General features: G+C 61.0%; 48 protein-coding genes, 1 tRNA gene and 1 pseudogene. 20 read left to right on the top strand and 30 right to left on the bottom strand.

Translation table 11 applies throughout. The annotated features are described in order from the left end of the window. The 4 genes and pseudogenes from DT23_RS19420 to DT23_RS07915 all read left to right on the top strand — a co-directional run. Nucleotides 1-765: pseudogene (locus DT23_RS19420) on the top strand (hypothetical protein); the annotation flags it as partial. Nucleotides 766-803: 38 nt separating this feature from the next. Then, entirely contained in the window at nucleotides 804-1,361 is a 558-nt protein-coding gene (locus DT23_RS18520; protein ID WP_240473571.1) for a DNA-binding protein, read from the top strand. Between the two features lie 327 nt (nucleotides 1,362-1,688). Further along, the gene (locus DT23_RS07920; RefSeq protein ID WP_051697135.1) at nucleotides 1,689-2,684 is read left to right on the top strand and encodes a glycosyltransferase family 2 protein; all 996 of its coding nucleotides are present in this window, start codon (nucleotides 1,689-1,691) and stop codon (nucleotides 2,682-2,684) included. Nucleotide 2,685: 1 nt separating this feature from the next. Then, entirely contained in the window at nucleotides 2,686-4,605 is a 1,920-nt protein-coding gene (locus tag DT23_RS07915) for a GtrA family protein (RefSeq protein WP_038130223.1), read from the top strand. A gap of 404 nt (nucleotides 4,606-5,009) precedes the next feature. Here DT23_RS07915 and DT23_RS07910 read toward each other — a convergent pair. The 4 genes from DT23_RS07910 to DT23_RS07895 all read right to left on the bottom strand — a co-directional run bounded on the left by DT23_RS07910 (nucleotide 5,010) and on the right by DT23_RS07895 (nucleotide 7,823). Then, nucleotides 5,010-5,086, bottom strand: a tRNA-Met gene (locus DT23_RS07910). A 191-nt stretch (nucleotides 5,087-5,277) separates the two neighbouring features. After that, the gene (locus tag DT23_RS07905) at nucleotides 5,278-6,033 is read right to left on the bottom strand and encodes a LamB/YcsF family protein (RefSeq protein WP_038130222.1); all 756 of its coding nucleotides are present in this window, start codon (nucleotides 6,031-6,033) and stop codon (nucleotides 5,278-5,280) included. Between the two features lie 3 nt (nucleotides 6,034-6,036). After that, nucleotides 6,037-7,056 (bottom strand): 5-oxoprolinase subunit C family protein, encoded by a 1,020-nt coding sequence (locus DT23_RS07900; protein WP_038130220.1) that lies wholly within the window; start codon nucleotides 7,054-7,056, stop codon nucleotides 6,037-6,039. Further along, nucleotides 7,053-7,823, bottom strand: coding sequence for a 5-oxoprolinase subunit B family protein (locus DT23_RS07895; RefSeq protein WP_051697134.1), 771 nt, complete (start codon nucleotides 7,821-7,823; stop codon nucleotides 7,053-7,055). The genes DT23_RS07900 and DT23_RS07895 overlap by 4 nt, the downstream gene beginning before the upstream one ends. Before the next feature lie 136 nt (nucleotides 7,824-7,959). Here DT23_RS07895 and DT23_RS07890 point away from each other — a divergent pair, with 136 nt between their 5' ends. The 3 genes from DT23_RS07890 (at nucleotide 7,960) to DT23_RS07880 (ending at nucleotide 10,833) form a co-directional block, all read left to right on the top strand. Beyond that, complete coding sequence (locus DT23_RS07890) at nucleotides 7,960-8,925, top strand: TRAP transporter substrate-binding protein (RefSeq protein WP_038130219.1); 966 nt, start codon at nucleotides 7,960-7,962, stop codon at nucleotides 8,923-8,925. A gap of 76 nt (nucleotides 8,926-9,001) precedes the next feature. After that, nucleotides 9,002-9,526: a TRAP transporter small permease gene (locus DT23_RS07885; RefSeq protein ID WP_038130217.1), complete on the top strand. Its 525-nt coding sequence runs from the start codon at nucleotides 9,002-9,004 to the stop codon at nucleotides 9,524-9,526. 5 nt (nucleotides 9,527-9,531) lie between these two features. Continuing rightward, complete coding sequence (locus tag DT23_RS07880) at nucleotides 9,532-10,833, top strand: TRAP transporter large permease (RefSeq protein WP_038130214.1); 1,302 nt, start codon at nucleotides 9,532-9,534, stop codon at nucleotides 10,831-10,833. A gap of 18 nt (nucleotides 10,834-10,851) precedes the next feature. Here the strand turns inward: DT23_RS07880 and DT23_RS07875 are convergent, their stop codons facing one another. Next, nucleotides 10,852-11,364: a winged helix DNA-binding protein gene (locus tag DT23_RS07875; RefSeq protein WP_051697133.1), complete on the bottom strand. Its 513-nt coding sequence runs from the start codon at nucleotides 11,362-11,364 to the stop codon at nucleotides 10,852-10,854. 168 nt (nucleotides 11,365-11,532) lie between these two features. Between DT23_RS07875 and puuE the strand changes: the two genes are divergently transcribed. Beyond that, complete coding sequence (gene puuE, locus DT23_RS07870) at nucleotides 11,533-12,948, top strand: allantoinase PuuE (RefSeq protein WP_038130210.1); 1,416 nt, start codon at nucleotides 11,533-11,535, stop codon at nucleotides 12,946-12,948. Here the strand turns inward: puuE and DT23_RS07865 are convergent. Further along, nucleotides 12,945-13,838: a LysR substrate-binding domain-containing protein gene (locus DT23_RS07865; RefSeq protein WP_038130247.1), complete on the bottom strand. Its 894-nt coding sequence runs from the start codon at nucleotides 13,836-13,838 to the stop codon at nucleotides 12,945-12,947. The two genes, puuE and DT23_RS07865, sit on opposite strands and share 4 nt — an antisense overlap. Nucleotides 13,839-13,972: 134 nt before the next feature. Here DT23_RS07865 and DT23_RS07860 point away from each other — a divergent pair, with 134 nt between their 5' ends. Then, complete coding sequence (locus tag DT23_RS07860; protein ID WP_038130208.1) at nucleotides 13,973-15,193, top strand: acyl-CoA dehydrogenase; 1,221 nt, start codon at nucleotides 13,973-13,975, stop codon at nucleotides 15,191-15,193. Further along, a complete protein-coding gene (locus DT23_RS07855) occupies nucleotides 15,190-16,308 on the top strand; it encodes a CaiB/BaiF CoA transferase family protein (protein WP_038130206.1) in 1,119 nt (372 codons plus the stop codon). Before DT23_RS07860 ends, DT23_RS07855 begins: the two co-directional genes overlap by 4 nt. Nucleotides 16,309-16,480: 172 nt before the next feature. Here the strand turns inward: DT23_RS07855 and DT23_RS07850 are convergent, their stop codons facing one another. The 10 genes from DT23_RS07850 to DT23_RS19415 form a co-directional block, all read right to left on the bottom strand. Further along, entirely contained in the window at nucleotides 16,481-17,065 is a 585-nt protein-coding gene (locus DT23_RS07850; protein WP_038130204.1) for a DUF1007 family protein, read from the bottom strand. Then, nucleotides 17,062-17,829, bottom strand: coding sequence for a hypothetical protein (locus DT23_RS07845; protein ID WP_038130203.1), 768 nt, complete (start codon nucleotides 17,827-17,829; stop codon nucleotides 17,062-17,064). Before DT23_RS07845 ends, DT23_RS07850 begins: the two co-directional genes overlap by 4 nt. A gap of 25 nt (nucleotides 17,830-17,854) precedes the next feature. Further along, nucleotides 17,855-18,502 (bottom strand): HupE/UreJ family protein, encoded by a 648-nt coding sequence (locus DT23_RS07840; RefSeq protein ID WP_051697132.1) that lies wholly within the window; start codon nucleotides 18,500-18,502, stop codon nucleotides 17,855-17,857. Nucleotides 18,503-18,726: 224 nt separating this feature from the next. Continuing rightward, nucleotides 18,727-20,631, bottom strand: a complete 1,905-nt coding sequence (gene feoB / locus DT23_RS07835) for a ferrous iron transporter B (RefSeq protein ID WP_051697131.1) — start codon at nucleotides 20,629-20,631, stop codon at nucleotides 18,727-18,729. Beyond that, nucleotides 20,628-20,915 (bottom strand): FeoA family protein, encoded by a 288-nt coding sequence (locus DT23_RS07830; RefSeq protein ID WP_240473570.1) that lies wholly within the window; start codon nucleotides 20,913-20,915, stop codon nucleotides 20,628-20,630. Before DT23_RS07830 ends, feoB begins: the two co-directional genes overlap by 4 nt. Nucleotides 20,916-21,095: 180 nt before the next feature. After that, nucleotides 21,096-22,529, bottom strand: coding sequence for a hypothetical protein (locus DT23_RS07825; protein ID WP_156023888.1), 1,434 nt, complete (start codon nucleotides 22,527-22,529; stop codon nucleotides 21,096-21,098). A gap of 78 nt (nucleotides 22,530-22,607) precedes the next feature. Further along, nucleotides 22,608-23,948 (bottom strand): HlyD family type I secretion periplasmic adaptor subunit, encoded by a 1,341-nt coding sequence (locus DT23_RS07820; RefSeq protein ID WP_038130198.1) that lies wholly within the window; start codon nucleotides 23,946-23,948, stop codon nucleotides 22,608-22,610. Then, a complete protein-coding gene (locus tag DT23_RS07815) occupies nucleotides 23,945-25,780 on the bottom strand; it encodes a type I secretion system permease/ATPase (RefSeq protein ID WP_240473569.1) in 1,836 nt (611 codons plus the stop codon). The genes DT23_RS07820 and DT23_RS07815 overlap by 4 nt, the downstream gene beginning before the upstream one ends. Before the next feature lie 263 nt (nucleotides 25,781-26,043). Then, nucleotides 26,044-28,197 (bottom strand): hypothetical protein, encoded by a 2,154-nt coding sequence (locus DT23_RS07810; RefSeq protein WP_038130196.1) that lies wholly within the window; start codon nucleotides 28,195-28,197, stop codon nucleotides 26,044-26,046. Between the two features lie 177 nt (nucleotides 28,198-28,374). Then, complete coding sequence (locus DT23_RS19415) at nucleotides 28,375-29,847, bottom strand: hypothetical protein (RefSeq protein WP_038130194.1); 1,473 nt, start codon at nucleotides 29,845-29,847, stop codon at nucleotides 28,375-28,377. Between the two features lie 686 nt (nucleotides 29,848-30,533). On the opposite strand from DT23_RS19415, the gene DT23_RS18515 reads away from it, so the two are divergent. Both DT23_RS18515 and DT23_RS07795 read left to right on the top strand, forming a co-directional pair. Then, nucleotides 30,534-31,262 (top strand): response regulator transcription factor, encoded by a 729-nt coding sequence (locus tag DT23_RS18515; RefSeq protein ID WP_162177192.1) that lies wholly within the window; start codon nucleotides 30,534-30,536, stop codon nucleotides 31,260-31,262. Beyond that, nucleotides 31,249-31,770, top strand: a complete 522-nt coding sequence (locus DT23_RS07795; RefSeq protein WP_038130192.1) for a hypothetical protein — start codon at nucleotides 31,249-31,251, stop codon at nucleotides 31,768-31,770. The genes DT23_RS18515 and DT23_RS07795 overlap by 14 nt, the downstream gene beginning before the upstream one ends. A 75-nt stretch (nucleotides 31,771-31,845) precedes the next feature. Here the strand turns inward: DT23_RS07795 and DT23_RS07790 are convergent, their stop codons facing one another. The 8 genes from DT23_RS07790 to DT23_RS07755 all read right to left on the bottom strand — a co-directional run bounded on the left by DT23_RS07790 (nucleotide 31,846) and on the right by DT23_RS07755 (nucleotide 40,994). Beyond that, nucleotides 31,846-33,486, bottom strand: coding sequence for a BCCT family transporter (locus DT23_RS07790; RefSeq protein ID WP_038130190.1), 1,641 nt, complete (start codon nucleotides 33,484-33,486; stop codon nucleotides 31,846-31,848). A 58-nt stretch (nucleotides 33,487-33,544) separates the two neighbouring features. After that, entirely contained in the window at nucleotides 33,545-33,961 is a 417-nt protein-coding gene (locus DT23_RS07785; protein ID WP_038130189.1) for a universal stress protein, read from the bottom strand. 89 nt (nucleotides 33,962-34,050) lie between these two features. Next, nucleotides 34,051-34,392 (bottom strand): COG3904 family protein, encoded by a 342-nt coding sequence (locus DT23_RS07780; protein ID WP_051697128.1) that lies wholly within the window; start codon nucleotides 34,390-34,392, stop codon nucleotides 34,051-34,053. A gap of 114 nt (nucleotides 34,393-34,506) precedes the next feature. Beyond that, nucleotides 34,507-36,408 carry an HWE histidine kinase domain-containing protein gene (locus DT23_RS18510; RefSeq protein ID WP_051697127.1) on the bottom strand — a complete coding sequence of 634 codons (1,902 nt, stop codon included), beginning with the start codon at nucleotides 36,406-36,408 and terminating at the stop codon, nucleotides 34,507-34,509. Between the two features lie 125 nt (nucleotides 36,409-36,533). Beyond that, nucleotides 36,534-37,517 carry a Csu type fimbrial protein gene (locus DT23_RS07770; RefSeq protein ID WP_038130187.1) on the bottom strand — a complete coding sequence of 328 codons (984 nt, stop codon included), beginning with the start codon at nucleotides 37,515-37,517 and terminating at the stop codon, nucleotides 36,534-36,536. Beyond that, entirely contained in the window at nucleotides 37,514-39,922 is a 2,409-nt protein-coding gene (locus DT23_RS07765; protein WP_038130186.1) for a fimbria/pilus outer membrane usher protein, read from the bottom strand. The genes DT23_RS07770 and DT23_RS07765 overlap by 4 nt, the downstream gene beginning before the upstream one ends. 69 nt (nucleotides 39,923-39,991) lie before the next feature. Beyond that, nucleotides 39,992-40,429 carry a fimbrial biogenesis chaperone gene (locus DT23_RS07760; RefSeq protein WP_051697126.1) on the bottom strand — a complete coding sequence of 146 codons (438 nt, stop codon included), beginning with the start codon at nucleotides 40,427-40,429 and terminating at the stop codon, nucleotides 39,992-39,994. Between the two features lie 70 nt (nucleotides 40,430-40,499). Next, the gene (locus DT23_RS07755; protein ID WP_038130183.1) at nucleotides 40,500-40,994 is read right to left on the bottom strand and encodes a Csu type fimbrial protein; all 495 of its coding nucleotides are present in this window, start codon (nucleotides 40,992-40,994) and stop codon (nucleotides 40,500-40,502) included. Between the two features lie 357 nt (nucleotides 40,995-41,351). Here DT23_RS07755 and DT23_RS07750 point away from each other — a divergent pair, with 357 nt between their 5' ends. The 6 genes from DT23_RS07750 (at nucleotide 41,352) to DT23_RS07725 (ending at nucleotide 48,676) form a co-directional block, all read left to right on the top strand. After that, a complete protein-coding gene (locus tag DT23_RS07750; RefSeq protein ID WP_051697125.1) occupies nucleotides 41,352-42,431 on the top strand; it encodes a LacI family DNA-binding transcriptional regulator in 1,080 nt (359 codons plus the stop codon). Nucleotides 42,432-42,461: 30 nt separating this feature from the next. After that, on the top strand, nucleotides 42,462-43,823 hold the full coding sequence (locus tag DT23_RS07745) for an ABC transporter substrate-binding protein (RefSeq protein WP_420804682.1): 1,362 nt from the start codon (nucleotides 42,462-42,464) through the stop codon (nucleotides 43,821-43,823). A gap of 81 nt (nucleotides 43,824-43,904) precedes the next feature. Continuing rightward, a complete protein-coding gene (locus tag DT23_RS07740) occupies nucleotides 43,905-45,140 on the top strand; it encodes a carbohydrate ABC transporter permease (protein WP_038130181.1) in 1,236 nt (411 codons plus the stop codon). Further along, nucleotides 45,137-46,354, top strand: coding sequence for a carbohydrate ABC transporter permease (locus tag DT23_RS07735; RefSeq protein WP_038130179.1), 1,218 nt, complete (start codon nucleotides 45,137-45,139; stop codon nucleotides 46,352-46,354). Before DT23_RS07740 ends, DT23_RS07735 begins: the two co-directional genes overlap by 4 nt. A gap of 4 nt (nucleotides 46,355-46,358) precedes the next feature. Then, nucleotides 46,359-47,630, top strand: a complete 1,272-nt coding sequence (locus DT23_RS07730) for an MGH1-like glycoside hydrolase domain-containing protein (protein ID WP_205618226.1) — start codon at nucleotides 46,359-46,361, stop codon at nucleotides 47,628-47,630. A 2-nt stretch (nucleotides 47,631-47,632) separates the two neighbouring features. Next, the gene (locus tag DT23_RS07725) at nucleotides 47,633-48,676 is read left to right on the top strand and encodes an ABC transporter ATP-binding protein (RefSeq protein WP_038130175.1); all 1,044 of its coding nucleotides are present in this window, start codon (nucleotides 47,633-47,635) and stop codon (nucleotides 48,674-48,676) included. A gap of 55 nt (nucleotides 48,677-48,731) precedes the next feature. Here DT23_RS07725 and DT23_RS07720 read toward each other — a convergent pair whose 3' ends face one another. The 4 genes from DT23_RS07720 to DT23_RS18505 form a co-directional block, all read right to left on the bottom strand. Then, complete coding sequence (locus DT23_RS07720; protein ID WP_038130172.1) at nucleotides 48,732-49,304, bottom strand: cob(I)yrinic acid a,c-diamide adenosyltransferase; 573 nt, start codon at nucleotides 49,302-49,304, stop codon at nucleotides 48,732-48,734. Further along, entirely contained in the window at nucleotides 49,305-49,508 is a 204-nt protein-coding gene (locus DT23_RS07715) for a twin transmembrane helix small protein (protein WP_038130171.1), read from the bottom strand. Nucleotides 49,509-49,568: 60 nt separating this feature from the next. After that, nucleotides 49,569-50,405 carry an SDR family NAD(P)-dependent oxidoreductase gene (locus tag DT23_RS07710; RefSeq protein WP_038130169.1) on the bottom strand — a complete coding sequence of 279 codons (837 nt, stop codon included), beginning with the start codon at nucleotides 50,403-50,405 and terminating at the stop codon, nucleotides 49,569-49,571. Between the two features lie 116 nt (nucleotides 50,406-50,521). Further along, complete coding sequence (locus DT23_RS18505) at nucleotides 50,522-51,016, bottom strand: SH3 domain-containing protein (RefSeq protein WP_051697124.1); 495 nt, start codon at nucleotides 51,014-51,016, stop codon at nucleotides 50,522-50,524. 176 nt (nucleotides 51,017-51,192) lie between these two features. Between DT23_RS18505 and parC the strand changes: the two genes are divergently transcribed. Further along, nucleotides 51,193-53,421: a DNA topoisomerase IV subunit A gene (gene parC, locus DT23_RS07700; protein WP_038130168.1), complete on the top strand. Its 2,229-nt coding sequence runs from the start codon at nucleotides 51,193-51,195 to the stop codon at nucleotides 53,419-53,421. A gap of 15 nt (nucleotides 53,422-53,436) precedes the next feature. On the opposite strand, the gene DT23_RS07695 is transcribed toward parC, so the two are convergent. Continuing rightward, nucleotides 53,437-54,294: a DUF533 domain-containing protein gene (locus DT23_RS07695; protein WP_038130165.1), complete on the bottom strand. Its 858-nt coding sequence runs from the start codon at nucleotides 54,292-54,294 to the stop codon at nucleotides 53,437-53,439. Between the two features lie 81 nt (nucleotides 54,295-54,375). After that, on the bottom strand, nucleotides 54,376-55,749 hold the full coding sequence (locus tag DT23_RS07690) for a cytochrome P450 (RefSeq protein ID WP_038130163.1): 1,374 nt from the start codon (nucleotides 55,747-55,749) through the stop codon (nucleotides 54,376-54,378). A 166-nt stretch (nucleotides 55,750-55,915) separates the two neighbouring features. Between DT23_RS07690 and DT23_RS07685 the strand changes: the two genes are divergently transcribed. Then, nucleotides 55,916-56,377: GTP-binding protein (locus DT23_RS07685; protein ID WP_038130160.1), on the top strand; the 462-nt coding region annotated here is incomplete at its 3' end.

Raw genomic sequence — 56,377 nt, 5'->3', positions numbered from 1 at the left:
CATCACCCAAATTCTGGCATAGCTCCAATAGCACCCGCCTGTTGGCTTCCAAAGTTGGGCATTCTTGCGCGGCGGGATGACGGCAGCGGTACCTCGAGCGGCAATCACATTGTGACATCTGCGCGTGCCATAGGCCCCGTTAGCGGTGACCGTGGCAATCTCCTGGTTGGGCAGGCGCTATTTGAGGAGAAAGAACGCGCAGCCTCTCTGCGCATTAGCAAAACCGCTGAAGGCTTTGCCTTGGACCTGGGTGCGCCCGACTGGTCGTCTGTAGAAATCACGCCCGAGGGCTGGAAAATGCGCCAAAGCAAAGAGCCACGATTTCGACGCAGCAATGGGGTGGCAGGCTTGCCGCTGCCCGTCCCTGGCAGCGGTGACATAAGCTTATTGCGTGAGTTCGTGAACGTGGGCAGCGAAGCGGATTTCCAGCTTGTCGTGGGCTGGCTATTGGGCGCGCTGCGAGCGGATGGCCCTTATCCTATCCTCGTGCTTTCGGGCGAACAGGGCAGCGCCAAAAGTACCGTCACGAAGGTGCTGCGCGCGCTGGTTGATCCGTCCACATTGGAAACCCGCTCTTTCCCTGGTGACGAGCGCGACCTGGTGATTGCTGCGCAAGGTGCGCATGTCTTAGCTTTCGACAATCTTTCGCGAATCAAACCCGTGATGGCTGATTGCCTATGTCGGCTTGCTACGGGGACGGCTTTGCCACGCGCAAACTGCATAGCGACGCCGACGAGGTTTTGTTCAAAGCCACTCGGCCCTTGATCCTGAATGGCATACCCGACCTAGCCGAGCGGGCAGACTTGGCAGATCGCGCTATCATTCTGACCTTGCCGACAATTCCCGAAACCGCCCGAAGCTTTGAAAGCGATTTCTGGGAGCGTTTCGAGAAAGCCCGCCCGCGTATTCTCGCGGGGTTGCTGGATGCGTCAGCCCATGCGCTTGCCTATAGCGCCACTGTGCGACTCTCAGAGCGCCCCAGGCTCGCAGACTTCGCCAGATGGGTCACGGCGGCGGAGCCTGCCCTGGGCTGGTCCGAGGGGGCGTTCCTGACCGCGTATCAAGCCAATCGGCGCGAAAGTGAGGCCATCGCCATCGACAACAACATGGTGGCGGCTCTGGTGCTTATTTTTATGCAACAGGACGCCGAGTGGCGAGGGACCGCGAGCGAGTTGATTATAGCTTTGCGCAAGCGCTTCCCGGTGGAAACCGATAGCGCCGAGACCTTTCCCCGCAAACCCAATCACTTTGGCAGCGAGTTGCGCCGCGTGATGCCGCTGCTACGCCGCCAGGGTGTTGGAGTGGACTACCTACGCGAGGGCAAGTCACGGCAAAGGCTCATTGTCCTAAAAGCGCTTTGACGTTGTCCGCCATTGTCCGCCTTGTCCGCCGATCAATCTTTGTACACTTGGGGGCGGACAACGGCGGACAAGGCGGACAGTGCATTGGAGAGGTCGGCCCTTTGCTGTCATTCGTCCCAAAGTCAGCAAATGACCTGTCCCAGCCCATTTGCGCGACAGAGCCATTATCAAACACCAGTAGAGACATTTGCGCAGTGTGCTGCGTGGTTGTGTTGAGCCTACCGCTCGTTGTTTTCAATTGGCATACAATAGGCCTGCCACGGACACCTTTATGCCACTTTCGGATCATTAAATGGGGCATGTTATTTTTTAGCCGCGAGAGAAAAGTTGAAACATTTTAAGGTCGATAGCAAGGCCTCCGTAGGCCTTCAAGACACCCGCTCAATCACGCTGATCGTGCCGATCTATAACGAGGAAGCGAGCATCCCAACGTTTCTTGACAAGGTGACGTCGGTTCTTGGCGAGGTCGGGCCGGACATTTGCTTCGACGTTCTTTTCGTCAACGACGGTAGCCGTGACACTACGGAACAGCTGATCCTTACTGCCGCCGCCGAGCGCGATAATATCGGACTGATCAACCTGTCGCGCAATTTTGGAAAAGAGGCTGCATTATTCGCCGGCCTACGCAACGCCAAGGGGGACGCCGTGATTCCTCTCGACGTTGATCTGCAGGATCCCCCTGCGGTGATCATCGAGATGATCGCGCTTTGGCTGGATGGGGCGAAGGTGGTGAATGCGCGCCGCGCCCGCCGTGACAACGATACCTGGCTCAAGAAACAGACAGCGAACGCTTTTTACCGCATCTTCAACGCGTTGGCAGAGCACCCGATTCCACGCGGGGTTGGTGACTTTCGCCTACTCGACCGCGAAGTGGTTAACGCAATCTGCCAGCTTGGTGAACGCTCGCGCTTCAATAAGGCGCTCTTTTCTTGGGTCGGGTTTGAGGCGGAAGAGGTGATCTATGATCGCCCGGCACGGACCGCGGGGGAAACCTGCTGGTCTTATTGGAAACTCTGGAAACTTGCCTTGGATGGGATATTCGCCTCGTCCACAATCCCTTTGCGCATTTGGACCTATATCGGAATGTTGATGGCCTTTACGTCGCTGGCATATTCGGGATTTATTTTCACCAGAACACTGCTGTTTGGCGTTGATGTTCCCGGTTATGCCTCAACGATCATGCTGATCCTTGTTTTCGGAGGGATCAACATGTTCGCGCTTGGGATCATCGGCGAATATGTTGGTCGCATCTACACCGAGGTCCGCCAGAGACCGGTCTACATCGTGCGCTCGCAACACCTCGCCAAAAATACGGAGATCTGACGTGTTCATATTCGATTCGGATCGTCGCGCGTGGCGGCCGTCGCAGAAAAAGGTTGATATCGCTGTGATGGGACAAATTATCCGCTTTGGTGGCGTCGGTGGCGTTGCAACACTTGTGCACGTCCTCATCGCGATGATGGCGCGGGAGGCGATTGATCTTGCCCCGCTAGAAGCGAATTTCGCGGGTTTCATCTGCGCGGTCCTCTTTTCTTACGTTGGCCATACGCGTTTCACCTTCAGGCGCGCCGTGAACCGGAGCGACCAGTTTCTGCGCTTCATCACTGCCGCACTCGTCTCGCTCGGAACGAGCAGTTTTATAGTTTGGCTACTCGACAGCGTTCTGGGAATTGACTTTAGTGTCGCCATGATGGCTGTGGCCGTTGTCGTTCCGATGATGACATTTCTGATGTTTAGGTTTTGGGTTTTTGAGAGCGCGCGTGAACATGCAAGACCCGACTGGATCGGATTGGGGCTTGCGGCCGCGCTATCGCTTATTGTGCTGGCAGTATTCTGGGGGCGCGCGATCAACCACGACACAGCTTGGTATCTTATCGCCACGCGCGATTGGCTGGCAGGGCAAGGGCTCTATACCAGTATTAGCGAGGTAAACCCGCCCCTCAACTTCTACTTTACACTGCCGGCGATCGGGTTCGCCGAACTGTTCGGGATCAGTGACACGAACGGGGAATATCTGGCGCTAGCGCTTTTGCTGTTTGCAATCTTGGTTTGGTGTCGCGCGATCATCCAAGACTCGCTCGGGTTTTCGCCTCTTCGCGGCTCGCTGCTGCTAATCGGGATTGCGATATCATTGGTTGTGCCCGCTCTGAATGATTTCGGCCAACGCGAGCAGGTTTTGGTCATCCTTAGCATGCCTTGGCTTTTGGGTGAGGCGAGCGCGAAACCTGCGTCCTTGCGGCAGCAAATTGTGCGCGCCGCTGTGGCCGCATTGGGCGTCTGTCTGAAGCCTCATTTCGTGCTTTTTCCACTGGCAATGACAGTTCTGAACATCCTGCGGCAGCGCTCGCTAAGGCCCATTTTGTCGCCCGCGAACCTGACGTTTCTCGCCGTTGGTCTTGCCTTTATCGCCTTCGTCGCGACGGTCCATCCGGCCTATTTGACAAAGATTGTTCCGATGGCGCGCGAAGTCTACGGCGCTTACGGCGCACCGTTCGCAACCGTGTTCGTAAGAATTTTACCCGAACTCCTCTTAGTGATGCTTCCTGCCGTTATCCTACTCGTCACACGTCGGGACAAGGCAGGCGTCGCTCCGTTCGCGTTTGTCGCACTTGCGGGGCTGGGATCGTATTTCTTGCAAGGAACAGGTTTCAGCTATCACGCGATTCCTTTCCGTGCCTTCGCGCTTATCGCTTGCATTTTGGTAATTCTGCGCGCGCGCCGCGTGGATCCTGCGGTGATCGCGTCAGCCGTCGCTATTGCTGGCCTTTTGTCACTCTTTGTCCAGCGCGGCTTCTATCAAAATGGCGCGGCAAGGCAGATCGCCAATGTGGCCAAGGAGATCGGCGATGTGCATAGCCTGATGGTTCTCACGCCGCATGTTTATGCAGGACCACCTGCCGCGATTGCGAGCAATGCGAAATGGGTAAGTCATTACTCTTCGAATTGGCTGGTACCAGGTGCGTTAAACAGGATTGCGAAAACCGACTGCGAAAAACGGCCCGACGCCTGCGCAAAACTTGAAGCCATCGCCGCGCTCAATCGGTCCGACAACATTTCTGACATCGCCAGATATCATCCAGATCTTCTCGTTATCGACCGGGACTCTGGGTATTTTTCGACGTCCCGGTTCCCCTGGCTAACCTTCATGGCACAAGATCCCGCTTGGTCTGGCGTTTTTAGCCAATATCAAGAGATCGGGCAGACCGACCGCTTCACCTATTTTCGGTATATGCCAAAATCATAGGCAGGCTTAGAAACATCTGAGATCGCCGCCCATGGTTCAAGGGCCTGTGACGTCGGCCCGACTTTGCAAAGCCAGCTCCCTGCGCGTTGCTGCCATTCGAGCGAAATGCAGCGAATGCCCGCTCTCCGCCCTGCCTGCCCCAGCTGTCAACGCTAGACGCAGGGTAGAAGGATGCACCTAGGGGCGATCCGAGCGTTTACCGTTTCGCATGATGGAGACCCGTCAACGCATGGCTGGCAAGCCCGCCACTGATTCTCTGATATTGCCCGGTTCGCGCACTTCGTCAGGGCGCGATACGTTTGAGGATCAAATTTGTAGCACCAGTGTAGCACCGTCCATTTTGGCCAGTAGAAAATGGCGAGGCCGCGTTGCCTGCAAGTTTTTTGATTTTTGAGGGATTTTATTGGTTGCGGGGGTAGGATTTGAACCTACGACCTTCAGGTTATGAGCCTGACGAGCTACCGGGCTGCTCCACCCCGCGCCAATGGGGGCTAGATAGGCCACCGCGTGGGGAAGCGCAATGCCTTGTGGGCAGAAATTTTGAAGATTTTTTAACAGATTTGCAAGGGATCGAACCGGGCGTTCGGGTGCGGGCTTTGCGGCTTTGGGTTTAGGCAGATTGCCTCTGGCTTTGGCTAGGCGCCGATCTCGGTCGACCCAGTTGATGTTGGCTCAAAGCGGGGCGATGGTGATTTGCGCGGCCTCAAGGGTTTGGCGCAACGTGCGCGCCACGGACAGCGCGCCTGCGGTGTCGCCATGCACGCAAATCGTGTCGATGCGGCAAGGAATATGCTTGCCAGATTGCGCAATGATTGCGCCAGCGCGCAGCATCTCCAGCATCCGCGCGGCGATCTCGGTGGGGTCATGCAGCACCGAGCCGGGCGCTTTGCGATCCATCAGCGTGGCGTCGTCGTTATAGGCGCGATCGGCGAAAATCTCACCCGCCCAAGCACAGCCCAGATCGCGCACGACTTGATCCATCGCGGTTTGGGGCTGCACCAAGATCACCAGATCGGGCTGAATACGCAGCGCCGCCTCAAAGCAGACGCGCGCCAGCTCAGCATCCTCGCAGGCCATATTCGACAGCGCCCCGTGCAGCTTGAGGTGGCGCAACTGCCCGCCCGCAGCCCGCGCCATCGCCTGCGCCGCGCCCAGTTGGTAGGTGATCATATTGCGGATCTCGCGATGTGACAGCGCCAGCCTGCGCCGCCCGAACCCCTGCAAATCGGGGAACCCCGGATGCGCGCCAAGCCCCACGCCCCGCGCCTGCGCCAGAGCCATCGTTGCCGCCATCACATCCGGGTCGCCGGCGTGAAAACCGCAGGCGATATTGGCCGAAGTGATGACCTCTAGCAGCCCGGCGTCATCGCCCATCACCCAAGGGCCAAAGCCCTCGCCGATATCGGAATTCAGATCGACTTTGCGCATCGCTTACTCCTCTAGGTCGCGCCCCGCTGTGACGCCGCTGATCAGTTGATAGGCCAACAGATCGGGGATCATGCGCGGGTCGCGTATCAAATCTGTGCTCTGGCGGCGCAGGTTTTGCAACAGGTTCTCTTGGGTCGCGGCGATCCGGTCGGCCTCGGCCAAGGTGACATGGGCAAAGCGTAGCCGCGCACCCACGGGTGCCTGCGCGATCTTGGGAATGTCGCAGTCCAGAACAGTGCCGATCCGGGGGTAGCCGCCGATGGTCTGACACTCGGCCAAAAGCACGAAGGGGTGACCCGCGCCGGTCATCTGGATGTCGCCTTCCTGAATAAAATCCGAGGCCAGCCCCTTGGGGGCCTGCGCCGCGAATGCGGTGCCCTCAAAGTCCAGCGCCACGCCCTGACGGTTGCCGGACGGGCTGCGCGTAAAGCACGTCTGATCAAAGCGCGCGCGGGTCGTGGCATCGAATAATTCGGTTTGCGGGCCAGAGATATAGCGCAGCGTGCCGCCCTCGAACCGGTTATCACAGCGCAACACGCGCGCACCCTTTTCCAGGGCGTTATCGACGCCAAGCGGCAGGCGAGCGCCCGCCGTCAAAGCCGCGCCAAGCCCCGCGCTCAGATGGGTTGCACGACTGCCAAGCTTCGGCGGGACCTCAATCCCGCCCGCACAGGTGAGATAGCCAAACACTCCCGCGGTCGCGGCGCCGATGCGCAGGATCTGGCCCGGCTGCAAAAGGTGGCTCGCGCTCCACGCGACAGGGTGCGCGTCAATAGAGGCGCGCATCGGAGCGCCGGTCAGTGCAATGCGGCTGGGCTGTGTGACCTCAAAATCGCCACCCATCGCGGCCATTTCGATGGCTGCGATGGGGACGGACAACCCCAACAATGCCGCCGCCTCGTATAGCGCAAGACGATCCGCCGCGCCGCCGCGTGACAGTCCGATATGGGTTTGCCCCAAGCGGCCTAAATCCTGCACGCTCAGCCCCGGCCCGGCTTTGTGGATAAAGATCTGGCCGCTCATTCCCGCGTCTCGCAGATCGCGCCGCCTGCCGGATCGCCGCTCGCAAGTAGCCCGGTCAGGTCATCACCCGAGACCGGAACGAGTTGCAGTGCATCGCCTGCGCGCAACGGCACGGCGGGCTCGGCATCGGGGCGAAACGGCGCAAAAGCCGTGCGCGCGATCTGGCGCCATCCGGTGGGCGAGGCATTGGAAAACAGCACCAACTGGCGCACCGCCACCGCAATCGCGCCCTTGGGAACCTGCGGGTTGAGGCTTTGCATCCGGGGCAGATCCCACGGTTTGGGCAGCAGTCCCAGATAGGGCTGACCGGGCGCAAACCCGATCGCCAGAACGCGCAAAGGCGTTGTTGTGATCATCTCGATGGCGGCTTCGGGGCTAAGGCCCGCAAGCTTGGAGGCAGCTTCAAGATCGGGGCCATGTTCGCCGCCAAAGGCCGCCGGAATGCGCCAGATCCGCGTGGCGGGCTGCGGCATAGCTGTGTGCCAATCACGCCCCGATAGCAGTTCGGCGATCTGGCGGGCACATTCCGCGCGCGTGGTTTTCGTCGCATCAAAGCGAAACAAAACCGAGGTCAGGCTGGGCACGATCTCGTGCAGATGGGGCAGGGGGGCGGCGCGGGCGGTGTCATAAAACGCCTGCGCCGCCGAGGTCGCCCACGGCTCTGCCCGCAACGCGAAGCGCACCAGAATGCCGTCCTGCCCAAGCGGCAGAATCTGCACATCCTGAGGGCCAGCACTTGGTGGCAAAAGGGCGTATTCAACACTCATATCGGCTTTCGCTGCGGGGCTTGGACGGTGCGGATAAAAACTTCTCGTTGACTTTGATTTCAAATTACCGACAAAATGTCAACGTTATGAAAGTGAGCGAGGACCAACCCCGCCCTAACCCGACAGGAGAGATAAGATGCGACATTTCGCGATAACCCTTGCGGCGGCGATCGGATTGGCCGGTGGCGCGCAGGCGCAAACTTGGGACATGCCCACGCCCTATGGCGACACGACATTCCACACCATCAATATCCGTGATTTCGCCAAGGACGTCTCTGGCGCGACCGATGGCAAGCTGGAAGTTGCGGTGCATTCCGCGGGCTCGCTGTTTCCCCATAGCGAAATCAAGAACGCCGTGCGCTCGGGGCAGGTGCCGATTGGCGAGTTCTTTTTGTCAACGCTCGCTAATGAAGATCTGGCCTTTGGCGTCGACAGCCAGCCGTTTCTTGCCACCAGCTACGAACAAGCGGCCAAGCTGTGGGCTGCGCAGAAACCTGTGATCACCGAGCTGCTTGCCAAGCAGGGCTTGATGCCGCTCTTTTCCGTGCCGTGGCCGGCCCAAGGGCTGTATACCAATGGGGAAATCAAGACGGTGGACGACCTCGCCGGGTTGCGCTTTCGCGCCTATAACCCCGCGCTTGAGGAGTTCGCGATGATGGCCAAGGCCGCGCCTGTGCAGGTCGAAGCCTCTGATATCGCGCAGGCTTTCACCACCGGACAGGTGCAGGCCATGATCACTTCGCCCTCGACCGGGGCCAATTCCAAGGCTTGGGATTTCGTTGATACCTACACCAAGATCGACGCTTGGCTGCCCAAGAATATCGTTGTGGTGAACAAACGCGCGTTCGACCGCCTCAGCGCCGATGAGCAAAGCGCGGTGATGGCGGCAGCGGCCAAAGCCGAAACGCGCGGCTGGGAGATGTCCAAGAAAGAGGCCGCCGACAAGATCGCGGCGATGCAGGAAAACGGGATGCATATCGTCGATCCAAGCCCCGAACTTGAGGCTGGCTTGCAAAAGATCGGCGATGAGATGCTGGTGAAATGGAAAGAAAAAGCCTTGCCCGACGCGATGAGCGTCTTGCAGGCCTATCAAGCCAACTGACCCATGCGCGGCCCGTCTTTTCCCAAAGGCGGGCCGCTCTTTTTCAGTTTTCTGTCCCTTGCAGGAGCGATCCGCCATGCGTCGGCTGCTTGATAAAGCCTATCTGTATTCCGCAGGGCTGGCCGCCCTCTCGATTCTTGCGATTTGCCTGTTGGTCAGCGCCCAAGTCTGCCTCAATATCCTGGCGCGGCTGGGCGGGCCTGACCTGTCTTTCACAATCCCGTCCTACGCAGATTTCTCGGGCTATCTTCTGGCCTCAGCCAGCTTTCTCGCGCTGGCGCATACGCTGCGCCATGGCACGCATATCCGCGTGAACCTCGTAATCTCGCGATTGTCCGAGCGCCCGCGCTGGGTGTTGGAATGTGTCACGCTGGCGGTTGCCACGCTGACCAGTTTTTACGCAACGTGGTTCGCCGCCTTAATGACAATGGAAAGCTGGCAATACGGGGACAAATCCACCGGCATCGTCGCGATCTCGATCTGGATGCCGCAAAGCGTGATGGTGGCGGGGCTGGCGCTGCTTGGCGTGGCCTTTCTTGATACGCTGATCGAGAGCCTGCGCGCGGGTCGCTCGGTCATTGTCGATCACACGGTGGAATGAGCACAATGTCCGATCCGGTTGTTTTCTCGATTTTGCTGGGCCTGTTGTTGGTGCTTCTCGCGGGCGGGCTGTGGGTGGCGCTGTCGCTGCTGGTGGTTGCGCTGGCAGGGCTGACCTTCTTTTCCAACGCGCCGACCGGGTTGGTTATGGCCACGACGCTTTGGGGTAACAGCCATAGCTGGCCACTGGCGGCGCTGCCGTTATTCATTCTGATGGGCGAGATATTGTTGCGTTCGCGGCTTAGTCAGGACATGTTCAGCGGCCTTGCCCCGTGGCTGGGGCGGACGCCGGGGCGGTTGTTGCATGTCAACGTGCTGGGCTGTGCGATTTTCGCCGCCGTGTCGGGCTCCTCTGCTGCCACCGCTGCCACGATCGGGCGCATGTCGGTGCCCGAGTTGACGAAACGCGGCTATCCCGAAAGCCTGATTTTGGGCACGCTGGCGGGTTCGGCTACGCTGGGGTTTCTGATCCCGCCCTCGGTGATCCTGATCGTCTACGGTGTCGCGACCGAGCAATCCATCGCGCGCCTCTTCATCGCGGGCATCTTGCCGGGGCTGATGCTGGTGGTGCTGTTTGGGGGCTATGTTGCGCTGCGAGCGTGGCTCAATCCGGGCATGATCCCGGCCGAGGAGGGCACCCCGAGCCTGCGTGACAAGCTGCGAGCCTCACGCAATCTGCTGCCGGTTGTAGCGCTGATCGGAGGCGTGATTGGCACGATCTATACCGGCGTTGCCTCGCCCACGGATGCCGCCGCGATTGGGGTGGTGTTCTCGCTGATCCTCGCCGTGGCCAGTGGCACATTCTCGCGCCGTGATTTCATCGAGGCGCTGCTATCCGCGACCCGCACCAGTGCGATGATCGCCTTTATCCTGATGGGGGCCTCGGTGCTGTCGGTGTCGATGGGCTTTACCGGAATTCCGCGCAATCTGGCCGCTTGGATCGGCACGTTTGGCCTGACGCCCTATGCGCTGCTGGCGGTCCTGACGGTGTTTTTCATCGTGCTGGGCTGTTTTCTCGACGGGATTTCGGTGGTGGTGCTGACCACGTCCATCATTTTGCCAATGGTGCAGGCGGCCGGGATCGACCCGATGTGGTTTGGCATCTATCTGGTGCTTGTGGTTGAGATGAGCCAGATCACCCCGCCCGTCGGCTTTAACCTGTTCGTCATTCAAGGGCTGACAGGGTTCGATATCATGAAAATCGCGCGCGCCGCCTTTCCCTTCTTTGGGCTGTTGCTGCTGGGCGTTTTGCTGATCACCCTGTTCCCGCAGATCGTGACATTCCTGCCCGACGCGATGGGGAATTAACGCTGTCGCGCGGTGGCCCTATAGGGAGGACGCCGCGCGGCTCGCCTGATCGTAAAGGCCCGACAAGACGCGCATCGCGGCGGCGATCTCGCGCAGTTCTGCCCCGTCGGGACCGCCTTTTTCGATCGGCTCCAACAAACACTCCTCGCGCACTACACGGTAGCGATCACACAGCGCTTGCCCGGTGTCGGATGTGCGATAAAACACTTCTTTTCCGCGCTTTTCCGAAGTCAAAAGTCCCATCTTAACAAGCTTGCGCAGCGCGTAAGTGACCGTATGCGTATCTTCGATATTGAGCAGAAAGCAAATATCGCTCAGCCGTTTTTCGCGATTGCGATGGTTGGCGTTATGCAGGACCAAGATCTCAAGCGGTGACAGTTCGCCCATGCCCGCCGCGCCCATGCAACGCTGCATCCATCGCGCGAAACTGTTATACGCGATGATCAGCCCGTATTCGTATTCCGAGGCTTCCCAAGTCTGGCCATCAGCCAGATGTCGAGACGAGACGATGCGGCGATTTCCTGCGGCCATGTCGGGGAGAACTCCGATAATTTGTTTAGATTACACCGACAGATCATACGCAATTCATTGATATCCTGTCCATCGCCAACCTGCCCGTCTTTCCGGCGGATGGGGGCTTTCCCTTTGCCGCGATTTGCTTTCTTCTGGCGCGGTTAAAATCATGACGGAGCGCCCCTGATGACCCGCTACCCCCGCGACCTGCGCGGCTATGGCCGCACCACCCCCGACCCGCAATGGCCCGGCGCGGCGCGGGTGGCGATCTCGATGGTGCTGAACTTCGAAGAGGGCGGCGAAAATTGCGTGCTGCATGGCGATGCTGCATCCGAGGCGTTCCTGTCCGATATCGCGGGCGCTGCGCAATGGCCCGGCCAGCGCCATTGGAACATGGAGTCGATTTATGACTATGGCGCGCGCGCCGGGTTCTGGCGGCTGCATCGGCTGTTCACATCGCTCAACCTACCGCTGACGATTTATGGCGTGGCGACGGCCCTTGCGCGTGCCCCCGAACAGGTTGCCGCGATGAAAGAGGCGGGCTGGGAAATCGCCAGTCACGGTCTGAAATGGGTCGAGCACAAGGATATGCCCGAGGATCAGGAACGCGCCCAGATCGCCGAGGCGATCCGCCTGCATACCGAGGTCGTGGGCGCCCGTCCGCGCGGTTGGTACACGGGCCGTTGCAGCGTCAATACCGTGCGCCTGACCGCCGAAGAGGGCGGTTTCGACTGGATTTCCGACACTTACGACGATGATCTGCCCTATTGGATCGAGGCCGGAGAACGCGACCAACTGGTGATCCCCTACACGCTTGAGGCCAATGACATGCGGTTCGCCACAGCGCCGGGCTATATCGAGGGCGAACAGTTCTTCACCTATCTCAAGGACAGTTTCGACACGCTTTACGCCGAGGGGCTGGACGGTGCGCCCAAGATGTTTTCCGTCGGGCTGCACAACCGTCTGATCGGACGACCGGGCAAACTTGCCGGGCTGAAACGCTTTCTCGAATACGCGCGCGGGCATGAGGGCGTGTGGTTTGCCACGCGCGGCCAGATCGCGGCGCATTGGGCGGCCACGCATCCCCCAATCCGGCGCGAGCGTCCCAGCCAGATGAGCCGCGCGCGCTTTATCGAGGTCTTTGGCGGGATCTACGAACATTCGCCCTGGATCGCCGAGCGCGCCTTCGATCTCGAACTTGGCCCCGCGCATGATTGCCATGAGGGCATGGCCTCGGCCCTTGCGCGGATCTTTCGCAGCGCCAGCGCCGATGAACGGCTTGGCGTTCTGGCCGCGCATCCCGATCTTGCGGGCAAGCTGGCGCAGGCGAAACGGCTGACAGCGGAAAGCACTTCGGAACAGGCCAGCGCCGGGCTGGATGCGCTCAGCGATGGCGAGCGCGCCACATTCGAGGCGCTCAACACGCAATACACCAAGAAATTCGGCTTTCCCTTCATCATCGCAGTGAAAGACAACACCAAGGCCTCGATCCTGCACGCGTTTCATCGCCGCTTGGCCAATAGCCGCAACGACGAACTGGCCGAGGCTTGCGCGCAGGTCGAACGCATCGCGTGGCACCGCCTGAGTGCGCTTGATCTTTAACCTGCGCCCAGCTCTGCGATTAGCCAATCTTGAAACGCCGCGACGGGCGCGCTGCCGATCGTGCGCTCGGGCAGGATCAGGGAATAGGTCTCGCCCGTCTCAAACCGTCGCCTTGAGGCCAGCACCAGCCGCCCCTGTTGCAAGGCCGGGGCGGCGATGATCTCGGGCACCAGTCCAATTCCCATCCCCGCGCCCGCCGCATCCATGATCATGTCAAAATGATCAAACCGCGCGCCGCGCAGGATGTGGCGCGGGTCGCGCCCGGTATCGCGGAACCAGTCCAGCCACAGCGTCGGGCGCGTCGATTGCTGCAACAGCGGATGGCTTAACAACGCATCATCGCCCAGCGGCGCGCCCCCGTTCAACCGCCCCGGCGCACAGACCGCGACCAGCGTCTCGCGCAGCAGTTCCACGGCTTGCGTTCCCGGTCCTTCATGCTGTGTGCGCATAATCGACAGATCGAACGGGTCGCTTTGAAAATCCACCGGATGCAGTCGCGCAGTCACATCCAGACTGATCTGCGGTGCGATCTGCTCGAACCGGGCCAGCCGCGCAATCAGCCAACTGCGCGCAAACGAAGGCAGCACCGCAATGCGCAAAATCGCATCCGCCCCGCCAAAGGCCATCACCCCCATCGCAGCGCTATCAAGGCTTGCCAGAATCTCTTCGGCACGGTCCAGAAACACTTGCCCTGCTGGCGAAAGCACCAGCCGCTTGCGCACCCGGTTGAATAGCGCAACGCCCAGCCTCTCCTCCAGCGTGCCCAGCGAACGCGAGATCGCGCTTTGCGTCAGGTTCAGTTCTTGGGCGGCGCGGGTCGTCGTGCCGTGACGCGCGCAGGCGGTGAAAGCCTGCAGCTCGCTGACGGTCGGAATATAGGCTTTGCGCATGGCTTTGGTTTCCTGAAAAGGCTCCGCCAGTTTATGCGCAAATCTCATCATGTTCAAAATTAAAATCGTTTGCCTGTGTGCGCCATATCTTTAAGATCGCGCCCAACCCAAGACCGACAAACGCGAGGACCGAGATGACCGACCGCCCCATGCTCAAAGCCAAAGACGCCCCCGATCTGGGGCAATTCAGCTGGGACGACCCGCTGCGTCTTGACGAACAACTGACCGAGGACGAGCGGATGCTGCGTGACGCCGCGCGCGCCTATGCCCAAGACAAACTGCAACCCCGCGTGATTGATGCCTACGCCAATGAGGAAACCGACCCCGCGATTTTCACCGAGATGGGCGCGATGGGCCTGCTCGGCGCGACCATCCCCGAGGAATATGGCGGGCTTGGCGCGGGTTATGTGTCTTATGGTCTGATCGCGCGCGAGGTCGAGCGGGTCGATAGCGGCTACCGCTCGATGATGTCGGTGCAATCGAGCCTCGTGATGTATCCGATCTACGCCTATGGCAGCGAGGAACAGCGCCGCAAATACCTGCCCAAACTGTCCAGCGGCGAATATATCGGCTGCTTTGGCCTCACCGAACCCGATGCCGGATCCGACCCCGGCGGGATGAAAACGCGAGCCGAGAAAACCGCCACCGGCTACCGCCTGACAGGCACCAAAATGTGGATCAGCAACGCGCCGATCGCCGATGTGTTCGTGGTCTGGGCCAAGTCGGATGCCCATGGCGGCAAAATCCGCGGCTTCGTTCTGGAAAAAGGCATGAAGGGCCTCTCCGCGCCGAAAATCGGCAACAAGCTGTCCTTGCGCGCAAGCATCACCGGCGAGATCGTGATGCAGGGCGTCGAGGTCGGCGAGGACGCTTTGCTGCCCCATGTGCAGGGCCTCAAGGGGCCGTTTGGCTGCCTGAACCGCGCGCGCTACGGCATCGCTTGGGGCGTGATGGGATCGGCCGAGTTCTGCTGGCACGCCGCGCGCCAATACGGTCTGGATCGCAAGCAGTTCAACAAGCCGCTGGCGCAAACCCAACTGTTCCAGAAAAAGCTCGCCGATATGCAGACCGAGATCACCTTGGGCCTGCAAGCCGCGCTGCAAACGGGCCGTCTGATGGATCAGGCCAAGGCCGCCCCAGAGATGATCAGCCTCATCAAGCGCAACAATTGCGGTAAGGCGCTGGACGTGGCGCGGCTGTCGCGCGACATGCATGGCGGCAACGGGATTTCGGGCGAATTTCAGGTGATCCGCCATATGGTGAACCTTGAAACGGTCAACACCTATGAGGGCACCCATGACGTGCACGCGCTGATTTTGGGGCGCGCGCAGACGGGCCTGCAGGCCTTCGCATGAGCGCCCCGCTTGAGGGGGTGAAGGTCGTCGAACTGGCGCGCATTCTGGCTGGCCCTTGGGCCGGTCAGGTGCTGGCCGATCTGGGTGCGCAGGTGATCAAGGTCGAGGCCCCCGAGGGCGATGATACGCGCCGCTGGGGCCCTCCTTTTATTGCGCGCGAAGGCGACGGTCCCGAAAATCGCTCGGCCGCCTATTTCCACGCCACCAATCGCGGCAAGCACTCCGTCATCGCCGATTTCCGCACGCCCGAGGGCCAGAAAATCGTGCGTGATCTCGTGGCCGACGCCGATGTGGTGATCGAGAATTTCAAACTTGGCGGGCTCAAGAAATACGGGCTGGATTATGACAGCCTCAGCGCGCTCAATCCGCGCCTCGTCTATTGTTCGATCACCGGCTTTGGCCAGGACGGGCCTTATGCGCCCCGCGCAGGCTACGACTTTCTGATCCAAGGAATGGCGGGCTGGATGGACCTCACAGGCGATCCCGAAGGTGCGCCGCAAAAGGTCGGCGTGGCCTTTGCCGATCTGTTCACGGGGCTTTACGCGGTGATCGGCATCCAAGCCGCACTGGCCGCGCGCATCCGCACCGGGCGGGGCCAATTGGTCGATATGGCGCTGCTCGACTGCGCGGTCGGCGTGCTCGCCAATCAGGGGATGAACTACCTCGCCACCGGCACCCCGCCGCACCGCCTTGGCAATGCCCATCCCAATATCGCCCCTTACGAGGTCGTCAGCGCCGCCGATGGCGACTTGATCCTAGCTGTCGGCAATGACGGTCAATTCGTGCGGCTTTGCGACCTGCTTCACCTCGATCTGGCCGACCGAGCCGAGTTCGCCACCAATGAGGCCCGCGTCGCCAATCGCACCGCCCTACGCACCTGCCTGCTGCCTGCGCTCGCGACATGGCGGCGCGCCGATCTGCTTGCCGCGCTCCAAGCCGCAACCGTGCCCGCCGGTCCGATCAACACGCTCGATCAGGTGTTTGACGACCCGCAGGTGCAAGCGCGCGAGATGCGCATCGAGGCCGAAGGCATCGCCGGCATCCGCACTCCAATCCGCCTGTCAGACACTCCGCTGGCCCCGCCGCGCCCCGCCCCGAAACTGGGCGAAGGCTGACTTCGGCTTCGCTCTTGAAAAATATCCCGGGGGAGTCTGCGGCACGCAGACGGGGGCAGAGCCCCTTTGTTTTAACTGATGATTGTCGCCGTCTGGCGACGGGGGCAGCGCCCCCTTTCTATCCGATGATTGTCGCCCTCGGGCGACGCGGGGCAGAGCCCCCCCACGCAGGCTACTCGCTACACGCCAGCGTCAAGGCAATCGGAATATCATCCGGCCCGCCATGCACATCGGGCTTGTTGATCGCGATATTAGGCACACATGTCTGCCCCTCGGCAGCGCCACGAATGACCACCGGATTGGATTTCACCGGCACCAGACCGGTCAGATTTTGCGGATCATACATCTCGATGCGCAGGGCGTTGGGGTCTTCGGGTGTCGCCAAGCCAAGCGCGAAGGCCAGCGTCACCACGCCATCCTTCACCGTCGCTTGAAAGCCGTAAATCTGCGGGTTGGGCAGTTGCGCGTCCCCCTTCCAGATCCGGGTGTAGTAAAACGACCCTTGCGTATTTTGCAGCGTCGCCTCATGCACCGCGTCCAGCTCGGCCCCGTCAAATTTACCGTCCCCATTCGCGTCATAGGTCTGCAAAAGCCATTCTGAAACCGAAGGGTCAAACGTCCAGCTTTCGCCGATATGGGTGATCTTGCCCTTGTCCATGCCCACCAGCAGACGCACCAGCAGCTCATCCTCGGGATGGGCGCTCGCGGTCAGCGGGATCGCAGTGCAAAGCAGGGTCAGTGCGAGGGCGCGGATCATGGTTGGAACTCTGGCTTGTTCTCGCCCGGCGGGGCAGCGGGGGGCGGGGCTCCGAAGGATGGGAAAGCATCGGCCTCGGGCACCGCAGATTGCGCGGCAGGGGCGTTTTCCGAGGCGGCATTTTGCGGCGGCGCGTTCTTGGGTTTCAGCTTGTTGCCCATCAAAGCCACACCGCCATACAGAACCGCGATTGCCACCAGCCAACTGCCCACAATCCGCCCCGCGATCTCAAACCAGCCCGCGCGCCACGCGCGCAAGGTCAGTGCCACCGCGCCAATCAGCCAGATCCCCAGTACCACTCCCGCCAGAAAGACCCACGGCTTGCCGCCATAGCTCGGGTCCGAGAGTTTTGTCGCCAGCGCATACATCGCGCCCAAAATCAGCGCCGCGGGCAGGATCAACATCGGGCGCGGCGCGCGCCCCAGCGCCAAGGTGGCCCCGATAGCGAGGGCAGAGATTGGCATGGTCAGAAAGTGATGGGTGATCGCGCCGGGAACCTGTTGTAGCGCGGCCATCATCTCGATGCGCAGCGCAAACCCTGCCGCCAGCCCGATCCCCCATAGCACGCAGGCGATCTGGGCCGGGCGCTTGGGCACCAGCGCCAGCGCGATGCCAAAGCCGAACAGCGGAAACAGCCGCTCGACGGCCAGCGCATCGCGGATCAGCCACGCGCCAACCTCGCCGCGCTGCGCCACTGGCATCAGCGCCAGCACGATCAGCGTGCCCAGCCCTGCCAGCACCCACAGATGGCGCAGCCAAGACATCCGACCAGCATAAGGGGAGGTTCGATCAGTTCCCAAAAAGACTCAACCCGCCTTGAAGAAAGCCCAATTGCCCCTGCATATAGCCAAAGGCCAGCACGAGGAAGCCACAGCCGACAAAGGCAATGAACGCCCCCAAAAGCTGCGACAGACGCCCTTTCCAGACCGGGTTCAGCGCCAGCCCAACCCCCACGCCGAGCACGTGAATAGAGCCGGTCGCAAGCACGAAACCAATCGCGTAATCTGCCGGGTCCGCCGCCATCGGAAGCTCTGCGCCATGGGCATAACCGTGATAGAAACCAAACACCGCGATGATCGCCAGAGACACCCATTCCGCAGGTTTCCAAGCGGCGGCAATTGCCAAGCCCAGAACGACAATCGACAGCGCGATGCCGACCTCGATGCCGGGCACGGGCAGCCCCAAAATGCCAACGATGCCGCCGATCACCATGATCATCGGGAAGGTGACGGGCAGTGACCAGACACGCCGTCCGCCCATCTGCGCCCCCCAAAGCCCGACTGCGAACATCGCAAGGAAATGGTCATATCCGCTCAGCGGATGCTCAAACCCTGCGGTAAACCCGCCCGAGCCAGTGCTGGTAATATGGGCCGCAGCGAGTTGCGGGACAAACAGCGTGATCAGGGCCGTGAGAGCTGCAAGGCGACGATGGGACATAGACGGTCTTTCGGTTGTGATTATGTGGCGGCATACTCTGTATCGGCTCCGAGAACTCAAGCCGATAAAGCGCCGTTTCCCCTCACCATCCCTTGAGAAATGTTGCGATGCAAGCCTTCAGCCAAAGCGCCTGATGAGATAACCGTCGCTGCGCGCGTTCGGGGCGCGGGGCAAGATTTGCGATGTTTATCGGGTGGTCAAGCGCGCTATGCGCAAATCGAACCCTAACCCGCCCCGAGAGCCACCGCGATCTGATAGGTCAGCAGCGACGCCAGATAGGCCAGCGCGAACATATAGATCAGCGCGACCCACATCCATTTCGCCGATCCCGCCTCGCGCCGGATCACCGCCAGCGTCGAGATACATTGCGGCGCAAAGATATACCACGCCAGCAGTGACAGTGCGGTTGCAAGGCTCCATTGGCCGGCAATCGTATTGATCAGCCCGCCATCGCCCGACACGGCATAAACCGTCGCCAGACCCGCCACCGCAACCTCGCGCGCGGCCATGCCCGGCACCAGCGCCACCGAGATCTGCCAGTTGAACCCAAGCGGGGCCAGCACCGGGGCGATAAACTTGCCAATCATCGCGGCGAAGGAATAGTTGATTGCGGGATCGGTCGCGCCTTCGGGGGCCGTCGGGAATGTCGAGAGCGCCCAGATAATCACCATCGCCCAGAAAATCACGGTGCCTGCGCGGCGCAAAAACACCTTGGCGCGCTGGTAAAGTCCCAGCAAGATATTGCGCGCACGTGGCAGTTTGTAATCGGGCAAATCCAGCATGAGGGGCGCGTTGCGTTCCTCGCGCGAGAACAGATAGCGCGCGACAAAGGCCACGACCAATACGCTGAGCACGCCCGCGCCATACAGCCCGAACATCACCAGACCTTGCAGGCTTAGCCCGGCGACCTTGGTGTTGGGGACAAAGGCCGCGATGATCAGCGTGTAAACGGGAATGCGCGCCGAGCAGGTCATCAGCGGTGCGACCAAAATCGTTGTCAGGCGGTCGCGTTTATTGTCGATCACGCGTGCCGCCATGATACCGGGGATCGCGCAGGCGAAGCTTGATAGAAGCGGAATAAACGCGCGCCCGTTCAGCCCCGCCTTGCCCATGATCCGGTCCATCAGGAACGCCGCGCGCGCCATGTAGCCGAAATCTTCGAGCAGCAGGATAAAGAAAAAGGTAAACAGGATCTGCGGCAGGAAAACGATGATCGAGCCGATGCCCGCAATCACCCCATCCACAAGGAAACTCTGGATCAAGCCCTCGGGTATCACGTCACTGACCAGCACGCCCAATTCGGTAAAGGCGGCGTCAATCGCGTCCATAAACGGGGTCGCCCAGCTAAACACCGCCTGAAACATCGTGAACAGGATCGCCAGCAAGATCAGCGGCCCGGCAACCGGGTTCAGCACCACGCGGTCGATCTTGGCAGACACGGTATCGGGTTCGGGCGGGCGGATCACATGGGCGTTGACCAACCGCTCTGCCTCGCGCATTGCCACGCGCAGATCGTGTGAACTGGGCGCTTGCCATGTGCTTTTACGGGCAGGTTCGACCCCGGCCTCCAGCATCGGATCGACACATTCCCACAGCGCATCCAGCCCGCCACGGCGCACAGCGGTCGCGGTGACAACGGGAATGCCCAGATCATCTGACAGCGCCTCGTGGTCAATCTGCAAGCCACGATGGCGCGCGATGTCGATCATATTAAGGATCAGAACAATCGGCAGGCCGACCTTTTTCAGCTCGCCAACCAGACGCAGCGCGCCGCGCAGGTTCGTCGCATCCGCCACCGCAAGGATCATGTCGGGCACACGCTCTCCGGGGCGCTGACCCAGCAGCACATCGCGGGTCACTTCCTCATCAGGGGAGCGCGCGCGCAAAGAATGCGTGCCGGGCAGGTCGATCACGGAAAACTTCCGCCCTGCCGCCGTGGTGGCAATGCCAACCTTGCGTTCAACCGTGACGCCGGAATAGTTGCCGACCTTCTGCGTCGCACCTGTCATCGCGTTGAACAGGGCCGTTTTGCCGCAATTGGGTGCACCTACAAGGGCCACCTCAAGGCGGAGCGCGTCGGGATCTGTCTGATTGGCGGCGGGCTGGGATATGGCGGGTGCCGAACTCATTCCGCGAGAATGGCCATAGCTTCATGGCGGCGCAGCGCGACCGTCGTGTCATTCACACGCACCGCGATCGGATCGCGACCAAACGGGCCTTCGTGCAGGATATGGACCGATGCGCCCTCGATAAAGCCGAGTTCAAGCAAGCGGCGTTCAAGTTCTTCGGGATCAAACCCGCCTTGCGTCGCAACGGGCGAGACAGAGACCAGCGTGCCGCGAAAACCCCGGCGACATGCGCCGAGGGGCAGGGCGGAAACGGCGGCTTCAATTTTTTCAGGGCTGGCCATCATGCGATCAACTCCATTGCGGATACGACTCAATCTCTCGATCCTTACAATCAGGAGATAGCGTTTGATTTGATCTCTGACAATTCGACTCTGGTATTTTCACAAAAATATGACGATTATTTTTGTCAGGTATCTCTCACTTGCTGAAATTTGACGCGGAAACGCCCCTTCGGGTTTCTTCGTTCAATGCGTTGTAAACGGGAATTTCAGCCCCGCCGTCAGCGTGGTCGGGGCCATGCCGCCCCCTTTCAGCGCCTTGATCTTGCCCAAGCCCACCGACAGACTCATCGTATCATTGAGCGCATAATCGGCCTCAATCGCCACCGATCCGATCACGCCGCCTGACACATCAACACCACCGCCGCCCGCAGCGCCGATCCGCCCTTCCAGCGAAACCGACCAGCGATCCGAGATCGGCTGATGCCAGCCAAGACCCAGCATTCCAATCGCATAGCCCGCGACATCGCCCCCCAACGCCGTCTGCGCATTGCCGGTAACGTAGATATTGTCGTTCAGGAACAGATCGACCGAGCTTTCCTGCATCACCGGATTGCCCGTCGCCGTTGCGCCCGGTTTGCGGAATGCCGCGTTGGCGTCCTGCATCGAGATCCCCAGCGTATAGGCCCAGCGTTGTGGCGCGGCACTTACTGGTCCGGCCTCGATGCTGCGCCGGAACACCCGCGTCAGCCCAACCCGCGCCACCGTGGCGTTCATATCGCCATCGGGCGCGATGGTTTTGCCAACCGACAGGTCCAGATCGGCCCAAGGCAGCAGCGCGACGCTGACACCCAGCCCCGCATCCAGCAACACGCCGCCTCCGGTATCGACAAGCCCGCCGCCGCCAAAGCCAAGCGCGGCCTGCCCATAAACCGAGGCGCGTTGCCCCAGCGCGATCCGATGGCGCATCCCGCCAAAGATCTGCATATAGCCCTCGCCGCCACTGGCCGCGCCATCGGCTGACAAGATCAGCTCATTGCGCCCGCCCAGCAAAAAGCTCGCCTCGGCACCTGCCAGTTTCAGATTCGCCTGCGCCGCGCCCGTGCGGTCGCGACTGCCGCCCATATCCGCATAAGAACCGCGGATCGTGACCGAACGCAGCGGCATCGACAGCGGCGATCCGGTCAGCGCGCGCTGGCCCTCGCGCGCCCCGATATGCCATGTCAGCCCCGCATTGAGGGCCGTGTTCTCGATATCCGCGCCAGCGATATTGATATAGCTCGCGCCCAGTTCGGCATCGACGCGATCGCTCAGCGCATAGCCAAGCCCAACGCCCGCGCGGGTCATGAACCCGTCCCCGACGACAACCGCCGCGCCGCCTCCGCCGCCCAAAAACAGCGAGGTATTGAGCGACAACCGGTCGCTCAACGCAAACCGTTTGACCCCCTCAACGCCCCAAAAGAACGCGCCCCCGCCATCGCCCTTGGCCCCGGCATAGATCGACTGGCCAAAGCTGATGCCATGCCCAATGTCGCGGCCGAAATAGACCCGCGCGAGGCCCTCAATCGGGGTGCGCGGATCGTTCAGGCTGTCATAGCTCACCCCGATTTCAAACGCGTTTGCGCCCACGGGCAGCAAGCTGGCGACAAGAGCGATCGGAAAGACAGAGCGGTGCAACATTGAAAAACCTGACATGAAAACGCGGGACCAACCCATATGGCCCCGCGTTGCAATCCGCGTCAAACCCTGCGGCGCGCTTTAATGTTCGCGAAAGGCGCGCTGCATCGAATCCGACACAGGTTTGGCGATATATTGCGCAAATGTGCGCGACGCGGTCTCGATCATCACCAAAACAGGCATCCCCGGCATTGGCGCAAATCCCGGCACGCGGCGCAATTCGGATTGCGGCAGACGGATGCGCGCCAGATAGACCTCGCGCGGGGCATTCCCCGAGCGTTCGACAATCGCATCCGCCGAGATATAGTAAACCTCGCCCTTCAGGATCGGCGTCGTGCGCTGGTTCAACGCGGTCAGTCGTACCGAGGCCGTCTGGCCGATCTTCACCGCGTCGATATCGGTGCGCGCGATCATCGTTTCGATAATCAACGGCGCTTCCGAGGGCAGGATTTCGGCGATAACCTTGCCCGCCTCGACCACGCCGCCCGCGCCCGAATAGTTCAGCGCCACGACCGTGCCCGAAACCGGGCTTTCGATCACCACGCGTTTCAAGACCGAATTGGCCTTGCGCTCCTGCTCACGCACACTGTCCAGTTCGGCCTGCACGGTTTCCAACTCGTCCAGCGCTGCCTGGCGGTGCGTTTCAATCGTCTGCGTGGTCTGCGCCTCATACTTGGCGCGCATTTCCTCGCTTTCGGACACTTCCGCAGCCAGCCGCCCGATCTGACCGTCAGCATCCGCCAGCGCGCGCCGGATCGCGTTGAACTCGGTGCGCCGGATCAGCCCTTGGTCAAACAGTTGCTGTTTGCTGGCGTGATCTTCGGCCAGCATTTCACGCTGGGCGCGCGTGGCCTCAAGCTGCGCGGTGTAGCCCCGCATGCGGCTTTCCATCGCGGCGATGTTGCGCGACAGCAAGTCCAACTCGCTTTCCACCTTGGCCTTGGTGACGTTGAACGAAAGCTGTTGCGCGTCAAGCATCGCAGCCACTTCCGGATCGGCGCGCGCCTCAAGCAACCAATCGGGCAAACGCATCTCACGCCAGCCGTCATATTCGGCGGTAATGCGCGCTTCCATCGCCTCAAGGCGGGCGCGGCGCAGGAACAGCGCGCGCTCGTTTGCCAGCGCCGAGGTTTCATCCAGCCGCATCAGCGGTTGCCCTTTTTCAACGAAATCCCCTTCTGAGATATGGATTTCCTTGATGATCCCGCCCTCAAGGTGCTGGATCATCTTGTTGCGCCCGGTCGCCACGAACGAGCCCGGCGCCATGATCGCCGCCGCAAGTGGCGCGGTGAAGGCCCAGACGCCAAACCCGCCAAAGGCTGCCATAAACACGGCCATCCCCATGATCACCATGCCCCGGATCGAGCGCGGCACCTCGGAGAACCAGCCATCGCTATCGGATACGTCCTGACGATCATTCATGCCGGTGCTCCTTGTAATTCAGGCGCATGCGCTTGCGGCGGAACTTGGGTTTGCTGCGGGCGTTTGCGCCGCTCAAGTTCCGCCAAGACCTGATCGCGCCAGCCAAACAGGGCGATATTGCCCTCCGAGAGCAGCATGATCTTGTCGACCGCACTCAGCAGCGAGGGTTTCTGCGTCACCACAATCGTCGTGATCCCCGAGCGTTTCGCGTGGCCCAAGGCGCGCACGAGGGCCGCGTCACCCAGCGTATCAAGGTTCGAGTTCGGCTCATCCAGCACCACGAATTTCGGATCGCCAAAGAAGGCGCGCGCCAAACCGATGCGCTGTTTCTGCCCGCCCGATAGCGGCGCGCCATCGCTGGACACCACGGTCTCATAGCCCTGCGGCAGGCTGGCGATCATGTCATGCACATCGGCCAGATCGGCGGCGCGGTGGATTTCCTCGTCGCTGGCATCCTCACGCATCCGCGCGATATTGGCCTTGATCGTGCCGGGGAAGAGCTGCACGTCCTGGGGCAGATAGCCAAGGATCTCGCCCAACTGACGCGGGTCCCAGTTGCGCAGATCCATCAGGTCCAGCCGCACCGCCCCCGAGGTCGGCAGGATCGAGCCCACCAGCATCTTGCCCAGCGTCGTTTTGCCCGCGCCGGAATTTCCGATGATCGCCAGTTGATCGCCCGGAGCCAGCGAGAAGGTCAGCGCATTCAGCACCACATGCTTGGTGCCTTGCGGGACATAAAGCAGCCGCTCGACATCCAGCCGACCCAGCGGCTTGGGCAGGCGCAGCTTGTCATTGCGGCTTTTCGCCGAGGCCAGCAAGTTGCTCACCCGGTCATAGGCACCGCGCGCCAGCAGAAAGCTGTTCCAGCCCTCAATCGCGCCCTCAATCGGGGCCAGCGCCCGCCCTGCCACGATCGAGGCGGCAATCACCATGCCGCCGGTGATTTGCCCGTCCAGCGACAGCCACGCCCCCCAACCCAGCATTGCGATCTGGGTAAACAGGCGAAACATCCGCGACAGCGAGGCGGTGTAGACGTTGCGGTCCTGCGCCTCTATCTGCGCCTTGAGCGACTGCGCCGTGTCCCGCCCCCAAATCGCCACCGCCTCGGGGATCATCGCCATTGCGTTGATGATCTGGCTGTTGCGCGACATCGATTCCAGATGCAGGTTGGCGCGGGTTTGCGCCATGTTGGCGCGGCGAAATCCGTCGCTGGTGATCTTTTGGTTGACCCAAGCGAACACTGCCAGCAGCGCCGCAGTGCCCACCACGATCATTCCCAGATGCGGGTGGATCAGGAACACCACAAGCATGAAGATCGGCGCGAACGGAACATCGAGAAACGACAGCAACGTGCCCGACACCAGAAAGCTGCGCAGCGCGCCCAGATCGCCCAGCACCTGATATTCGCGCCCGTTGGAATGCAGCGAGGCCTGCGCCGCCGCCGACAGAACCGGCGCACCCAGGCGGGCCGCGACATCAACGGCCGAGCGCATCAGCACCAGCCGCCGCAATGCGTCCAGTATCGTCTGCACCATGATCGCGCCCAAGATCACGATCGTCAGCATCACCAGCGTGTCAATCGAACGCGAGGTGAACACGCGGTCCGAGATCTGGAACAGATAGATCGGCACGGCGAGGATCAGGATATTGGTGGCGCAGGTCATCAGCACCACAAAGGCCAGATTGGCGCGCAGCTTGCTTTTCATCTGCGCCAGCGTGCGCGTGTAATCCAGCGGCGCGACGCGCTTGTGAAATTTGGCGGAGGGCGGTGCGGGTGGGGAGCCGGAGGCGTCTTTCGCGGGGACGTTTTTCACCCCCATAGGGCTTTCCACACCACCCTCCTCCCGGACTGGCGCCGCTTGCGACGCTTTACTCCGTCCGGTTTCATCGACAGGGGTGATCCCGTCTCTTGTTCTGCAGGATCTGAACCGCTCGGTGCGCATCGCTGCGTCCAGCACGAGGCGCTCACCCGCTGCGGTCTTATTATCCCCGTTTGTGCGATCCGGTCCCCCACCGGCAGCATCCCCAGTCTTGCTCACGTCACTCTCCCCTTCGAGTTTAGTGTGAATTTAGCGCGTATTGGTGACCCCCACGGTCACGCCAAAACGCTGTGCAGTGCATCCAAAGCCCCCGAGTTCATCGTATCGGGGACAAAGCCCGCACCCTCGTTGAAACCGCTGCCCGGTCCGTCGTTGAAATCATCGGTGAGAAACACCACCGCCTCGGAGGCGAGATCGCCTTGCGGCGCACTAAACGTGCCTGCCAGATCCAACGGAGACTGATCGCCCTCAAACATGCCCGCCTGATAGAGAACTGCGTCGGAATAGCTGCCTTCGCCCGCCATGATCGTGCTATCCACGCCCGCCACGCTGAGCCCTGCGACATTGGCCAGAATATTATCCCCCGCCGAAAGTTCGGCACCCGCGCTATCGCCGGGAAGGGCGACCGAAATCACATCGCTATCGGTGAGCAGGTTGATCTGGGTCAGCGTGTCGCGGATCAGCAGATCGCCCTCGATCCACAAAACCCGCAGCGTATCGAGGCCGGCCAAAAGCGGGTCGGCAAACAGCCCGGAAACGGCGGCGAACTCGGCCCCGCTTGGGGTGCCCGACCCGTCGCCCGCGCCCGAGGTTTCGCCCAACGCGCCCAGCGCCGATTGGAATGCGCCCGACATCTCTTGCACGCTATCGGTGCCGATATGGGTGATGCCGGCCTCGTTCCAAAGCAGGTTGTCATGACCCGAGTAAAGCCCGCCACCGGTGCCATCGCCCAGATAAAGATCATCATCCAGAAGCACGTTGATCTGGTTGATCGCGGCCATCTGGATCATATCGCCGCCCACCATGATCACGTCAAAGCGCGAGCCGATTTCCAGCAGCAAATCCAGATTGGTCGCCGAGTTGTCGCCCAGCGAAATCTCGGCTTGATGGGTGCCGAATTCGTAGCTGACGACATCGGAATCGCTGATCTCGTTGATCTGGTAGGTGGTGTTGTCGATCACCAGATCGCCTTTGATGCACACCATCCCGACCATCGTTGCGCCGCCCGTCAGAGTGGGAGCAATGAAGCTGGCGGGATTGGAGAGCGTCTCTTGCGTCGCAATATTGACGATCTGCGAGGCGGGGTCGGACCCGATCCCATGTGCAAAACCACCGCCATCAACCGTGTCGTAATCGCGCAGCACGTTGATTTGCGAAATCAGGCTAAGCGATTGCGCCATGCCCGCCACCGCGATCACCGGCGCGTCGATCCAGTCATGCGCGATCTGCGTTTGGTTGAGCAACAGGTTGTCGCCGGTGCTCAGGCTCATCGTAGCAGAGAGCGCACCGCCAGTAAGCGTCCCGCTGTTCACGGTGCCAGCCGCGCCGTCTTCGACCTGAACCTGACCGGGCAGGGCCTCGGTCTCGCTTGTGTCAGGATAGCGTGCCTCAAGACGTGCGCTCAGCGTATCGGGCGCGTCGCTCACGATTTGTCCGTTCACCACGACGCCACCATTAAAGGCCGTCGGGGCAGGGGCGTCTTGCGTATCGTCTGGCAGCTCAGCCGTGTCGCCCTCGCCAGCCGCGTCGCTTGTCACAAATTCCCAAGGCGTGTTGTGAAACACCGCAACCTCGGCCCCCGCAGGCGCATCTGCCGTGTCGAGCGTGTCCAACGTGTCGCGCAAAGCGCTGGCTTGCGCACTCACCGACAGCCATTGCGCATCTACGCTTGGCGCGCCCAATGTCTCGGCGGTCTCAATCAGCACCGCCATTTTCGCAGCGATAGCCTCGGGCGAAAAATCTTGCACATATTGTTCGGGCAAGGTGAACGGGACGTTGATAAGGCGGTCATCATCCAACAGATGGTTCGCCTGAAACGTCACCGTCGCGACCGAAGAAGGTGGCGCGAGCGTGACAAAGAAATTGAGCGGTTGATAGAATTCCAGCGAGAAGGCGGGCGTGGCTTGTTCCTCGCCCCAACCCAGTTCGGGCATCCCGATCTGGGGCAGACGCAGAAAATCCGAATGCGGCAGCCACGGCGCTTCGGGTGGCAGAGGCGGCGGCATCACCACTCGCAACCCCGGCGTGAAATCCTGAAGCGCATAATCAGACGTCACATGAACTTTGACGTTGAGCAACGGACCCTGCTCTTGCGGAACCAGTTGCTGGGCGCGAAAAACATCATATTGATGGCGGGACGTTAGCTGCTCGGTTGTCAGCTGAAACGCGCCAATGAAATGGGCGATGATCTCTGTCTGACGGTCAAGCATTGTTCAGGTCCCTTGTTTCGGGGCGGGATGCAAATGCCGGGGCTTGCCCGTCGCTGCGTCCTGCACCGCAATTGACCCTGTCCCCCCTTGGTGTCCCTTCAACGATCGCGGACAGGTTGCGATCATGATGTGGGACGCAGGCGCGCCCGGTTACCCAGGCGCGCCGCCGTTTTGCTATCAGCTTGCGTCGTCGTCGCCGATATAGGTCGAGGTCATCGACCCGCCGACCACGGTCGTATCCACGCTATTGCCGAGGATATTCGCACCCATCACGATCGACTGGTTGAACGCTGCAGTGTCGATAACACCGCTGGCATCGGAGTAGGACTGGCCGGTCACGATACCATCGTCACCATTGCCCGAACCCCAGTGGCCAAGGCCGCCAGCGTCACCGCCATTGCCGCCCATCACCGTGCCGCCAGCCCCGCCGGTCGCAAGACCGCCAGTTGCCATCGACGCGCCGCCCGTGGCATCAGCCGTCGAGCCCGAAGCGCCGTAGCCCCAGCCGCCGTCGCCAGCGTTGCCGCCGTCACCGCCGGTGCCCATGCCGGCACCCATGCCAGCCCCCATGCCGGTTGCGCCAGCCATTGCACCGCCATCAACCGCCGAGGAGAAGTCGCCAGGGGCGCCCCCGCCGTGATGACCGTGATGACCACCGCCAGCACCTGCGTCATTGGCCGCCGAAGTGGCGCTGCCATCGGTCGCTTCTGCGCCTGCAGCCCCGATGCCAAGCCCAAGGCCCATACCCAAGCCCGCACCGCCAGCACCGCCGTCGCCGCCTTCGCCGCCGTCACCGTCTGCGCTTGCTTTGGACAGGCCAACACCGCCAGTGGCCAGCGCGATGCTGCCCGTGGCCAGTGCTCCGCCGCCATCGGCAGATGCCCCATCCGAGCCATTACCACCTTGGCTACCTTCGGCATTGATCCCGTCATCGGAACGCGCCGAGTTGCCCGAGATCGTGCCGTTCGTGGTGAAATCGCCGTCATTGCTGACGCTGGCGTCTTCAAGCGAGTCATTATCCACGAGGTTGTTGGACTGGCCGAAGACCATGCCAACATCATTGCCCGCACCCGTCAGGGCACCGTCAAGGATATCGGACATGTTCAACTCGTTGCCGGGATCATAGTTGATGTCACCCTTGGCGATCATCGTATCGCTGACATACGAGTCCTTCAGGTCGAAATCGGCAAAGTCGTCATCGGTCGGCACATAGCCTTCCATGTTCATGCCAACCTGCACATCGACATTGGTCGAGGTGGTGTTCGAGTTGTGGTTCATGTTGCCGTTGAGATTGCCATTCATGTTCCCGTTGGCATTCATGTTGGCGCTCGAGCTGTTTGCATTGGCGCCTGCGCCCGACATGCTGCCCGAACCGGAATGGCTACCGGAATTTGCACCCGCGCCTGCACCGGCCATGCTTCCAGCCCCGGCCATGCTGCCGGCACCAGACAAGCTACCAGCGTCCGACCCGGAATCCGAAGCCGACCCGGAATCGGAGTTGTTCGTGGTGGTAGAGGTCTGGTCTTGCGACTGGCCCTGTGCCTGCAGTTCAGCCTGAAGCTGAGCCTGCAATTCGGTCTGGTCTTGCGACTGATCCTGCGACTGGTCGCTGTTAGGATCGGCCCAGTTGTGATGTCTACGTCCACTCATCTGTCTAACTCCCTGTTTGACAGGGTCCGGACTCCGCCACTCATTTTTCAAGCGGGTACCGAACCAGTTTCGGGGGTTTGACCGGGTTTCCCCGCCTTGCTGCCTTGCCAACAGGCAAGCCTCTATCGCTGCGCAAAACAGGTGCTTTGCGATCGACCCGCTTGCAACGGCGGTCGAGAAACAGAAAGGATCACAGCCCCCAGCTGCGATACCAATATCCTGTGCCAGCGGGGGGGCGTTAAATAGTTAACAATTGGGTCAACAGCGGGATTTCAGAGGCCAATCGCCTGAAAAAATTGCGCAAAATGCACTCTTTTTTGTGATATTTGCGTGATTTTTCTCTTTTTTGTGCAGGCGCAGCGACTTTTTGCGGCGCAGCATTGTTTTCGGTCAACCTACTAAGGGTTGTGGGGCGCGAAAACTGACCCGCAAACCCTGCCATGACGGATCGTTAAAAACGCAGAGAATCAGTGAAAAAGACGGGGTTTAGAACGGGTTAGAAAATATTTCTGGAATTCCTTACCCCTAGGTAAACCTATTGTATGACGTAGACCTCACGCCTTTGTGTTATCGTATAGTCCGTAGAGCGTGTGGGCTCTGCGATTGACATAAACGTCAATAGTTCTTGGTTGGGGAAAGGGGCCACCATGAATGCGTTGCGTAATAGTGAACTCGTGGGCTCGCGTATGAGTCCATCTTGTCGTCGTGATGATGCTGCTATCTGCTTTGTCGGATCGGGGCAGCAATTTTCCGAAACCGTTCTGCGCACAGTCGACGCAGAGATATCGCCGGCCAAAAGCCTGCGGCTCGCTGATATCGATACGGTGCGTTCGGAAATACACCCTGACGGGCGCTTTGATGGTGTGGGCCATCTTTGCACGCTCGTTGCGGATGAAACCTATGCCGAGGCGTTGATCGCCTTGGCACAAGAGCCAAACTCACATTTCTCTCGGGTGAAATTCGTGATCGCCTATGAGGACGAAGAGTTCGGTCGTGCGCTGATGGAACGCTACGGCGTGCAAATCATCAGCAATCAGATCAGCGTGCTGCCGATGAACGTCAATCTGACGACATGGCTTTTGATCCTGCGGATGGTGGTGTCTGGTGGGCATTACATTCCGCCGGTTCTGGTGCGCTGCCGCCCGTCCAACCCGTATTTGCCGGGGATGAACGGGATCAATGCGGGTCCGGGGATTACGTCAGAGAACGGCGAACGTCCGGTCACCGGTCTGACACCGCGCGAAACCGAGGTCTTGGGAATGCTCGCCTCAGGGCAGGCCAACAAGATCATCGCCAGTCAACTCAATCTGTCCGAGCATACGGTGAAGCTGCATATCCACCGCATTATCGGTAAATTGGGCGTCTCCAATCGCACCGAGGCGGCGATCTGGTTTCATCGCAATGGCGGTGCCTGAGGAGCCGCCCGGCGCACCGCCGCCAGAGTTTGACTCCTTCCTGATGCAGATCGGGCGGATCAACTACGCTTGGACGAATACCGAGAGTTTGTTGATCCACCTGATCGCAGGGCTGGCGCAGACCGACAAAGAGACGGCGGTGATCTTGCACCTCACGCTCAATACGACGCGGGCGCGGCTTGATCTCGTGGAACGTCTGGCCAAGCGCAGCGCGTGTCCGGTGCCACCCGAGGCGCGCGCGCGAATCCTAAAAGTGGCAGGCCGGATGAAGAAAGTCTCTGGCCTGCGCAACCATTACAACCATTGTCTTTATGCCTTTGATGCCAGCGGTGGCCCGGTGCGCACGATCCAGATGCGTATCGCGGATCGCAAAACCAGCCTGCGGATCGGTGAAGAGGCCGTGCTGGATCGCGCCTCGCTGGACGATCTGAACGCAGCGCTTGGCGAATTGGGCGCGCTCAATACGGAAATCTGGGCCATCGTGGCCGAGTATGGGATGCCCGTCTAAAGGCGGCGCGACGTTTAAATGCAAAAGCGGCGGGCCATGAACCCGCCGCTTTCATTTGTCTTGCAGGGGCAGGGACTAGCGCGGCTCTGCGCGCAGCCCCTTGATGATCGCCCAGCACATCACAAGCAGCACCAGCGTAAAGGGCAGGCCGGTCGAAATCACCATCGCCTGCAACGCGCTTAGCCCGCCGCCGACCAGCAGCACAATCGCCACCGCGCCTTCAAACGTGGCCCAGAACACGCGCTGGGGCACCGGCGCGTCGACCTTACCGCCCGCCGTGATCGTGTCGATCACCAGCGAGCCGCTATCAGACGAGGTCACGAAGAACACGATCACCAGCACAATCGCGATCACCGAGGTAATCGACGAGAGCGGCAGCCCCTCAAGCATCGCAAACAGCGACAGCGGCGGGTTGTAGCTGTCAATCACCTGCGCCTTGACCGCCGAGGTGGCCGGATCGCTTAACACTTGGTCAATCGCCACGCCGCCAAACACCGCCATCCACAACACGCAGACCAGCGAGGGGATGATCAGCACGCAGGTGATGAATTCACGCACCGTGCGCCCGCGCGAGACCCGCGCGATGAACATGCCAACGAAAGGCGACCAGCTGATCCACCACGCCCAATAGAACGCGGTCCAGCCATCGCGGTAGCTGTCATCGGTGCGCCCGAAGGGGTTGGAAAGCGGAATGATCTCTTTGGCATAGGTCAGCAGACCTTGGCCGAAGTCAGCCATGATCAGCAAGGTCGGCCCGACGAAGAGCACGAACAGCAACAGCAAGGCCGCGAGCCCCATGTTGATCTCGGACAGCAGTTTGACCCCGCCATCCAACCCGCGCAGCACCGAAAACAGCGCAATCCCGGTGATGATCGTGATCAAGATCACCTGCACGGTGATGTCGATGGGGATGCCAAAGACGTGGTTGAGCCCCGCATTGGCCTGTTGAGCGCCAAAGCCCAGACTGGTCGCCAAGCCAAACAGCGTGGCAAACACGGCCAGAATGTCGATGACATGGCCGGTCCAGCCCCAGATCCGTTCACCAAAGATCGGATAAAACGCCGATCGGATCGTCAGCGGCAGACCCTTGTTATAAGAAAACAGCCCCAAAGCCAGCGCCACGACCGCATAGATCGCCCAAGGGTGTAGCCCCCAGTGATAAATCGTTGCGGCCAGCCCCATCGCCTTGGCGCGATCCACATTGGCCGGGATAAGATTGCCATCGGCATCAAAGGGCGAAGGCGTGCCCAGCGGGCTTGAGATCGCCATGTGATAGACGGGTTCCAGCACGCCAAAGAACATCAGGCCAATGCCCATGCCCGCGGCAAACAGCATCGCAAACCAACCGATATAGGAATAATCGGCAGTCGCGTCTTTGCCGCCCAGCCGGACCTTGCCCCAGGGGCTGACGATCAGGAACAGGCAGAACAGCACAAAGAAATCGGCCGAGGACAGGAAAAACCAGTCAAAGGTCGAGGTCAGCCACGGACGCAGCGCGCCAAAGATCTCGCTGGCCTGCGTAGGCAGCGCGAGCGCGTAAAACACAAAGGCCATGACCGCCAGCGCCGAGACCATGAACACAGGGTTGTGCACGTCAAAGCCGATCGGGCCAAGCGAGCCCTCAAAGTTGTCCTGACCGATTTCGTATTCGGTGTCGATGAGTTGGGTGTCGCCCTCGGGGGCGGGGATGCCCTGACTTTCGTCGGCTTCTGCCATGCGGCGTCCTCCTTGTTATTGCAGTTTTTCGTTATTGTTGACGGATCGGGCGCGCAGCTTAGCCGCGCACCAGAAACACCGAAGCTTTGGAATGTGCGGCCAGATGCCCGCCATGTGAGGCCCAGATGAAATCGGCCACATTGGGCAGATGGGTCGCCATGATCACCAGATCGGCGTGCAATTCCTTCACCGCATCGGCCAGCTTGTGGTTCAGATCGACCGCCGGATCATGGGCGACAATCGTATGGCCACGCGCGCTCAACCCGTTCTTCGCGGCTTCTGAGGCCGCAAATTGCGCAAGCTTTTCAGAATACTCTTCGGGATTGTGGGCGACCGCGCTGGGCTCGCTTCCGGTGACGCCGACATAGGTGATCCGCGCCCCGTATTTTTGCGCCAGATCGGCCGCAACCGTAAGCGTTTTGGTCAGATTGGCCACGTGGCGCAGGTCCACGGGCACCATGATCTCTTTAAACATCTTTCCCCCATGCCTGTGTTTTCACAGTTTGTTGATGGAAGGAAGACTACGGCAGAATTCGGTTGGGTCCAACCCAAAGCCTGATTTTCTTAGTTCGGGCGTGGGTTGGTGGTCAGATGATAGCGCGCCAGTTCCAGCGGGCTGAGCATATGAATGCGATCCGGAGGGGTCGCCATCGTGGGCTCCATCAGGCCCAGATCGACGCCCATTTCGGCCAGATAGCGCATGACCTGCGCGCTGGACTGTTGCACATCGACCGCAGTCCGGGCGCTATCTTGAGGGCTGTCCGGGGCGATATGTTCCTGATGCACGCCAAATCTGCCTCGCGCGTCTGCGACCCGATTCCGACCGCCCGCAAACATATAGGGGCAAGCGGCATAACAGATCGCATCGGCGGGCAATCTGGTGCTCACCCCCGCCGCGCGCAGCATCCGCCCGCTTCCTCAATAGAATAAGCGATATCATAGGCGATCAGCATCTCATCTTCGGCCACAAGAACTTTGTAGCCTTGTAGCCAGCAATTCCTTGGCTCGATACACATCGGGTTACCCTTTAATCAATTCCATTGGCACGCGTATTCGTGCAAGGAACCCGTCAGCGGGCCATTCGGTTCCGTAGTCCCCGCGCAACTGGCCGTGAATGGTCATGTCGATCAGACGGTTGCCAAAACCGGTAGGGTGGGGCGGTTCGTCGCGCGTCGGGCAGCCGGTTTCGCGCCAGTCAAACGCCAGCATCGCGCCCGCGTCGCCGGCCTCGATCTGCCAGTCTAGCCGCAGTTCGGCCCCCTCATGCGCCAGCGCGCCGTATTTCACCGCGTTGGTCGCCAGCTCATGCAAGACCAGCGCGAAATTCGTCGCGCCCGCTTGGTTCAGCATCACCGCGGGCCCTTCCAACACGAGGCGCGGATCTTGCGCGTTGGTATAAGGTGCCAGAACGGCGCGGATCAGATCGGCGAAATCGACCTCACCGCGAAAACCGGTTTCCAGCGTCGCGGTCGGGCTGACCAGATCATGGGCGCGCGCCAAAGCGTTGATGCGCGCGCGCAACCCCTTGGCCATCGCATCGGGCGAGGCGGCATGGCGCGCCGTCATCCCGATCAAACCCGACATCATCGCAAACACATTCTTGACGCGGTGGTTCATCTCGCGCGCCAGCATCTCACGGGCCTGCGCAAGTGTGCGCTCATCGGTGACATCGCGCAGATAGATCAGCAGCGTGCCATTTTCGGGAAACAGCCGCGCCTCAAGGATGCGCCCGTCATAGCCCACAAAATCAGCCGTCTGAGGCAGCGAGGTTGCGCGCGCACGCCTGAACGCCGCCTCGGTATCGGTGCCTTTGAAATGCGGAAAAGCTTGCCAGAAATTGGTGCCCATAAAAGCATCGGCCAGGTGCGCCCCATAGGCTCCACGCACCCTCTCGCGCATCACGCTGTTGAAATAGCGCACGCAATCCGTCGCATCGAGTTCAAGAATCCCGTCGCGTGTCACCTCGTGGAAATGCGCCAGCCGCTCGGTGCTTTCATGGGCCTCGCGTTCAGCGCGTTTACGTTCGGTGACATCAAGCAGCGTCGCAACCGCCAGCGGCGGATCGCTTTCAATCCGGCGCGCGGAAATCAGCAGATCGAGCGGCCTGCGAGCGGGCTGTTTGATTGTGACCTCTTCGGCGGTGATCACCTCATTGCGCAACGCCGCGCGGTTCAGTGGCAGCGCGTCATTGCTGATGGCACGCCCCGCGCTGTCAAAGGCGTACATATCGGGGCGATTTAGACCTTCGGTTTCATCGTTTCCAAGATTCATCAAGCTGCGCGCGGTGCTGTTAATATCAACTAGACGTCCCGTTTCCGCCTCGGCCAAAGCCACGCCGACCGGCATTTGATCAAGAATCGTGCGAAACACCTCTTGCTCTTGCCGCGCGAGGTTGGTCTGGCGACGCAGCCTGATTTCAGCTTCGACCCCGGCGGCAAGATCAAGAAGGGTCTCGTGATCCTCATCGCTCCAGATGCGCGGCTCGTGCCCGATCACGCAAAACGAACCCAGCACATCCCCCTCGACCGAGCGCAGCGGCACCCCAAGATAGGCGATCACATCCATATCGTTGACCGCGCCATTGTCAGCCACCCGGGCGTCTTGGCGCGCATCTGTCACCCGAAACGTGTCGTCTTTTTCAACGACATGGCGACAAAACGAATGGCTGAGCGGCGTCTCCCGGCTTGCCAGCCGGGCCGGATCGACCCCGGTTTGCGACAGCAGGAACTGGCGGGTCTCATCCACCAGAGACACCAGCGCCACCGGCGTGCCCACGATACGCGTCGCAAGTCGGGTGGCACGATCAAACGCTTCCTCAGCCGGTGCGTCCAGCAGCCCGGTTTGGTGCAGCGCCCGCAGGCGCTGGGGGTCGGTTATGGACGACAGGCGTGGCCCATTCTCGGAGGTCAACTTGATATTCACTCACTCACTATGACGCTGAAAGGCGCTCGGGTCATCTTACATATTTTTCATAACCCAGATCGCCAGCTGCCATAAGGTATAGGTATGAGGAAAAATTCAAGGGTGCGGCGAAAAGTGACCCTGCATTAATAATTTATGGTCACGATCACGGAATCACTATAGCTGCCAAGATACCCCGTCTGACCGGCATGTAATCGGCCATAAACGGGGAAATGCTGATTGGTGCCGCTGCCTGTTCCGCTGGCGGATTGCGCGGGCGTTTTCCCCCAAGGCTGGCTGCGCGCACTGTCTCGATACAGCCCGTAATCCAGCGAATAGGCGGCATTGCGCATCTTGCGGTGGGCTGGATCAGACACGCCAGAGCCTGTGCCCATATCCATCGTGATTGAATAGGGGGTGTTTTGCGAACAGCTTACATCGACCGACGCGGTGGCATCGACATTGCTGTTGATGACCGAGCTCAACTGGCCAAAATTCATCGGGCTTACCGACAGTTCGCAACTGGCGGTGACATCCGCAGACACCGTGAAACTGCCTACGGGTGCCGTTTGGCTAAGCGCGCCCGTGCAGCTTGCCGTACCGTAGCTGATCGAGATATTCCCCGCGCCGGAGAATTGCGACTCGTAATGCCCGGTCGGGGTGGCGCTGCCGGTGCTGAGGATGCGGGCGTAAACCGGCACGGTCGCTTCCCCCGAGCCGAGGCCGAGCAGCGCCCCGTTCAGCAAGAGGATCGTCACGGATTGGGTGACGGTATCAAGTGGCGCGCCCGTCAGGTTGGTGGCGCTTTCGGATAGCTGATAGGACAGGCTGTCGCCCGAACTGCCCGTCATGTAGCGTGGGTTGTTGCCACCGCCCGCGCCACCCGAGCCGGGGCCAAAGGTGACGCACATTTCAAGCAACAGACCAACCAAACCACTGCAGCTGATCTTGAGCGTCCCCGAACTTTGATTAACGACGCCCGCGCGTAGCGAGACCGAGCCGAAATCAACATCGCTCATCACCGCATCACAGGTGGCTGCGCGAGCCGAACTCACACTCATCATCAGCGCCAGAATCAGTGGGGCAACCAGCGCGATAAGGCGCGCCGCGTATGTCGTCAGCACGCTCATTGGCACACCACCGGGTCAATCACATCTTGCACATCGCCGCTGGCGTGGAAGGCAAATGTTGCCTTGCAGGTTCCGCCCTCCAATTCGGCGCGCAAGCTGTTGCGGGCGCTGGCGTTTTCCAGCCAGGTCTGGCCGTCATAGCCGACATATGTATCGGTGCCGCCCGCGACATGGATCAACGTTCCGGGGGGCAAAACCGCGCCGCTGCCATCACGCAGCACCGCGATGACCCCGGCCCCTTGCGCGCCGCGAAAATCGACATAACGCCCCGACAGCCGCGCCGGGATCACATCGCTCGCGGTGAGGCCGGGCGAGCTGCCGTGGGGGAAATCTGCAACATCCACCGACACGCGGTTGCGGTGATAGGAATTGAGCCCCGCAATCAGCGCGCGCCCGTTCCGTCCGGTTTTCGCAACCGCGCGGTTTTGTAGCATGACCGGCATATTCGGCACTCCTGTATCTACGATCGCAAAGCTGTCATTCACCAGATTTCCCGCCGCAAGATGCCCGCCTGCCATGACCAGCGATCCATCCAGTTCGCCGCGCAGATAGGTCTGGCTTTCAGACTTCTGCACCTCGCCCGAGACCAAACCCAGCCGCCCGCGATATTGCGCCTTGGCGCGCAGCGCGGTCTGGCCCGATTGCTGGCCTGCCTGCGCGAGATAACCGAAGTCGCCGATCTCATCGCGCACCGGGCGCGACCATGTGACATCCCGGGTCTGGCGCCCGCTGGAACTGGTATAGGCGGCGGTGCGCAGATAGCTGCGCTTGCCCAGTTTCAGCGACAGCCCCATCGAAATGCGCGTCTCACCATCGGTGAAATCATGCGAACCCGACACGCTGAGCGCGCCCCGCCCCCTCGCCAAGGGCATCGCATAGCTCGCCGATATCAGCCGATCATGGGAATTGCTGCGCTTTGAGCGCACATAAGACAGCCCGACGCGATTGGCTTGCGCGGTAACCGGGATCGAAACGGTGATCACGTCCTGCGCGCGTGCCGTTTCCAGCAACGAGGCCGAGTTCGCCAGCGCGCCTGCGCCCAGATACGCGACCCCCGTCACATAGGCCAAATCCGCATAGCCCGCATCCGAGCGCGAACTGCGCGCGTCAATATCCACCGCGCCGATTTGGGTGGACAGACCGATCTGCCAAAAATTGCCAGAACGCCCATTATACCGGCTGCGCGCCGCGGCAAGCGACACCTCGCCCAGCGCCAGCGGCACCGCCACAAACCCGCCTCCGATTATCTGAAAATCCTGCGTCGTGGTCGCATAGCCCTCGACAGTGATCGCATCGCTCAGACCGTAGCGCAGACTGGCCGACAGGATCGTGCTGGCGTCATAGCTGGCGTTATCCAGCCCATAGGCCTGACGCGCATGTCCGACAGACAGGCTCCAATCGGCCATGCCCTTTTTGATCAAGTTGCCCGAGGAAAAGAACGACACTTTCTTGCGCCGGGTGCGCCCGTCATCGCCTGTCACCACGATTTCGGCATCCCCCGAACCGGTATTGACGGAGATGTCCTCAAGCCGGAACGGCCCGCTATTAAGCGATCCGCTATAAACGCGGTTGTTTTCGATAAAAACATCGACTGATGATGGCACCGCCGCCGCGCCCGCAAAGGATAGCCGCTGATCGGTCACCAGATCGGAGCGTAGCGAAAAATCCCGGCGAAGCTGCACGCCGCCCATCCGGATCGGGCGCATCCAAGTCGGGCCGCGCGTGGTGAAATCACCCACGCTCAGCGTCACCGCCTTGCTTGGCGCATGATATTGCCACGTGGTTTCCTCGCGCACGAAACGGCCGCCGGGCGTGGTGCCGGTCTGTGTCAGAATCGGGCGGAAATAGCGACCGGTCGAGCGCAAGGTGCCAAAGGGCGAAAAGATCCAGCCGTCAAACGCAGCCGCGACGTTCGAACTGCCCCTGCCATTGGCCACGCTGATATGGTCAAGCGTCAGGGCGTAATTCAACGCCGCGCCCCAGCTTTTCTCAGGCGCCTCATAATCGGGCGCGCGTGCAGCCGAGATCACATCGGGCAGCAGCGCGCGGATCGGGGCCGATATATACACCCGCTGCTCAGAGGCATCATAGCGATAGCTCACACGGGGCAGCGCACTCAGCGAGACCTCATCGCCCAAGCCCGCCGGAACCGCGATGCCGACCTGCTTTAGCTCGGATCGCGGAGAAGACATATTCTCACCCTCGAGCCCCGCATTGAACCGCGCGATCAACCCGCTGTCGCGCCCGTTCACCGTCACTGCCAGATGTAGCGGCATGCTCTCCAATTCGCTTGCCGGAATGCTGGCGTTGGCCTGTAGCTCGGTGCTGGCTGTTTGTGCCGATGCGGCGATACCCGAGGCCATCAATACGCAGAATGCGATCAAAAGAATTGGGTGAATGGTCATGCTTCGCCCCTTTCGAGCGGCCCGCGCGGGGTCGATCCGTCCGCGAAAGCCGTCACCGGGTTTCGGCGCTTACGAAAAGCACAGCGGCACCGATTGGCGCACGAGCAGCTTCACGGTTTGGCCGCGCTGCTTGGGGCCGGGCAGGCGGTCGATCAGCACGCGATAGCATTCCTGCCCGCGCGGTTTTTTCTTGCTGGTGCGTATGATCCGTACTGTCAGTTCCTGACGCGGGCCCAGCTTGGCCATCGGCGGCGACACCACGACATTACGCGTCGCTGAATAGCGATTGGGGTCGGTTCCCTTTTTCCATTTCACAATGCGCAATTGCACCAGTGAGGCATCGCGCCCGCCCGCTTTTACTGTGAGCATGGTCTGATTGGAGTGAATCCCGTCAAGGCGCGTCGGCGATACTGAAACGCTGCCAGCTTGCGCGTTTGGCGCCATTGCCAGCAACGGCAAGGCAAGGGCAAGTGCACGCAGGAGGGAAAGTTTTGGAAACGTGATCATAGCTCTACCTCGTTATAATCATTGCTTGATGCGGTCTGGAGGTTCGGCCGGCGGCGGCGGGCCACGCGCTTTAGTAGTTCATCGTCACGGTGATCGTGTCGGCATAGGTACCAAGAAGGTAATTGCCTTTGGGCACCATGCCATAGACCGAGATCGTTTGTGCGACGGCCGCGATAAGGTTGCCAGACCAGGCGTTACCGTCGATTGCGATCTCTCCGGTGTGATTGGCTTGCGTATAGACTTTGTAGGGCACTGTATCGGTTGCTGATGAGATCATGCTGCGCACGCCCCCGCTGGCATTTTCGCCACCGTCAAGCGTGACCGACACGCCGGTATGGCCCGACGTGCAAGCGATCTCGACGGACCCGATGGAGGTTTCAGTTGTGTCTTTCGTCGTGTCGATTGTGGCGAAGCCCAGTGGCGAGACCGAGGTGAACACGCAGGTGTCGACCACTTCGGCCGAGACGTTAAGCTCGGCGGTTACGGTTTCAGCGGCCAGGGTCGGACTGGCGCAGACCCCGACAGCAATGGCGAGGAGCGAGAGCTTGATAAGTATGAAACGCATCGAGGTGTCTCCTATTTTCGCGCAGGTGGCGGAGGTAAGTCGAGCAAATGACCGTGAGCGACCTCGCATTCGAGAATAGGCATCCTGTCTTAAGAAACCCTTTCAAAATCAGGCAGAAATCGGGGAAACTTACGATCTTCACGTGATGAGACGCAAAATTTCCGGGGGAATTGGTCGAAACTGCGAAAAGCTCTGGCGCGTGATGTGGGCGATTTTCAAAGCCGCTCGGCGCTGATTGCGCTGCTCTTTGTTGATCAAGTGAGTTTCACCCAAAACGCGGGAGAAAACTTGTCTATTCCTTAATCGAAATCGGTTTCTGCCTTTACGAAATCGGTTTCGGTACTTTACGCTGCCGAAATGGAGGAGATTCGCGACACCGTATCGCACGACCAAGAGGCCCCCGCCCGTCGGGTGCGCCTCTCTGATCTCGCGACCGCGCTTGGGCTGACCAAGAGCACCGTTTCGCGCGCGCTCAACGATTATGCCGACATTTCCCCCGACACGCGCGACCGCGTGCGCAAGATGGCCGCGCAAATGGGCTACGCGCCGATGCCGTCAGCGCAGGCGGTGCGCACGGGGCGGGTGCGCGCATTGGGTCTGGTTCTGGAACTGGATGCGCCCGATCGCTACGGCCCGTTTCTGGCGGATTTCTTGGGCGGCATCACGCAGGCGGCCTCGGTCGAAGGCTGGACGCTGACGATCGCCTCATCGACCTCGCGTGCGGATATGGAAGCGACCATCACGCGGCTGTTGCAAGAACACAAGGTCGACGGGTTTATCCTGCCGCGCACCCGCGTGCAGGATCCGCGCGCGATCTTCTTGCAGTCCAAGCGCGTGCCGTTCGTGCTGTTCGGGCGCGTCGGATATGGCCAGCGTGATGCGGGGCTGTCTTGGTATGATGTGGATGGCAGCGGTGCGATGCGTGATGGCGTGGCGCGATTGGTGCGGCTGGGTCACAAACGGATCGGCTTTGTCGGGCCGTGCGAGGCGTTCAATTTCGCGATGCTGCGCCGCGATGGCTACCGCGAGGGGCTGGCGCTGGCGCAGATTGCGCATGACCCCGCACTTGAGATCATGGGCGTTTCGGATCGCGCCGAAGGGGCGGTGGCGGCGCGTGCGCTGCTTGATCTGCCCGAGCCGCCCACGGCGATCGTTTACGCCACCGATGCTACGGCGCTGGGCGCCTATGACGTGGCGCGCGAACGCGGTCTGACGATCGGGCGTGACCTGTCGCTGATCGCTTATGACGGCATCCCCGAGGGGCGTATGATCGAGCCCCCTTTGACGACATTCGCGGTGGACAGCCGTCATGCCGGTGAACGGCTGGCCGCACTTCTCATCGCGCAATTGCGCGGCACGCCTGCGGAGGAGCTGACGGAATTGGTTGCGGCGCAATTGCAACCGGGTGGCTCGGACGGGCCGCCGCGCATGACATAAGACAAACTTAATCTACCGGGAGGAAAATAAATGAAACTTATGACCAATGCTGGAATGACCCGATTGCTTGGATCTGCGGCCATGGCGCTGATGCTTGGCGCGGTCGGGGTGCAAGCCGAAACGATCAAATACTGGACGACCGAGGAGCAACCCGAGCGTCTGGCCAAACAGCAAAAGCTGGCAGATGACTTCAAGGCGAAAACCGGCATTGATGTCGAAGTGATCCCGGTCAGCGAAAGCGATCTCAACACCCGCGCCACGGCGGCCTTTGCGGCGGGCGATTTGCCGGATGTGATCTACACGCCGATCCAGAACGTGCTGCCTTGGACCGAGGCGGGCATTCTTGATTCCGCCGCCGCAACGGATGTGATCGACGAGCTGGACCCCAAAACCTTCGCGCCCGGCGCGCTGAAGATGGTGGAGACGGATGGTGATTATGCTGCCGTTCCGGTCGATGGCTGGACGCAGATGATCCTCTATCGCAAAGACCTGTTCGAGAAAGACGGGCTCGCCCCGCCCACGAATTTCGCCAATATCGAAGCGGCGTTGAAAAAGCTGAATAATCCGCCGGCTATGTATGGGTTTGTCGCCGCTACCAAGGTGGATGACAACTACATGAGCCAGGTGCTGGAGCAGATTTTCCTGGCCAATGGCGTCTCGCCGGTTGGTCCGGACGGGTTCAAGCCGCTGGATGAGAAAAAGACCATCGAGGTGTTGAATTTCTACAAGGATCTCGCCAAAGCCTCGCCCCCCGGTGACAATTACTGGAAGCAATCGCGTGAGCTGTATTTTGCGGGTAAGGCGGCGATGATCATGTGGTCGCCCTTCATTCTGGACGAGCTGGCCGGTCTGCGTGACTCTGCGCCGCCGATGATTGACGGCGATCCTACCTCGACCGCGCTGGCGAAAGACACGGGCGTTGTCACCAACTTGTCGGGGCCGTCCGATCCGGCGGGCGCAAGCTGGGCCGATATTCGCTATTTCGGGATCACCAGCGACGCCGATACGGACGCGGCTGAGCAGTTTGTCGATTTCTCGATGAATGACGGCTACGCCGAGACGCTCTCGATCGCGCCCGAAGGCAAGTTCCCGGTGCGGCGCGGTACGCCCGATGATCCCACCAAATTCACCACGCTTTGGGCAACGCTGCCCGTCGGCGTGGATCGCAAAGCGCCGCTGAAAGACCTTTATGCACCTGCGGTGATTGAAGAAATCACCAAGGGTCTGGACACCGCGCAGCGTTGGGGCGTGGAAGATGGGCAACTGGCGCTGGCGTCGAAAATGCTTAACAGCCAAGAGATCAACCGCGTGGTGCGCGAATATATCGACGGCGGTATTTCGGCTGAGGATGCGGTCAAAAAGATGAATGACGCGCTGTCCAAGATCAATTGATCTGAGAGCTATGGGGCAGGGCGTGCGCGCCCGCCCCCTTTTGCGCGCCCTCTAAAGATGGGGGCAAGTCAGGAGACTGTCATGACCGATATTTCGCCGCCCAAAGGGCGCGGCGCGCTGGCGAAACGCGAGGCGCGTCTGGCCTGGGGCCTGCTTTTTCCGACGATTGCAATTGTCGCGCTGGTGGTGATTGTGCCGCTGCTTGCGATTTTCTGGATCTCGGTCAAGCCGGTGAAGCTGGGCGATCTGCGCCCTGCCGAGATGCGTTTGCGCATCAGCCTGCGCGATAATGACGCCCAGTCGCAGGTGGAATATCGCGTCATCAACCCCTCGCGCGAGCATGTCATTCACGGCGCGGGATTTGACACTACGCTGCCCGAGGGCGTGACCCTGACGGGCGATCTGCCCAAGGGCTGCGCGCTGAGCGGGCAGGATTTGCACTGTGAGTTTGGCGATCTGGCGCCGCGTTTCAACGAGCGTTATCGCATTGACGCGCGGGTCACAGGTGACGCGAAATCGCTGCAACGCCCGGTGCGTGATTCCGCGACGGTGGCGCGGGGCAAGGCTGACAACATCCTGACGAATTCGACCTTTACGCTTGAGAATTTCACCAAGCTGTTTGACGGCTCCGAGTTCTGGTCGGTGCTGGGTGTGACGTTGTTTTATACCATCTTCGGCACGCTTGGCGCGCTGCTGGTCGGGCTGTTTGCGGCGCTGCTGCTCAACAAGGATTTTCGCGGGCAGGGGATTTTGCGCGGGCTGTATCTGTTCCCCTATGTGGCACCGGTGATCGCGGTGGCGTTTACTTGGATCACGCTGTTTGATCCGTTTTCGGGCTCGGCTAATGCGTTGCTGATCCAGATGGGAGTCAGCCAAGGCGCGATCAACTTTTTCGGACAGAAACCGCTGGCGCTGATTATGGTGACGGTGTTTGAAATCTGGCGCTATTTTCCGTTGAGCTTCCTGTTCATCCTCGCGCGGATGCAAAGCATCGACACCGATATGTATGAGGCCGCCGATATGGACGGGGCCTCGCCGTTCCAGAAATTCTGGTATCTTTCGATGCCGCAATTGCTGGGGATTTTGTCGGTGCTGTTCCTGCTGCGCTTCATTTGGACGTTCAACAAATTCGACGACATTTTCTTGCTGACGGGGGGCAATGCGGGCACGCGCACGCTGACCGTTGATGTCTATGAGCAGGCCTTCGCAGTCAGCAATATCGGTGCGGGCGCGGCGGTGGCAGTGGTGGTGTTTGGCTGTCTGCTGATCTTTGCGGCGCTGTTTTTCCGCACTATGAGCCGGGAGGAGGGGCTATGAAGCTGCTCTATAAAGGCTATCTGACCGGACCGATCCTTGGCGCGCTTTGGGGGCTGGTGATGGCGGTCACTTTGGGCGTCGCGATTTCCTTTGCCACCGGAGAACCGGTGCGGCCCGCGCTATGGGGGGCGTTGATCCTTGGCGTGGTGAGCGGGCTGGCGATGGTGGCGCCGTCGATGCGCCTTGTGCCGCCAATCGCGCTTGCGGTTCTTCTGGTGCTCGTGCTGCCGTTTATTGGTGCGAGTCCGCTGCATTACGGCGCGGAGGTCTCGCCCCTCTGGCGCAACCTTTTGAACATCGCGCTGGCGGGCAGCGTGGCGATCCCGTTGCGCGTCATCCTGCGCGATCTGCCCTTAGGCGCGACGACCCGGCATGAGTTTGAAGCGGCGGTGATCGCGTTTCTCACCGGGTTTGGCTATCTGTTTTTCACCGCCATCGTGATCATTCCGTTTTACGTGATGGTGATGACCTCGATGAAATCACAGCAACAGCTGATGCTGAACCCGCTTGATTTCTCGATTGATCTGTCCAAGGGCTGGCACCTGTTTGACAGCTATTACGAGCTGATGACCAAGTTCCATTTCGGCCGCTACCTGTGGACCAGCTTCTATGTCTCGGTGCTGACGGTGCTGTTGACGCTGCTGTTTTCTGTGCCGGGTGCTTACGCGGTGGCGCGGTTACGGTTTTCCGGGCGCAAGCTGTTTTCGCGCGGGATTTTGCTGATTTACATGGTGCCGATGATCGTTTTGGCGCTGCCGATTTACATCGCTTATTCGATGGTGGGGCTGCGCAATTCGGTGTTCGGGATCGTGATGATCTATCCGGTCACGACGATTCCGGTCGCGCTCTATATGCTGCAAGGTTACTTCCGTGGCCTGCCGGTTGAGGTTGAGGAGGCCGGTCTTATGGACGGGCTGAGCCGTCTCAAGGTGATCTGGAAAATCACGCTGCCGCTGGCGCTGCCGGCGCTAGCGTCGGTTGGTTTGTATGTCTTTATGATCGCGTGGAACGAGTTCCTGCTGGCGTTCATGCTGCTCGATGATCCCAGCAAATTTACCCTCACGCGGGGCATTGCCTCGCTCAATTCCTCCGAGATCCCGCGCCAGCATTTGATGGCGGGGGCGGTGATTGCGACGGTGCCGATCATGGCGCTGTTCCTTGGGTTGGAGCGTTTCATGACCCGCGGGCTGACGGCTGGCGCGGTGAAAGGATAAGATGATGACAAGCGAGACCTTGGCCCCTGCGGCCGACCTGTCCGAGCGTGACGCCGCCGCGCGCGCGATCCTGATCGCCAATGATCGGGGCGGCTATACCGTGCCCACGGCGGGGCTGTATCCTTATCAGTGGAACTGGGACAGCGCGTTCGCGGCGCTCGGGTTTGCGCGCTTTGATCTGGCGCGCGCCTGGGAGGAAATCGAGACGTTGTTTTCGGGGCAATGGGACAGCGGCATGGTGCCTCATATTCTGTTTCACAAACCCGATCCGGGCTATTTTCCCGGCCCCGATGTCTGGGGATGCAGCGGCCCGATTGCGTCCTCTGGCATCACCCAGCCGCCCGTCGCGCTAAGTTTCGCGACGCGCCTGCTGGCCGCTGATCCGGCGTTGGGGGCCGCACGATTTGCAGCACTTTATCCCAAGATGCGTAAATGGGCCGATTGGTTTTTGCGCTGGCGGCGCGATGAAAAGGGCGCGGTTTTCGTGATCCATCCGTGGGAATCGGGGCGGGACAATGCGCCGGATTGGGACAATGCGATGGACGCCATCGACCCGCAGGATGTGGGCTATTACGAGCGCCGCGATACGCAACATGTTGATGCCTCGATGCGGCCTACGAAATATGATTACGACCGCTATATCTGGCTGGTGAAGCGCGCTAGGGCGTTGGGGTGGGATGACGCCGCGATGGCGCAGGATAACCCGTTTCGCGTGGCTGATCCGACGATGCATTTCACCTTGATGCGCGGGGTGCGCGATCTGCTGGCCGCTGGGGCTGCGCAGGGATTGGACGTTGATGGGCTGGCCGATCAACTCGCCGCGTTGGAGGCAGGTGCGCAGGCGCTGTTCAACCCCGGCATGGGGTTCTATGACAGCTATAATTGCGCCAATGGCATCTGGTCGAATGCGCTGACCAACGCCTCGTTTCTGTGCTGGTTTGGCGGGCTGAAAGCGCCCGAGATGGGTGCGCATCTGGCGCGCGTGCTGGATGCGGCGCCCTACGGCGTGCCTTCGCTTGCGCCGTTTGATCCGCGCTTTGACGCCATGCGCTATTGGCGCGGGCCGACCTGGGCGATGATGAACATGATGATCGGTGAGGGCGCGAGCGAGCAGGGCATAGCGCTGGGCGAGGAGGTGCGTGCGCGCACCCGCGAAGTGATCGGGAAATACGGGTTTGTCGAGTATTTCGACCCGATGACCGGTGCCGCAGCGGGCGGCAAAGCGTTTACATGGACAGCCGCCGTGTGGCTGGCCTGGGCCGGGCAGGAGGGCTGAACATGGGTGCGATTACGCTAAAAGGCGTCGAGAAATGGTTCGGCGAGGTGCAGGTTATTAAGGGCATTGACCTTGAGATTGCCGATGGCGAGTTCGTGGTGTTCGTTGGCCCCTCGGGCTGCGGGAAATCGACGTTGCTGCGCATGATCGGCGGGCTCGAGGATACCTCGCGCGGGGCGATCTCGATTGACGGGCGCGATGTGACCGACCAGCCGCCCTCCAAGCGCGGGCTGGCGATGGTGTTTCAGTCCTACGCGCTGTATCCGCATATGTCGGTGGCCGAAAACATGGGGTTTTCGCTGAAGATGGCGGGGGCGCCCGAGGCGGAGTGGCGCGCCAAGGTGGCTGAGGCGTCCGAGATCCTCAAGCTTGATGCTTATCTGGATCGCCGCCCCAAGGATCTGTCGGGCGGGCAGCGTCAGCGCGTGGCGATCGGGCGCTCGATTGTGCGCGATCCGACGGCGTTCCTGTTTGATGAGCCGCTGTCCAACCTTGATGCCGCCTTGCGCGTCGAGATGCGTCTGGAAATCGCGCGGCTGCATCGCAAGCTGCACCGCACGATGATCTACGTCACCCATGATCAGGTCGAGGCAATGACGCTGGCCGACCGCATCGTCGTGCTGGAATTTGGCAAAATCGCGCAGGTTGGCACCCCGCGCGAGCTGTATGAACGTCCCGCAAACCTGTTCGTGGCGCAGTTCATCGGCTCTCCGAAGATGAACGTGATGCCCTGCGCGGCTTCGGGCGGGGGTTATACTTTGGAAGGTGGGCGCGGGGGCGATAATGCGCCGCCAAGCGCCACGCAACTGGGTATCCGGCCCGAACATATCACGCTGGTCGCACCGGGGGCCGGGCAATGCGATGGCCGCGTCGATGTGGTCGAATTCCTTGGCGCGGATACGTTTGTTCTGTTCGATTGCGGGGCGCTTGGTGCGATCAATGTGCGCGTCGCGGGCGATACCGATCTGGTGCCCGGCGACAGTGTTGGCTTGGCGTTCGAGCCTGAAAAGCTGGTGTTCTTTGATGAGGACGGGTTGGCGGTTTAACGGTTCGCGCTTCCCGTCGCCGGTGCTTCCACTGGAAGCCCCGCCGGTGATGAGATCACCGGTTCGCTCCGGGAATCCACAACACGTCGTCTTGACCGTCGTTGTTGGCGATGCGCGCAGCGACAAAGAACCAGTCGGACAGGCGGTTGAGATATTTTACTGCCCATTCGTTCACGCTTTCCGTCGTGGCGAGTTCGACCGCGCCGCGCTCGGCACGGCGCGCGACGGTGCGGCACAGGTGCAGGTTCGCGGCCAGCGCGGTGCCGCCGGGCAGGATAAAGCTGCGCAGCGGTTCGAGCTTGGCGTTCATTGCGTCGATCTCGGTTTCAAGCCGGGTCACCTGAGATTCGATTATGCGCAGGACCGGATAGCCCGCCTCATCGTCGCGCTCCATGTCGGGGCGGGCGAGATCGGCACCCAGATCGAACAGGTCGTTCTGGATCAGCGACAGCGCGGCCTGCACATCGTCTTGCGCATGTAGGCGCGCCAGCCCGACCGTTGCGTTCAGCTCGTCAACATTGCCATAGGCGGCGACGCGGGGGGAGTGTTTTGCGACCCGCGCGCCATTGGACAGCGCGGTTTCCCCGGCATCGCCGGTGCGGGTGTAGATGCGATTGAGAACGACCATTCAGGCCCCCTTGCGTAGATAGACAAAAATCAGAATCAGCACGATCGCCACCGCCTGCGCCGCGATGCGCAGGCGCATCAGCTTATTGGCATGTTTGCGGTTGAAATCTCCGCCGCGCCCGAACCCGGCGATGCCGATCATCAAGATGACCAGAACCGCAAGGCTGGCGGCGGCCACCAAATAGAATAACGGGTCACTGCGCATGAAATTCCTCTCCCTCTTGGCCTAGACATAGCCGCAAGGTGGGGGATTGCGAAAGAGTTTTCACCCTTTCGCGAGCACCCAGTCGAGCGCGCGCCCCGGCAGGATGCGCCGCGCGACCTCCATCAGATGGGTGGGAACGGTGATCGCGTAGCGCGGTTTCGGGTTCGGGGCGTCCAGCGCCTTGAGGATCACTTTCGTTACCGCCGAGGCGGGCAATTCGAACTTGGCGGGGCCACGGCTTTTGTAAAGCTGGTTGAGCAGATCGTCTTCATATTGCTGGCGGCGCGCCGAGTTTTCCCAATCCACCCATTTCTCGAAATGCGTAATCGCGTTTTTGCGGAATTTCGAGGTGATCGGGCCGGGTTCAATCAGCACGATCTTGATATCGGTGTCGCGCATTTCCAGACGCAGCACGTCGGTCAGTCCCTCAAGCGCGAATTTCGTCGCCACATAGGCGCCGCGCCAGCGATAGCCGACCATGCCCAGCACGGACGAGCACTGGATGATCCGCCCCTCGCCATTATCGCCCTGCGCGCGCATCACCTTGATCGCGCGGTTGGTCAGGTCGTGCAGGCCGAACAGGTTGGTCTCAAAGATCTCGCGCAGCGCGCCGGTGGGAATGTCCTCGGCGGCACCCGGGCAGGCGAAAGCGGCATTGTTATACAGCGCATCCAGACGGCCACGGCCCCGCGCGAGGGCCTCGTTAAAGCCCGCATCAATCGACTCCGGGTCAGCCACGTCAAGCTGGAACGAGGTCAGACCTTCGGCGCGCAGGCGCTCGCAATCTTCTTCCTTGCGGCAGGTGGCCAGCACTTTCCAGCCCGCCGCTTTCAGCCCGTGAGCTGCGTCATAACCGATGCCCGAGGAGCATCCGGTGATCAGGATTGTCTTGGCCATCTGTCCCGCCTTATCTGTTCGCCGCCGCGCGCACCCAAGGGTGCGTTTGGCGTCTCAGCCTCCGGCGGGAGTATTTGGAGCTAGATGAAAAGGCAAGATGGCGGACGTAGGCTGGGTCAGTTCGCGGGCGTCAAGAAACGTGATGCGACCCAACCGTCGATGCCGTCACCTTCGATCTTGATATGGGCCCAGCCCGATTTTTCGGCCACAACGAGCACCTGTTCGCCTTTGCGGATGCGGTCGACCGCGCTGTTGGCGGTTGAAGGACCAGAGCGCACGTTGAGCGCATTGGCCGAAACGGTCCAAAGCGCGCCGCCCGCGACTTGCGGGGCTTCGGTCGCGCGATATTGCGGGGAGGGGCGCAGCGCGGGTCCGGGCATGCGCGATTTCGCGATCACGGGCGTGACGGTCGCGGATGCGGGCACCACCTGCGGCGCGGGTGTCGCCGTGATCTTGCCCGGCGCGTAAAGCGGATCGGGAGTGCTGGCGCTTCGGGTGACCTGCGGCGCGGGTTCGGCCTTGGTGGTTGCAGGCTCGTCGGGCAGGTCGCGACCGAAGATCGTGAGCGTGACAAAAATCCCCGCGAACGTGGTGAAAAGCAGCTTTCCCATATCTTCCCCCAGTCTTCCCCATGACCCGCGGCAGAATCGGATCACGTTTAGTTTATCACATTTTGTTATCATCTCGTGTGGTGGAAATCCGCCAGAGCCGAAAAAGTTCCGCGCGAAATCATGCCGGCTCGTTTTCGCGCTGGACCGGGACGCGGCGCGGCTTTACACCCAAGATCATGAACAAAGACGACGAAAATCCCCTATCCATGGTTTCCGAGCCGCTAAGCCGTGCAATCGGCGAGCGCTATCTGACCTATGCGCTGTCCACGATTATGCACCGCGCGCTGCCCGACGCGCGTGACGGGCTTAAGCCGGTGCATCGCCGCATCCTGTTTGCGATGCGCGAGTTGAAGCTGTCACCGACCGGAGGCTTTCGCAAATCGGCGAAGATTTCGGGCGACGTGATGGGGAACTATCACCCCCATGGCGATGCTGCGATCTATGATGCAATGGCGCGTTTGGCGCAGGATTTCGCGATGCGCTACCCGTTGGTGAACGGGCAGGGGAATTTCGGCAATATCGACGGCGATAACCCTGCTGCGAGCCGCTATACCGAGGCGCGACTGGCGCATCCGTCCGAGGCGTTGCTGGATGGGTTGGCTGAAAACGCGGTCGATTATCGCCCGAACTATGATGGCACGCTCGAAGAACCCATCGTTCTGCCCGCCGCCTTCCCGAATCTGTTGGCCAATGGTGCCAGCGGGATTGCGGTGGGGATGGCGACGAACATTCCGCCGCACAACCTGGATGAGTTGGTGCAGGCCTGTCTGGCGATGATTGCGCGGCCCGGCATTACGGATGACGAGCTGGTCGAGCATATTCCCGGCCCCGATTTCCCGACCGGGGGCGTGCTGGTCGAGCCACCCGAAAATATCCGTGACGCCTATCGCACGGGGCGCGGGGCGTTTCGTTTGCGCGCGCGCTGGGAGAAAGAGGATCTGGGGCGTGGTCAGTGGCAGATCGTGGTCACCGAGATTCCCTATCAGGTACAGAAATCCAAGCTGATCGAGCGTCTGGCCGAGGTCATCCAGACCCGCAAAGTGCCTGCTTTGGCCGATGTGCGTGACGAAAGTGCCGATGATATCCGCATCGTTCTAGAGCCGAAAACCCGCACCATCGAGCCGGAAATGCTGATGGGGATGCTGTTCAAAAGCTCGGATCTGGAGCTGCGGTTCAGTATGAATATGAACGTGCTGATCGACGGGCGTGTGCCCAAGGTGTGCTCGCTCAAAGAGGTGTTGCGCGCCTTTCTTGATCACCGTCGTGAGGTGTTGATCCGGCGCAGCCAGCACCGGATGGACAAGATCGACGCGCGTCTTGAGGTGCTTGAGGGCTATATCATTGCCTTCCTCAATCTTGATCGGGTGATCGAGATCATCCGCTATGAGGACGAGCCGAAAGCCCTGTTGATGGCCGAGTTCGACCTGAGCGATGTGCAGGCCGAGGCGATCCTGAACATGCGGCTGCGTAGCTTGCGCAAGCTCGAAGAGATGGAGCTGAAACGCGAGCACGAAGCACTAACGCTGGAGCGCGCGGGGCTTGTGGAGTTGTTGGCCTCGGACAAACTGCAATGGAAGCAGATCAGTGGCGAGTTGAAGGATATTGCCAAGAAGTTTGGCAAATCCGCCCCCGGTGGCGCGCGTCGCACTGGCTTTGCCGAGGCAGGCGAGGTCGAAGAGGTGCCGATCGAGGCGATGATCGAGCGCGAGCCGATCACCGTGATCCTGTCCAAGATGGGCTGGGTGCGCGCGATGAAGGGGCACAATGCGCTGGACGCCGAAGTCAAGTTCAAGGATGGCGACGGTCCGATGTTTGCCATGCATGCCGAAACCACGGATCGCATCGTGCTGATGGGCGCGAACGGGCGGGCCTATACCGTTCTCGGGGCTAATCTGCCCGGCGGGCGCGGCATGGGAGAGCCGGTGCGCCTGATCGTCGATCTGCCCAATGAGGCCGAGGTGACGCATCTGTTGCTACCCAAAGCGGGCGAGAAATATCTGCTGGCGTCAAGCGATGGTGACGGGTTCATCTGCCCCGCCGAAGAGCTGATCGCGCAAACCCGGTCGGGCAAGCAGGTGCTGAATGTGCGCGGCGATGGCAAGACGATGGTTTGTGCCAAAACGCACGGCGATCATGTTGCCTGCGTCGGGCAAAACCGCAAGTTATTGGTGTTTGCGCTGGATGAATTGCCCGAAATGGCGCGCGGCAAGGGTGTGCGGTTGCAGAAATATAAGGATGGCGGGCTGTCTGATGCCACTACGTTCACGCTAGCCGACGGTCTAAGCTGGAAAGATCCGGCCGGGCGCACGCGCACCGAGTTGGAGCTAAGCGAGTGGACCGGCAAGCGCGCCTCGGCCGGTCGTATGGCGCCGCGCGGTTTCCCGCGCGACAACAAGTTCAACTAGCGCGCGTCCCCGCGCTTAGGTGTAAAGCGGGGGCACGCCAAGCTGGGCGTGAATGTGGTTGACCGATTGCGCATCAAGCCCGAGCGCCTTGGCGAAGCTGTCGAGATATTGCGCCTCGGTCTGGTTATCGAGATCAATCGCGGTGACCGACATCGTATAGGCCTGCGCCTCTAGCGCGTCGGGGATTTGACTTGCCAGACCTTGGGCATCCACGGGGGCGGCAAGTTCCTGTTGCACGAAGGCGCGCTCTTCGGGGCTGATATCGCCAAGCTGGCCCATCAGTTTATTTTCTTCTGCGGCGTCGATCTTGCCGTCGGATTTCGCCGCTTGGATCATCGCCTTAAGCATAACACCCGCCGCCGCATTTTGCGCCGGGCTGGGCGGGGTGGCGGGTTCGCCGCCATTGGCGAAGGCTGAATTCAGCTGATCGCCAAAGCTCTGCGTCGGGGCCGTCTGCGCAGGGGTGGCCTGCGCCGCGCCACCGCCCAGCATGCCCCCAAGCATCCCGCCAAGGCCGCCTGCTGCACCGCCCGCCGCAAGCGAGCCAAGCATATCGCCCAATCCGCCCGAGGACGCGCCGCCGCCCGTCAATTGGCCCAGCAGATCGCCCAAGCCACCGCTGGTTTGACCACGCGGTGATGAGCGGGTGGCGATGTTGCTTGACCCTGCGCCGCTGAGGCTTTCCATCAGGCCGCCCAAGCCGCCTGCGGAGCCAGCGCCGCCCGAGCCGCCCAGTAGCGAGCCCATCATATCGGCCAGGCCGCCACCAGACGCGTCCGATGTGCTTTCCGATGCGCTGCGCCCCATGCTGGAGACGCCTTTGGCCACCGCAACGCCGATCGCGACTTTCGCGAGTGCTCCCATCAAAGACATCGTGTTCCCTCTTTTGATTTACGTTAACGGAATTTTACGCGACGGGCGCCTTAACGCCATGGGAAAAATCCCGCGCTTGGCTCACATTGGCTCGACGGTCAGCCAGATGCCGCCTTTGGGCCGCGTCGTGAGGATCATCTCGGGCTTGGGTTCACGTCCTGCCACGGCGCTAAAGCGAAACCGCGACAGCAGCGTGGCAAGGATAATCCCGGCCTCTTGCAGTGCAAACCCCGCGCCGATGCAAATGCGCGGTCCCGCACCGAAGGGCAAAAAGGCGTAGCGGTCATGCGTCGGGTTGGCAAAGCGGGCAGGGCGAAAGGCGTCTGGGTCTTCCCACAGCGCGTGATGGCGGTGCAGCGCGTAGATCGGCAGCATCACTGTATCGCCGCGTCGCACTTCGCGGCCCAGCAGGCGGTCGGGCTTTTGCGCGGTGCGCGACAAAAAACCCGCAGGGGGGTAAAGGCGCAGGCTTTCCTGCACGATCTGTTGGATCAGGGGCATCTGATCAAGGTCTGCGACTCCGGCCACACGCCCGCCCAGCACCGCTTGCGCCTGTTCGTGCGCGGCGGTCTGGATGGCGGGATCAAACGCGCACAGATACAGCGCCCACGCCAGCGTTAGCGCGGTCGTCTCATGCCCCGCCACGATGAAGGTCAGCAGATTGTCGCGCAGCTCGGCCGCGTTCATTGCGCGCCCCGTTTCAGGATCGCTTGCGCCTTTCAGCAGGTCCAGCAAATCGGGCAGATCCTTGGCGTGCCCGGCATTGCGTGCACTGATCGCAGCATCGGCATGGCGCTTGAGCTCACGCACGATATGGGCCGAGGCGAGGCGATGGGGGCGCGGCACCCAGCCGGGCAGGGCAAAGAAATCGAGCAGCGAGACCTTGGCGGTGCGCGCGATATAGGCGTCAATGGCGCGGTGGATCGCAGCGCGGTCAAACCCCTCATCGCCCGAGAAGGTAACTTCCGAGATCACCTCGAATGTCGCGGTGACCATTTCCTGATGCAGATCGACCGCGCGCCCGGTGCCGGCATGTTGGGCGATGCGTGCCACGCTGGCTTGGGCGGCGGCCTGCATCACCGGCGCGAGCGCCTGCATGTTACGCAGGGCAAATACGGGCGAGGCCGCGCGGCGTTGCCAGCGCCATTCCGCGCCCTCGGCAACAAACAGCCCCTGACCGACCGCCGGACCAAGGATCAGCTTGGTCACGACCGATTTCGGATAATCCTCGACGCGGTCTTTCAGGATATGGCGCGCGGCATCAGGGTCCATCACCATATGCCAGCGCGCCCCGGTATTGCCCGAGATGATCGGCGCATGGGTGGCCAGTTCCGGTATAATTTCCAGCACGTTGCGCCGCGCGGCGCGCAGGCTGGCGGCAATCCCCAGCGGCTTGCGTGCAAGGTTCGCGCGCGCGGGAAGCCGTGGCGGGGCAGTGGTGGGGGTCTGATCCATCTTGCAAAGGTAGGGGCGCGTAGGCGATTGCGCAAACTTTCCGCGCGGCCCGATGATGGATTTCGCACGATCCGGGCTTGATTTTCCCTCGCCAGCGCAATAGGTAGCGCGCGATATTGACTCGGGCCTGCGCTAGCGGCCCCCTAAAGCAGAGGCGCACCGCGATATGGCTAAGGCAAAGTTTGAACGTAACAAACCGCACGTTAACATCGGCACGATCGGCCACGTTGACCACGGCAAGACCACTCTGACGGCCGCGATCACGAAATATTTTGGTGATTTCCAGGCCTATGACCAGATCGACGGTGCGCCCGAAGAAAAAGCGCGCGGGATCACGATCTCGACCGCGCACGTGGAGTACGAGACGGAAAACCGTCACTACGCCCACGTCGACTGCCCCGGCCACGCTGACTATGTGAAAAACATGATCACCGGTGCGGCGCAGATGGATGGCGCGATCCTCGTGGTGAACGCCGCTGACGGCCCGATGCCGCAAACGCGCGAGCACATCCTGCTCGGTCGCCAGGTCGGCATCCCGACGATGGTCGTCTACATGAACAAAGTGGACCAAGTTGACGACGAAGAGCTGCTCGAGCTGGTTGAAATGGAAATCCGCGAGCTGCTGAGC

The organism is Thioclava indica, from assembly GCF_000714545.1.
Taxonomy (GTDB): domain Bacteria; phylum Pseudomonadota; class Alphaproteobacteria; order Rhodobacterales; family Rhodobacteraceae; genus Thioclava; species Thioclava indica.
The sequence above is the reverse complement of the archived record's forward strand: the minus strand, read 5'-3'. Positions and strand labels throughout refer to the sequence as shown.

Coding starts and splice junctions, on each gene's coding strand:
- DT23_RS07905 (WP_038130222.1), bottom strand. CDS start 6,033: ATGCGCAAAGTCGATCTGAATTCCGATATCGGCGAGGGCTTTGGCCCT.
- DT23_RS07900 (WP_038130220.1), bottom strand. CDS start 7,056: ATGAGCGGCCAGATCTTTATCCACAAAGCCGGGCCGGGGCTGAGCGTG.
- DT23_RS07895 (WP_051697134.1), bottom strand. CDS start 7,823: ATGAGTGTTGAATACGCCCTTTTGCCACCAAGTGCTGGCCCTCAGGAT.
- DT23_RS07890 (WP_038130219.1), top strand. CDS start 7,960: ATGCGACATTTCGCGATAACCCTTGCGGCGGCGATCGGATTGGCCGGT.
- DT23_RS07885 (WP_038130217.1), top strand. CDS start 9,002: ATGCGTCGGCTGCTTGATAAAGCCTATCTGTATTCCGCAGGGCTGGCC.
- DT23_RS07880 (WP_038130214.1), top strand. CDS start 9,532: ATGTCCGATCCGGTTGTTTTCTCGATTTTGCTGGGCCTGTTGTTGGTG.
- DT23_RS07875 (WP_051697133.1), bottom strand. CDS start 11,364: ATGGCCGCAGGAAATCGCCGCATCGTCTCGTCTCGACATCTGGCTGAT.
- puuE (WP_038130210.1), top strand. CDS start 11,533: ATGACCCGCTACCCCCGCGACCTGCGCGGCTATGGCCGCACCACCCCC.
- DT23_RS07865 (WP_038130247.1), bottom strand. CDS start 13,838: ATGCGCAAAGCCTATATTCCGACCGTCAGCGAGCTGCAGGCTTTCACC.
- DT23_RS07860 (WP_038130208.1), top strand. CDS start 13,973: ATGACCGACCGCCCCATGCTCAAAGCCAAAGACGCCCCCGATCTGGGG.
- DT23_RS07855 (WP_038130206.1), top strand. CDS start 15,190: ATGAGCGCCCCGCTTGAGGGGGTGAAGGTCGTCGAACTGGCGCGCATT.
- DT23_RS07850 (WP_038130204.1), bottom strand. CDS start 17,065: ATGATCCGCGCCCTCGCACTGACCCTGCTTTGCACTGCGATCCCGCTG.
- DT23_RS07845 (WP_038130203.1), bottom strand. CDS start 17,829: ATGTCTTGGCTGCGCCATCTGTGGGTGCTGGCAGGGCTGGGCACGCTG.
- DT23_RS07840 (WP_051697132.1), bottom strand. CDS start 18,502: ATGTCCCATCGTCGCCTTGCAGCTCTCACGGCCCTGATCACGCTGTTT.
- feoB (WP_051697131.1), bottom strand. CDS start 20,631: ATGAGTTCGGCACCCGCCATATCCCAGCCCGCCGCCAATCAGACAGAT.
- DT23_RS07830 (WP_240473570.1), bottom strand. CDS start 20,915: ATGATGGCCAGCCCTGAAAAAATTGAAGCCGCCGTTTCCGCCCTGCCC.
- DT23_RS07825 (WP_156023888.1), bottom strand. CDS start 22,529: ATGTTGCACCGCTCTGTCTTTCCGATCGCTCTTGTCGCCAGCTTGCTG.
- DT23_RS07820 (WP_038130198.1), bottom strand. CDS start 23,948: ATGAATGATCGTCAGGACGTATCCGATAGCGATGGCTGGTTCTCCGAG.
- DT23_RS07810 (WP_038130196.1), bottom strand. CDS start 28,197: ATGCTTGACCGTCAGACAGAGATCATCGCCCATTTCATTGGCGCGTTT.
- DT23_RS19415 (WP_038130194.1), bottom strand. CDS start 29,847: ATGAGTGGACGTAGACATCACAACTGGGCCGATCCTAACAGCGACCAG.
- DT23_RS18515 (WP_162177192.1), top strand. CDS start 30,534: ATGAGTCCATCTTGTCGTCGTGATGATGCTGCTATCTGCTTTGTCGGA.
- DT23_RS07795 (WP_038130192.1), top strand. CDS start 31,249: ATGGCGGTGCCTGAGGAGCCGCCCGGCGCACCGCCGCCAGAGTTTGAC.
- DT23_RS07790 (WP_038130190.1), bottom strand. CDS start 33,486: ATGGCAGAAGCCGACGAAAGTCAGGGCATCCCCGCCCCCGAGGGCGAC.
- DT23_RS07785 (WP_038130189.1), bottom strand. CDS start 33,961: ATGTTTAAAGAGATCATGGTGCCCGTGGACCTGCGCCACGTGGCCAAT.
- DT23_RS07780 (WP_051697128.1), bottom strand. CDS start 34,392: ATGCTGCGCGCGGCGGGGGTGAGCACCAGATTGCCCGCCGATGCGATC.
- DT23_RS07770 (WP_038130187.1), bottom strand. CDS start 37,517: ATGAGCGTGCTGACGACATACGCGGCGCGCCTTATCGCGCTGGTTGCC.
- DT23_RS07765 (WP_038130186.1), bottom strand. CDS start 39,922: ATGACCATTCACCCAATTCTTTTGATCGCATTCTGCGTATTGATGGCC.
- DT23_RS07760 (WP_051697126.1), bottom strand. CDS start 40,429: ATGATCACGTTTCCAAAACTTTCCCTCCTGCGTGCACTTGCCCTTGCC.
- DT23_RS07755 (WP_038130183.1), bottom strand. CDS start 40,994: ATGCGTTTCATACTTATCAAGCTCTCGCTCCTCGCCATTGCTGTCGGG.
- DT23_RS07750 (WP_051697125.1), top strand. CDS start 41,352: ATGGAGGAGATTCGCGACACCGTATCGCACGACCAAGAGGCCCCCGCC.
- DT23_RS07745 (WP_420804682.1), top strand. CDS start 42,462: ATGAAACTTATGACCAATGCTGGAATGACCCGATTGCTTGGATCTGCG.
- DT23_RS07740 (WP_038130181.1), top strand. CDS start 43,905: ATGACCGATATTTCGCCGCCCAAAGGGCGCGGCGCGCTGGCGAAACGC.
- DT23_RS07735 (WP_038130179.1), top strand. CDS start 45,137: ATGAAGCTGCTCTATAAAGGCTATCTGACCGGACCGATCCTTGGCGCG.
- DT23_RS07730 (WP_205618226.1), top strand. CDS start 46,359: ATGACAAGCGAGACCTTGGCCCCTGCGGCCGACCTGTCCGAGCGTGAC.
- DT23_RS07725 (WP_038130175.1), top strand. CDS start 47,633: ATGGGTGCGATTACGCTAAAAGGCGTCGAGAAATGGTTCGGCGAGGTG.
- DT23_RS07720 (WP_038130172.1), bottom strand. CDS start 49,304: ATGGTCGTTCTCAATCGCATCTACACCCGCACCGGCGATGCCGGGGAA.
- DT23_RS07715 (WP_038130171.1), bottom strand. CDS start 49,508: ATGCGCAGTGACCCGTTATTCTATTTGGTGGCCGCCGCCAGCCTTGCG.
- DT23_RS07710 (WP_038130169.1), bottom strand. CDS start 50,405: ATGGCCAAGACAATCCTGATCACCGGATGCTCCTCGGGCATCGGTTAT.
- DT23_RS18505 (WP_051697124.1), bottom strand. CDS start 51,016: ATGGGAAAGCTGCTTTTCACCACGTTCGCGGGGATTTTTGTCACGCTC.
- parC (WP_038130168.1), top strand. CDS start 51,193: ATGAACAAAGACGACGAAAATCCCCTATCCATGGTTTCCGAGCCGCTA.
- DT23_RS07695 (WP_038130165.1), bottom strand. CDS start 54,294: ATGTCTTTGATGGGAGCACTCGCGAAAGTCGCGATCGGCGTTGCGGTG.
- DT23_RS07690 (WP_038130163.1), bottom strand. CDS start 55,749: ATGGATCAGACCCCCACCACTGCCCCGCCACGGCTTCCCGCGCGCGCG.